The 54,653-nt window shown below is 63.6% G+C and carries 57 protein-coding genes (2 of these 57 running past the window's edge); 26 read left to right on the top strand and 31 right to left on the bottom strand.

Annotated features, from left to right (window positions below):
- Positions 1 to 41, bottom strand: partial view of a glutathione S-transferase family protein gene (locus ACUY1T_RS06465; RefSeq protein ID WP_446021138.1) — the beginning only. It extends 571 nt beyond the left edge of the window; the window shows 41 of its 612 coding nt (coding positions 1-41); it begins with the start codon at positions 39 to 41; its stop codon lies off the left edge, out of view.
- 99 nt (positions 42 to 140) lie between these two features.
- Complete coding sequence (gene soxR, locus ACUY1T_RS06460; protein ID WP_446021136.1) at positions 141 to 590, bottom strand: redox-sensitive transcriptional activator SoxR; 450 nt, start codon at positions 588 to 590, stop codon at positions 141 to 143.
- Between the two features lie 312 nt (positions 591 to 902).
- Between soxR and ACUY1T_RS06455 the strand changes: the two genes are divergently transcribed.
- A complete protein-coding gene (locus tag ACUY1T_RS06455) occupies positions 903 to 2,795 on the top strand; it encodes an ABC transporter ATP-binding protein (RefSeq protein WP_446021134.1) in 1,893 nt (630 codons plus the stop codon).
- Between the two features lie 34 nt (positions 2,796 to 2,829).
- Positions 2,830 to 3,240, top strand: a complete 411-nt coding sequence (locus tag ACUY1T_RS06450; protein WP_446021133.1) for a RidA family protein — start codon at positions 2,830 to 2,832, stop codon at positions 3,238 to 3,240.
- On the opposite strand, the gene ACUY1T_RS06445 is transcribed toward ACUY1T_RS06450, so the two are convergent.
- Positions 3,237 to 4,205, bottom strand: coding sequence for a LysR substrate-binding domain-containing protein (locus ACUY1T_RS06445; RefSeq protein WP_446021132.1), 969 nt, complete (start codon positions 4,203 to 4,205; stop codon positions 3,237 to 3,239). The two genes, ACUY1T_RS06450 and ACUY1T_RS06445, sit on opposite strands and share 4 nt — an antisense overlap.
- A 461-nt stretch (positions 4,206 to 4,666) precedes the next feature.
- Between ACUY1T_RS06445 and ACUY1T_RS06440 the strand changes: the two genes are divergently transcribed.
- From ACUY1T_RS06440 to putA, 8 genes are all read left to right on the top strand, one after another.
- Entirely contained in the window at positions 4,667 to 5,869 is a 1,203-nt protein-coding gene (locus tag ACUY1T_RS06440) for an efflux RND transporter periplasmic adaptor subunit (protein ID WP_446021599.1), read from the top strand.
- Positions 5,870 to 5,974: 105 nt separating this feature from the next.
- Positions 5,975 to 9,151 (top strand): efflux RND transporter permease subunit, encoded by a 3,177-nt coding sequence (locus tag ACUY1T_RS06435; RefSeq protein WP_446021131.1) that lies wholly within the window; start codon positions 5,975 to 5,977, stop codon positions 9,149 to 9,151.
- Positions 9,144 to 10,637 (top strand): efflux transporter outer membrane subunit, encoded by a 1,494-nt coding sequence (locus ACUY1T_RS06430; RefSeq protein WP_446021129.1) that lies wholly within the window; start codon positions 9,144 to 9,146, stop codon positions 10,635 to 10,637. Before ACUY1T_RS06435 ends, ACUY1T_RS06430 begins: the two co-directional genes overlap by 8 nt.
- A gap of 246 nt (positions 10,638 to 10,883) precedes the next feature.
- Complete coding sequence (gene dbpA, locus ACUY1T_RS06425) at positions 10,884 to 12,284, top strand: ATP-dependent RNA helicase DbpA (protein WP_446021128.1); 1,401 nt, start codon at positions 10,884 to 10,886, stop codon at positions 12,282 to 12,284.
- Positions 12,285 to 12,307: 23 nt separating this feature from the next.
- Complete coding sequence (locus ACUY1T_RS06420; RefSeq protein WP_446021126.1) at positions 12,308 to 13,210, top strand: PA4780 family RIO1-like protein kinase; 903 nt, start codon at positions 12,308 to 12,310, stop codon at positions 13,208 to 13,210.
- A gap of 123 nt (positions 13,211 to 13,333) precedes the next feature.
- Entirely contained in the window at positions 13,334 to 13,930 is a 597-nt protein-coding gene (aroQ, locus tag ACUY1T_RS06415) for a gamma subclass chorismate mutase AroQ (protein WP_446021124.1), read from the top strand.
- Positions 13,931 to 13,966: 36 nt separating this feature from the next.
- On the top strand, positions 13,967 to 15,265 hold the full coding sequence (locus ACUY1T_RS06410) for an NAD(P)/FAD-dependent oxidoreductase (protein ID WP_446021123.1): 1,299 nt from the start codon (positions 13,967 to 13,969) through the stop codon (positions 15,263 to 15,265).
- Between the two features lie 145 nt (positions 15,266 to 15,410).
- Entirely contained in the window at positions 15,411 to 19,076 is a 3,666-nt protein-coding gene (putA, locus tag ACUY1T_RS06405; RefSeq protein ID WP_446021122.1) for a bifunctional proline dehydrogenase/L-glutamate gamma-semialdehyde dehydrogenase PutA, read from the top strand.
- Between the two features lie 101 nt (positions 19,077 to 19,177).
- Here the strand turns inward: putA and ACUY1T_RS06400 are convergent, their stop codons facing one another.
- A complete protein-coding gene (locus ACUY1T_RS06400) occupies positions 19,178 to 19,927 on the bottom strand; it encodes an NAD(P)H-dependent oxidoreductase (RefSeq protein ID WP_446021120.1) in 750 nt (249 codons plus the stop codon).
- A 127-nt stretch (positions 19,928 to 20,054) separates the two neighbouring features.
- Between ACUY1T_RS06400 and ACUY1T_RS06395 the strand changes: the two genes are divergently transcribed.
- Positions 20,055 to 21,095 carry a zinc-dependent alcohol dehydrogenase family protein gene (locus tag ACUY1T_RS06395; RefSeq protein ID WP_446021118.1) on the top strand — a complete coding sequence of 347 codons (1,041 nt, stop codon included), beginning with the start codon at positions 20,055 to 20,057 and terminating at the stop codon, positions 21,093 to 21,095.
- 39 nt (positions 21,096 to 21,134) lie between these two features.
- Positions 21,135 to 22,028, top strand: coding sequence for a LysR family transcriptional regulator (locus ACUY1T_RS06390; RefSeq protein ID WP_446021116.1), 894 nt, complete (start codon positions 21,135 to 21,137; stop codon positions 22,026 to 22,028).
- Here the strand turns inward: ACUY1T_RS06390 and ACUY1T_RS06385 are convergent.
- Both ACUY1T_RS06385 and ACUY1T_RS06380 read right to left on the bottom strand, forming a co-directional pair.
- Positions 22,000 to 24,438, bottom strand: a complete 2,439-nt coding sequence (locus tag ACUY1T_RS06385; RefSeq protein ID WP_446021114.1) for a membrane-bound PQQ-dependent dehydrogenase, glucose/quinate/shikimate family — start codon at positions 24,436 to 24,438, stop codon at positions 22,000 to 22,002. The genes ACUY1T_RS06390 and ACUY1T_RS06385 overlap by 29 nt on opposite strands.
- Before the next feature lie 68 nt (positions 24,439 to 24,506).
- On the bottom strand, positions 24,507 to 25,325 hold the full coding sequence (locus ACUY1T_RS06380; RefSeq protein WP_446021113.1) for an AraC family transcriptional regulator: 819 nt from the start codon (positions 25,323 to 25,325) through the stop codon (positions 24,507 to 24,509).
- A gap of 94 nt (positions 25,326 to 25,419) precedes the next feature.
- Here ACUY1T_RS06380 and ACUY1T_RS06375 point away from each other — a divergent pair, with 94 nt between their 5' ends.
- Positions 25,420 to 26,619, top strand: a complete 1,200-nt coding sequence (locus ACUY1T_RS06375; protein WP_446021111.1) for an MFS transporter — start codon at positions 25,420 to 25,422, stop codon at positions 26,617 to 26,619.
- A gap of 49 nt (positions 26,620 to 26,668) precedes the next feature.
- On the top strand, positions 26,669 to 27,469 hold the full coding sequence (locus ACUY1T_RS06370) for an aminoglycoside adenylyltransferase family protein (RefSeq protein ID WP_446021109.1): 801 nt from the start codon (positions 26,669 to 26,671) through the stop codon (positions 27,467 to 27,469).
- A 5-nt stretch (positions 27,470 to 27,474) separates the two neighbouring features.
- On the opposite strand, the gene ACUY1T_RS06365 is transcribed toward ACUY1T_RS06370, so the two are convergent.
- Positions 27,475 to 28,272 (bottom strand): helix-turn-helix domain-containing protein, encoded by a 798-nt coding sequence (locus tag ACUY1T_RS06365; RefSeq protein ID WP_446021107.1) that lies wholly within the window; start codon positions 28,270 to 28,272, stop codon positions 27,475 to 27,477.
- A gap of 114 nt (positions 28,273 to 28,386) precedes the next feature.
- On the opposite strand from ACUY1T_RS06365, the gene ACUY1T_RS06360 reads away from it, so the two are divergent.
- Positions 28,387 to 28,707: a DUF1330 domain-containing protein gene (locus ACUY1T_RS06360; RefSeq protein ID WP_446021106.1), complete on the top strand. Its 321-nt coding sequence runs from the start codon at positions 28,387 to 28,389 to the stop codon at positions 28,705 to 28,707.
- Between the two features lie 16 nt (positions 28,708 to 28,723).
- On the opposite strand, the gene ACUY1T_RS06355 is transcribed toward ACUY1T_RS06360, so the two are convergent.
- The gene (locus ACUY1T_RS06355; protein ID WP_446021104.1) at positions 28,724 to 29,260 is read right to left on the bottom strand and encodes a GrpB family protein; all 537 of its coding nucleotides are present in this window, start codon (positions 29,258 to 29,260) and stop codon (positions 28,724 to 28,726) included.
- Complete coding sequence (locus tag ACUY1T_RS06350) at positions 29,226 to 30,251, bottom strand: cupin domain-containing protein (RefSeq protein WP_446021102.1); 1,026 nt, start codon at positions 30,249 to 30,251, stop codon at positions 29,226 to 29,228. The genes ACUY1T_RS06355 and ACUY1T_RS06350 overlap by 35 nt, the downstream gene beginning before the upstream one ends.
- A 130-nt stretch (positions 30,252 to 30,381) precedes the next feature.
- Here ACUY1T_RS06350 and ACUY1T_RS06345 point away from each other — a divergent pair, with 130 nt between their 5' ends.
- Positions 30,382 to 31,560 carry an MFS transporter gene (locus ACUY1T_RS06345; protein WP_446021100.1) on the top strand — a complete coding sequence of 393 codons (1,179 nt, stop codon included), beginning with the start codon at positions 30,382 to 30,384 and terminating at the stop codon, positions 31,558 to 31,560.
- A gap of 112 nt (positions 31,561 to 31,672) precedes the next feature.
- A complete protein-coding gene (locus ACUY1T_RS06340; RefSeq protein WP_446021098.1) occupies positions 31,673 to 31,876 on the top strand; it encodes a putative motility protein in 204 nt (67 codons plus the stop codon).
- A gap of 31 nt (positions 31,877 to 31,907) precedes the next feature.
- Here ACUY1T_RS06340 and ACUY1T_RS06335 read toward each other — a convergent pair whose 3' ends face one another.
- The 6 genes from ACUY1T_RS06335 to ACUY1T_RS06310 all read right to left on the bottom strand — a co-directional run bounded on the left by ACUY1T_RS06335 (position 31,908) and on the right by ACUY1T_RS06310 (position 35,293).
- Complete coding sequence (locus tag ACUY1T_RS06335; RefSeq protein WP_446021096.1) at positions 31,908 to 32,600, bottom strand: aspartate/glutamate racemase family protein; 693 nt, start codon at positions 32,598 to 32,600, stop codon at positions 31,908 to 31,910.
- A gap of 196 nt (positions 32,601 to 32,796) precedes the next feature.
- Positions 32,797 to 33,507 carry a DUF899 domain-containing protein gene (locus tag ACUY1T_RS06330; protein WP_446021094.1) on the bottom strand — a complete coding sequence of 237 codons (711 nt, stop codon included), beginning with the start codon at positions 33,505 to 33,507 and terminating at the stop codon, positions 32,797 to 32,799.
- 33 nt (positions 33,508 to 33,540) lie between these two features.
- Positions 33,541 to 34,002, bottom strand: a complete 462-nt coding sequence (locus tag ACUY1T_RS06325) for an SRPBCC family protein (RefSeq protein ID WP_446021092.1) — start codon at positions 34,000 to 34,002, stop codon at positions 33,541 to 33,543.
- A 13-nt stretch (positions 34,003 to 34,015) separates the two neighbouring features.
- Positions 34,016 to 34,411, bottom strand: coding sequence for a VOC family protein (locus ACUY1T_RS06320; RefSeq protein ID WP_446021090.1), 396 nt, complete (start codon positions 34,409 to 34,411; stop codon positions 34,016 to 34,018).
- Positions 34,384 to 34,935: an SRPBCC family protein gene (locus tag ACUY1T_RS06315; RefSeq protein WP_446021088.1), complete on the bottom strand. Its 552-nt coding sequence runs from the start codon at positions 34,933 to 34,935 to the stop codon at positions 34,384 to 34,386. The genes ACUY1T_RS06320 and ACUY1T_RS06315 overlap by 28 nt, the downstream gene beginning before the upstream one ends.
- Positions 34,922 to 35,293: an ArsR/SmtB family transcription factor gene (locus tag ACUY1T_RS06310; RefSeq protein WP_446021086.1), complete on the bottom strand. Its 372-nt coding sequence runs from the start codon at positions 35,291 to 35,293 to the stop codon at positions 34,922 to 34,924. The genes ACUY1T_RS06315 and ACUY1T_RS06310 overlap by 14 nt, the downstream gene beginning before the upstream one ends.
- Before the next feature lie 179 nt (positions 35,294 to 35,472).
- On the opposite strand from ACUY1T_RS06310, the gene ACUY1T_RS06305 reads away from it, so the two are divergent.
- Positions 35,473 to 36,372 (top strand): arylamine N-acetyltransferase family protein, encoded by a 900-nt coding sequence (locus ACUY1T_RS06305; RefSeq protein WP_446021085.1) that lies wholly within the window; start codon positions 35,473 to 35,475, stop codon positions 36,370 to 36,372.
- 72 nt (positions 36,373 to 36,444) lie between these two features.
- Here the strand turns inward: ACUY1T_RS06305 and ACUY1T_RS06300 are convergent, their stop codons facing one another.
- Entirely contained in the window at positions 36,445 to 36,780 is a 336-nt protein-coding gene (locus ACUY1T_RS06300; RefSeq protein WP_446021083.1) for a hypothetical protein, read from the bottom strand.
- A 159-nt stretch (positions 36,781 to 36,939) separates the two neighbouring features.
- Between ACUY1T_RS06300 and ACUY1T_RS06295 the strand changes: the two genes are divergently transcribed.
- Entirely contained in the window at positions 36,940 to 37,824 is an 885-nt protein-coding gene (locus ACUY1T_RS06295; RefSeq protein ID WP_446021081.1) for a LysR substrate-binding domain-containing protein, read from the top strand.
- Positions 37,825 to 37,905: 81 nt separating this feature from the next.
- Here ACUY1T_RS06295 and ACUY1T_RS06290 read toward each other — a convergent pair whose 3' ends face one another.
- From ACUY1T_RS06290 to ACUY1T_RS06280, 3 genes are all read right to left on the bottom strand, one after another.
- Complete coding sequence (locus tag ACUY1T_RS06290) at positions 37,906 to 38,103, bottom strand: hypothetical protein (RefSeq protein WP_446021079.1); 198 nt, start codon at positions 38,101 to 38,103, stop codon at positions 37,906 to 37,908.
- Between the two features lie 163 nt (positions 38,104 to 38,266).
- Entirely contained in the window at positions 38,267 to 38,881 is a 615-nt protein-coding gene (locus ACUY1T_RS06285) for a cell wall hydrolase (RefSeq protein WP_446021077.1), read from the bottom strand.
- Between the two features lie 132 nt (positions 38,882 to 39,013).
- Complete coding sequence (locus ACUY1T_RS06280) at positions 39,014 to 39,235, bottom strand: hypothetical protein (RefSeq protein WP_446021075.1); 222 nt, start codon at positions 39,233 to 39,235, stop codon at positions 39,014 to 39,016.
- A 117-nt stretch (positions 39,236 to 39,352) separates the two neighbouring features.
- On the opposite strand from ACUY1T_RS06280, the gene ACUY1T_RS06275 reads away from it, so the two are divergent.
- Together ACUY1T_RS06275 and ACUY1T_RS06270 are read left to right on the top strand one after the other, a co-directional pair.
- Entirely contained in the window at positions 39,353 to 39,997 is a 645-nt protein-coding gene (locus ACUY1T_RS06275) for an MBL fold metallo-hydrolase (protein ID WP_446021074.1), read from the top strand.
- Between the two features lie 90 nt (positions 39,998 to 40,087).
- Positions 40,088 to 40,756, top strand: a complete 669-nt coding sequence (locus ACUY1T_RS06270; RefSeq protein WP_446021072.1) for a glutathione S-transferase family protein — start codon at positions 40,088 to 40,090, stop codon at positions 40,754 to 40,756.
- An 11-nt stretch (positions 40,757 to 40,767) separates the two neighbouring features.
- On the opposite strand, the gene ACUY1T_RS06265 is transcribed toward ACUY1T_RS06270, so the two are convergent.
- Positions 40,768 to 41,832, bottom strand: coding sequence for a calcium/sodium antiporter (locus tag ACUY1T_RS06265; RefSeq protein WP_446021070.1), 1,065 nt, complete (start codon positions 41,830 to 41,832; stop codon positions 40,768 to 40,770).
- Between the two features lie 74 nt (positions 41,833 to 41,906).
- On the bottom strand, positions 41,907 to 42,650 hold the full coding sequence (locus tag ACUY1T_RS06260; RefSeq protein WP_446021068.1) for a carbon-nitrogen hydrolase family protein: 744 nt from the start codon (positions 42,648 to 42,650) through the stop codon (positions 41,907 to 41,909).
- Between the two features lie 139 nt (positions 42,651 to 42,789).
- Here ACUY1T_RS06260 and ACUY1T_RS06255 point away from each other — a divergent pair, with 139 nt between their 5' ends.
- Positions 42,790 to 43,176, top strand: coding sequence for a gamma-glutamylcyclotransferase family protein (locus ACUY1T_RS06255; RefSeq protein WP_446021066.1), 387 nt, complete (start codon positions 42,790 to 42,792; stop codon positions 43,174 to 43,176).
- A 20-nt stretch (positions 43,177 to 43,196) separates the two neighbouring features.
- On the opposite strand, the gene ACUY1T_RS06250 is transcribed toward ACUY1T_RS06255, so the two are convergent.
- Complete coding sequence (locus ACUY1T_RS06250; RefSeq protein WP_446021064.1) at positions 43,197 to 43,865, bottom strand: dihydrofolate reductase family protein; 669 nt, start codon at positions 43,863 to 43,865, stop codon at positions 43,197 to 43,199.
- 109 nt (positions 43,866 to 43,974) lie between these two features.
- Positions 43,975 to 44,487, bottom strand: coding sequence for an OsmC family protein (locus tag ACUY1T_RS06245; protein WP_446021063.1), 513 nt, complete (start codon positions 44,485 to 44,487; stop codon positions 43,975 to 43,977).
- A gap of 164 nt (positions 44,488 to 44,651) precedes the next feature.
- Here ACUY1T_RS06245 and ACUY1T_RS06240 point away from each other — a divergent pair, with 164 nt between their 5' ends.
- Entirely contained in the window at positions 44,652 to 44,777 is a 126-nt protein-coding gene (locus ACUY1T_RS06240; RefSeq protein WP_446021061.1) for a hypothetical protein, read from the top strand.
- Between the two features lie 91 nt (positions 44,778 to 44,868).
- Here the strand turns inward: ACUY1T_RS06240 and ACUY1T_RS06235 are convergent, their stop codons facing one another.
- The 3 genes from ACUY1T_RS06235 to ACUY1T_RS06225 all read right to left on the bottom strand — a co-directional run bounded on the left by ACUY1T_RS06235 (position 44,869) and on the right by ACUY1T_RS06225 (position 46,421).
- Entirely contained in the window at positions 44,869 to 45,216 is a 348-nt protein-coding gene (locus ACUY1T_RS06235; protein ID WP_446021059.1) for a DOPA 4,5-dioxygenase family protein, read from the bottom strand.
- A 75-nt stretch (positions 45,217 to 45,291) separates the two neighbouring features.
- Positions 45,292 to 45,423: a hypothetical protein gene (locus ACUY1T_RS06230; protein WP_446021057.1), complete on the bottom strand. Its 132-nt coding sequence runs from the start codon at positions 45,421 to 45,423 to the stop codon at positions 45,292 to 45,294.
- 143 nt (positions 45,424 to 45,566) lie between these two features.
- Positions 45,567 to 46,421: an SDR family oxidoreductase gene (locus tag ACUY1T_RS06225; RefSeq protein ID WP_446021055.1), complete on the bottom strand. Its 855-nt coding sequence runs from the start codon at positions 46,419 to 46,421 to the stop codon at positions 45,567 to 45,569.
- A 100-nt stretch (positions 46,422 to 46,521) separates the two neighbouring features.
- On the opposite strand from ACUY1T_RS06225, the gene ACUY1T_RS06220 reads away from it, so the two are divergent.
- From ACUY1T_RS06220 to ACUY1T_RS06210, 3 genes are all read left to right on the top strand, one after another.
- Positions 46,522 to 47,421, top strand: coding sequence for a LysR substrate-binding domain-containing protein (locus tag ACUY1T_RS06220; protein WP_446021054.1), 900 nt, complete (start codon positions 46,522 to 46,524; stop codon positions 47,419 to 47,421).
- Positions 47,422 to 47,691: 270 nt separating this feature from the next.
- Positions 47,692 to 48,432, top strand: a complete 741-nt coding sequence (locus ACUY1T_RS06215) for a dienelactone hydrolase family protein (RefSeq protein ID WP_446021052.1) — start codon at positions 47,692 to 47,694, stop codon at positions 48,430 to 48,432.
- A 458-nt stretch (positions 48,433 to 48,890) separates the two neighbouring features.
- Complete coding sequence (locus tag ACUY1T_RS06210) at positions 48,891 to 50,096, top strand: GGDEF domain-containing protein (RefSeq protein WP_446021050.1); 1,206 nt, start codon at positions 48,891 to 48,893, stop codon at positions 50,094 to 50,096.
- 645 nt (positions 50,097 to 50,741) lie between these two features.
- On the opposite strand, the gene ACUY1T_RS06205 is transcribed toward ACUY1T_RS06210, so the two are convergent.
- From ACUY1T_RS06205 to ACUY1T_RS06185, 5 genes are all read right to left on the bottom strand, one after another.
- Positions 50,742 to 51,164, bottom strand: a complete 423-nt coding sequence (locus ACUY1T_RS06205) for a VOC family protein (protein ID WP_446021048.1) — start codon at positions 51,162 to 51,164, stop codon at positions 50,742 to 50,744.
- 40 nt (positions 51,165 to 51,204) lie between these two features.
- Entirely contained in the window at positions 51,205 to 51,978 is a 774-nt protein-coding gene (locus ACUY1T_RS06200; RefSeq protein ID WP_446021046.1) for a DUF6597 domain-containing transcriptional factor, read from the bottom strand.
- Positions 51,979 to 52,405: 427 nt separating this feature from the next.
- On the bottom strand, positions 52,406 to 52,996 hold the full coding sequence (locus ACUY1T_RS06195; protein ID WP_446021045.1) for a hypothetical protein: 591 nt from the start codon (positions 52,994 to 52,996) through the stop codon (positions 52,406 to 52,408).
- Between the two features lie 251 nt (positions 52,997 to 53,247).
- Entirely contained in the window at positions 53,248 to 53,673 is a 426-nt protein-coding gene (locus tag ACUY1T_RS06190; protein WP_446021044.1) for a hypothetical protein, read from the bottom strand.
- A 320-nt stretch (positions 53,674 to 53,993) separates the two neighbouring features.
- On the bottom strand, positions 53,994 to 54,653 hold the 3' portion of the coding sequence (locus tag ACUY1T_RS06185) for an RES family NAD+ phosphorylase (RefSeq protein WP_446021042.1). Its footprint extends 261 nt past the window's final position; the window shows 660 of its 921 coding nt (coding positions 262-921); its start codon lies beyond the right edge, outside the window; its stop codon occupies positions 53,994 to 53,996.

The raw sequence follows: 54,653 nt of genomic DNA, 5'->3' as shown, positions 1-54,653 counted from the left end.
CGAGACATGGGATTGGTGTAGAGGACGAGGGTATCGTGCATGGCAGCTCTCTCCGTGGCTCCCACCAAGATAGCAGCTCCCGAAGGAGACGTAGCTGAACGGTTAACGAACGGTTAAACGATGCCGAGGCAGGCGGTAAGTCAATCGGGATCGAGCAGGCGTGGCCCCGTGCCCTCGGCGGCCAGTTCGTCCTCTGGGTTGCGCAGCGGGCAATCCCCCATCGACAGGCAACCGCAGCCGATGCAGTGATCGAGCTGGTCGCGCAGATGGGCGAGGCGGGTGATCCGCTCGTCCAGAGCGTGCCGCCAATTCGCCGAGAGACGCCGCCAGTCGGCAGCGGTGGGAGCCCGGAAGTCCGGCAGCGCTTCGAAGGCGTTACGAATCTCGGCCAGGGTGATGCCGGTACGCTGAGCGACCTTGATGATCGCCACGCGGCGTAGCACGTCGCGGGAGAAACGCCGCTGATTGCCGGCGTTGCGGCGGCTCTTGATCAGCCCCTTGGCTTCGTAGAAGTGAATGGCGGAAACCGCCAGGCCGCTGCGCTTCGCGACTTCGCCAACACTGAGGTCACGCTGGAGGTGGGCCGGCATCTTCCGTCTCCTTGAGTTTGGCTGAGGAGGCGTTTTTAGCGCTTCGCCAGGTGTCTGGCAAGTCATGGTACCTACCCTCGTAGTTTGAGCTTCATATATAAGCGCCATTGATGAAAAGAATCACCAGGTTTGATTTTGCATCCACTCGCAAGGCTCGTATGGTATTCAGCTCTTTTTGCAAAATTTTTCCAACGACTCTCTTGACCTCAATTTAAGTTTAGGTTTTAGCCTGCACTCTGTCAGCCAGTCTGGAGCATATTCGGGAAGCTCCAGACTTGCTGTTTCCTAAGTTTTCTTGACGATGGAGTTGTCATGTTCCGTTACTTCGAGACGCTGGTGGACCCCTATCCCTCGGGGCAGACCGGGACGCCGCCGCGGGGGCTCATCGCCTTCGTCCTGCACTTCTCGCGGCCGCTGCTGCCGCTGCTGGCGGCGCTGGCGCTGTTGACGGCGCTGGTCTCGGCCGCCGAGGTGATGTTCTTCAGCTACATGGGCGACCTGGTGGACTGGCTCTCGGATGCCGAGCGCGAGGGGTTCTTCACCGAGTACGGCTGGCGCCTGGCCGGCATGGCGGCACTGGTGGCGATCGGCTTGCCGCTGCTGACCCTGCTGCAGTCGCTGGTGATGCACCAGGGCATCTTCGGCAACTATCCCATGCTCGGCCGCTGGATGGCGCACCGCCACATGCTCAGCCAGAGCCTGGCGTTCTACCAGGACGAGTTTGCCGGGCGCGTTTCGCAGAAGGTGATGCAGACGGCATTGGCGATCCGCGAGACGGTCACCAAGATGCTCGACCTGATGGTCTACGTGCTGGTCTATTTCGCCGGCGCCATGCTGCTGATGGGCCAGGCCGAACCCTGGCTGATGCTGCCGCTGCTGGTGTGGCTGGCCGGCTACGTGGCGATACTGTGGTACTTCGTACCGCGCTTGCGGCGGGTTTCCATGGCCCAGGCCGATGCACGTGCGGTGATGACCGGGCGCATCGTCGATAGCTACAGCAACATCCAGACCATCAAGCTGTTTGCCGATACCCGGCGCGAGCAGGCCTATGCCCGCGATGCCATGGAGCAGTTCATGGTCACCGTGCATCGCCAGATGCGTCTGGCCACCGGGCTCACCGTGAGCCTGACCCTGCTCAACTCGCTGCTGCTGGCTGGGGTGGCGGCGGTGGCCATCGGTGCCTGGTACCTCGGGGCCGTATCGCTTGGCATCATCGCCGTGGCCATCGCCCTGGTAATGCGTATTCGCTTCATGTCCAACTGGATCCTGTGGGAGGTGGCGGGACTGTTCGAGAACATCGGCACGGTGCAGGACGGCATCAACACCATTGCCCAGGAGCCGACGATCAAGGACGCGCCCGATGCCACCGAGCTCACGGTTCCTCGCGGCGAGATTCGCTTCGAAGCGATGCGCTTCGGCTACGCCCGCCCGGATGGTGAGACGAATCGGGTGTTCGATGGCTTCACGCTGAACATCGCGCCGGGCGAGAAGGTCGGCCTGATCGGACGTTCGGGGGCCGGCAAGTCGACCCTGGCCAATCTGCTGCTGCGCTTCTATGACCTCGAGGGCGGGCGCATCCTGATCGATGGCCAGGACATCTCCCGGGTTACCCAGGAGTCGCTGCGCCGGAAGATCGGTATGGTCACCCAGGACACCTCGCTGCTGCATCGCTCGGTGCGCGACAACATCCGCTACGGCAGCCCCGATGCCAGTGAGGAGGAGATCCGGGAGGCGGTACGCCGTGCCCACGCCGATACCTTCATCGATGAGCTGGTGGATCTCGAAGGTCGCCGCGGTCTGGATGCTCACGTCGGCGAGCGCGGCGTCAAGCTTTCCGGGGGGCAGCGCCAGCGCATCGCCATCGCCCGGGTGCTGCTCAAGAACGCGCCGGTCCTGGTGCTCGACGAGGCCACCTCGGCGCTCGACTCCGAAGTCGAGGCCGCCATTCAGGAGCAGCTCGACACGCTGATGGTGGGCAAGACGGTGATCGCCATCGCGCACCGGCTGTCGACCATCGCCATGCTCGACCGACTGGTAGTCATCGACGAGGGAGAAATCGTCGAGAGCGGTACCCACCGTGAGCTGCTGGCGCGTGACGGGCTTTACGCCTCGCTGTGGCGCCGCCAGTCGGGTGGTTTCCTGGGGCTGGATACCGGGGAGGACACCGAGCGCCGACATGGAAAGCCGCTGGACGTGGCGCCTTGAGTCAATCACAACCCTTGGCGAAAGGAGGGGAGGTATGAAAGGTGTGCAACGGGAAGCCATCAACCCGCGTGGACTGCCGAATACGCTGCAGTACGGTTTCAGCCAGGCCGTGATGGTGAAGGGGGGCTATCGCGTACATCTCTCGGGGCAGGTCGGTGTCGATGCCCACGAGTGCCTGGTTGGCCCCGACCTCGAGGGCCAGACCTTCGCCGCGCTGGACAACATCGAAGCGATACTCGGCACGCTGGGAGGCGACCTGTCTCACGTGGTGATGCTGCGCATCTATATCGCCGAGCCCGCCCGTTACGATCAGGAGGGCGTGGTGCAGGCGCTGCGCTCGCGTTTCCCCCAGTCGCCGCCGGCAACCTCCTGGGTGATCGTCAGCGGGCTCTCGGAGCCGGAGTGGCTGATCGAGATCGAGGCAGAAGCGGTGCTGCCGGATTAGGCCAGCGCTTTATCTTCCTCGGGCTCTGCGGCATGCACTGGTGGCTGCCAGGCGGGAGTCTGCAGTTTCATGTGCATGCGCTCCACCACGAAGTCGACGAAAGTGCGTACCTTGGGCGAGATGAGGCTGCCGCCGGGGAACACGGCGTGCAGCTCCGTCTCGGGACCTTCCCACTCCTCCAGGATTCGCCGCGGGCGCTCGGTTGCCGGGCCAAGGCAGACGACGAACTCGCTGGCCAGCATGATGCCCTGGCCGTCGGCCAGCAGGTTGCGCAGCACGAAGGGGTCGTTGGCGATGGCCACGGGATCGACCTCGGCCTCGATCGCTTCGCCGCTCTGCGCATGGCGCAGGTGCCAGAGGAAGCGCTGCCCGCGCCGATCCTTGCTGCTGGCCAGGGCGGGAAGGCCAACGAGTTCTGAGGGGTGGCGCGGTTCACCGTAGCGGGCCACGTAACCTTCACTGGCATAGACGTAGGAGCGGTAGCGCGCCAGCGTACGGGCCATCAGTGAGGAGTCGGGCAGGGGGCCGACGCGCAGGGCGACGTCGATCTGCTCGGCCACCAGGTCGAGACGCTCGTTGGAGAGCACCAGCTCGATGCGCACCTGGGGATAGAGCTTGCGGAAGTCCTCGATCAGTACCGAGGTGAATTCGGTACACAGGGTGAAGGGGGCGGTTACTCGTAGCCAGCCGCGTGGGCTCTCTTCGAGATGCTGCACGGCCTTTTCCGCCTCGCCCAGGTCGCGGGCGATGCGATTGCAGTAGTCGAAGTAGATGGCACCGGCCTCGGTCAGGCTCAGGTTGCGAGTGGTGCGGTTCAGCAACCGGGCACCGAGGTGCCGCTCCAGGTCCTGTACCTTGCGACTGACCGTCGTCTTTCCAAGACGAAGTTGCTTGGCGGCGGCGCTGAAGCTGCCCTGCTCCACGACCTTGGCAAAGATCAGGGCGTCGTTGAGATCTTGCAGCATGGTTATTGTCCTGTGCCGTGCATGCAATGTCAGGGGAAACACTGCGGGAAGAAAGACGAGAACGGCTGCACGGTGACTGTCCCGTCAACGGGACAGTATTTCCCTGTCGGCCCGACTAATCAAGTGACCGGTAACACTATATCGTGGCGTTCGGAAAATTTTTCGTTGTCGATTAATTACGCCGTCGAACGATATTAATAACGTCAGATAAAAGAGTTAAGAAAAACGGAATCTTGGCGAAAGCCTGCCGGTCGCGGCTAAGGAAGCGCTGAACAAGTCGACGAGCGAGATGAAGCGCAAGGCGCACGGAGCACAGGAACCGGAGCATATGGGTTATATGTGAGGATTCCGAGCACCGCGCAACGCAGCGATTCGCTCGCGCAGGCATTTGTGCAGTGTTTCCGTGACATGCAAGCGGCTACTTTGCACTTGGGAGAAAAGAAACAATGAACGTCCACAAGATGTTCGGGAGTCGAGGGAGTCGGCAACTCTTCATGGTCACCGCCATGGTTGCCGGACTCATCGTTCTGACGGGTTGCGATAGCCTGGCGGATGGAGGCCAGGAGGAAGGGGCTCAGCAGGGCCCGCCGCCGCCCCAGGTCAGTGTGGCCCAGGTGCTGGTCGAGGACGTCGAGCTGTGGGATGCCTTCACCGGCCGTATCGAGGCGGTGGAAACGGTCGACTTGCGCCCGCGCGTGTCGGGCTACATCGACAGCATCCACTACACCGAAGGCCAGGAAGTCGAGAAGGGCGACGTGCTGTTCATCATCGACCCGCGCCCCTATCGCGCCGAGCTGGAACGCGCCGAGGCCGAGCTTCAGCGGGCCCGGGCGCGGGCCGAGCTGGCACGCAGCGAAGCCGCTCGGGCAGAGGCGCTGGCGCAGAGCCGCTCGATCTCGCGCGAGGAACTGGACCAGCGACGCTCTGCGGCGGCCACCGCCGAGGCCGACATCCTGGCTGCCCAGGCCATCGCCGAGACGGCCCGGCTCAACATGGAGTTCACCGAAGTGCGTGCGCCCATCGCCGGACGTGCCGGCAGGGCGATGGTCACTCCGGGCAACCTCGTTTCCGAGGACACGCCGCTGACTCGTATCGTCGCCCTGGATCGGGTCCATGTGCACTTCCACAGCGACGAGCGGGCCTATCTGCACTACGACGCCATGGCGCGCAACGGCAGCCAGGCCAGTTTTCGCGAGGGTGGCATACCGGTGCGTGTGGGCCTGGCCAATGACGAGGGCTACCCCTACCGCGGTGAGGTCGACTTCGTCGACAACCACCTCGATGCCGAGGCCGGCACCATCCTGACCCGTGCCGTGCTCGACAACAGCGAGGGCCGTTTCGCCCCGGGCATGTACGCACGCGTGCAGCTGCTGGCGGGGGAGGCGGAGGGCTCCCTGCTGATCGACGACAAGGCGGTACTCACCGACCAGGACCGCAAGTACGTCTACGTGGTCGACGAGGAGGGCCGCGCCATGCGTCGCGACGTGCAGCTGGGGCGCATGGCCGATGGACTGCGTGTCGTCGCCGCCGGTCTCGAGCCCGGTGATCAGGTGGTCGTGAATGGTGCCCAGCGGATCTTCTTCCCCGGCATGCCGGTGGCGGCGGAGAGCGTCGACATGCGCGGCCAGACCGAGGGCGGCAACGAACTGGCCGCCACACGCTGACCGGACCAGGCTCCACATCACCGATGTGACATAACAAACGTCATAAACCCCTGAACGACATCTTCGGCGCGGACGTGGCTTTCCGCGCCGGGAGGGAGTCTTGTCATGGATTTCGCCAAGTTCTTCGTCGACCGGCCGATCTTCGCCGCGGTGCTGTCGATCCTGATATTCATCGCCGGGGCGATCACCATCCCGCTGCTGCCGGTCAGCGAATACCCCGACGTGGTGCCGCCGACCGTGCAGGTGCGGGCGGTCTATCCCGGCGCCAACCCCAGGGAGATCGCCGAGACGGTGGCCACGCCGCTGGAAGAGGCGATCACCGGGGTCGAGAACCTGATGTACATGAAGTCGGTGGCCGGTTCCGACGGGGTGCTGGCGATGACGCTGACCTTCCGTCCCGGCACCGACCCGGACGAGGCCCAGGTGCAGGTACAGAACCGGGTCAGCCAGGCGCTGGCACGGCTGCCCGAAGCGGTGCGCCGCCAGGGCGTGACCACCGACAAGCAGTCGCCCGACCTGACCATGGTGCCGCAGCTGATCTCGCCCGATGGCCGCTACGACAGCACTTACCTGCGCAACTACGCGGCGCTGCACGTGCGCGACGAGCTGGCGCGCTTGCCTGGGGTGGGCCAGGCGATGCTGTTCGGCGCCGGTGACTACGCCATGCGGGTGTGGATCGACCCCGACCGTGCCGCCGCCCGCGGGCTCACCGCCGGCGACATCATCGCCGCGATCCGTGAGCAGAACGTGCAGGTCTCGGCCGGCCAGCTCGGTGCGCCGCCGACACCGTCGTCGTCGGATTTCCTCGTCTCGATCAATGCCCAGGGGCGCCTGACCACCGAAGAGGAATTCGGCGACATCGTGGTCAGGGCCGGCAGCGACGGCCAGATCACCTACCTTTCGGACGTGGCACGCATCGAACTCGGCGCCGCCGAGTATTCGCTGCGCGCACTGCTCGACAATCAACAGGCGGTGGCCATCGGCATCTTCCAGGCGCCCGGCTCCAACGCCATCGCCCTGTCCGATGCGGTACGCGAGAAAATGGACGAGCTGGCCGAGCGTTTTCCCGAGGGGGTGGAGCACACCATCGTCTACGACCCCACGGTGTTCGTGCGCGACTCGATCAAGTCGGTGATCAAGACCCTGCTCGAGGCGGTGCTGCTGGTGGTGCTGGTGGTGACGCTGTTCCTGCAGACCTGGCGCGCCTCGGTGATCCCGCTGCTGGCGGTGCCGGTGTCGATCGTCGGCACCTTCGCCGTGCTCTACCTGCTCGGTTTCTCGATCAACACCCTGACCCTGTTCGGCCTGGTGCTGGCAATCGGCATCGTGGTCGACGACGCCATCGTGGTGGTGGAGAACGTCGAGCGCAACATCGAGGAGGGGCTGGCCCCGCTGGCGGCGGCCCACCAGGCCATGCGCGAGGTGAGCGGGCCGATCATCGCCATCTCGGTGGTGCTGTGCGCGGTATTCGTGCCGATGGCCTTCCTCGAAGGTGTGACCGGACAGTTCTACCGCCAGTTCGCGGTGACCATTGCCATCTCCACGGTGATCTCGGCGATCAACTCGCTGACGCTGTCGCCGGCGCTCGCCGCGCTGCTGCTCAAGCCACACGATGCGCCCAAGGATCGCCTGTCGCGGCTGATCGACTTCCTGTTCGGCTGGCTGTTCCGCCCGTTCAACCGCTTCTTCAATGCCAGCTCCAAGGGCTACCAGGGCGGTGTGGCGCGCAGCCTGCGCCGGCGTGGCGCGGTGTTCGCGGTCTATGCGCTGCTGCTGGCGGGCACCGGGGTGATGTTCCAGATGGTACCGGGCGGGTTCATCCCCACCCAGGACAAGATGTACCTGATCGGTGGGGCCAAGCTGCCGGAAGGTGCCTCGCTCGACCGCACCGAAGCGGTGATTCGGCGCATGACCGAGCTGGCGCTGGAGACCGAAGGCGTGAGCTCGGCGGTGGCCTTCCCCGGGCTCAACCCGCTGCAGTTCACGAATACGCCTAACACCGGCACGGTGTTCTTCGGTCTCGACCCGTTCGAGTCGCGCTCACGCAGCGCCGACGAGATCGTCGCCGAACTCAACGGCAAGCTCGGTGCCATGCAGGAGGCGTTCAGCTTCGCCTTCACCCCGCCGGCCATCCTCGGCATCGGCTCGGGGTCGGGCTTCTCGCTGTTCATCCAGGATCGCGCCGGGCTGGGCTACGGTGAACTGCAGCAGGCCGTCGACGGCTTCAGCGGCGCGCTGATGCAGGCGCCCGGCATGGGCTACCCGATCACCTCCTACCAGTCCAACGTGCCACAGCTCGACCTGCACGTCGATCGGGTCAAGGCCAAGACCCAGGGCGTGGCGCTGACCGACCTGTTCGAGACCCTGCAGGTCTACCTCGGCTCGGTCTACGTCAACGACTTCAACCGTTTCGGCCGCACTTGGCAGGTGATGGCCCAGGCCGACGGCGACTACCGCATGGAGGTGGAGAACATCGAGCGACTGCGCACCCGCAACGCCTACGGCGAGATGGTGCCGATCGGCAGCATGATCCGCATCGACCAGACCTTCGGTCCCGACCCGGTGATCCGCTACAACGGCTACCCGGCCGCCGACCTGATGGGCGAGGCCGACCCGCGGGTGCTGTCGTCGAGCCAGGCGATCGAGGTGGTCGAGCAGCTCGCTCCGGCGGTACTGCCGGCCGGGATGTCCTTCGAGTGGACCGACCTGAGCTACCAGCAGGTCAACCAGGGCGGGGCGGCGCTGGTGGTGTTCCCGCTCGCCATCCTGCTGGTGTTCCTGGCGCTGGCCGCGCTCTACGAGAGCTGGACGCTGCCGCTGGCGGTGATCCTGATCGTGCCGATGTGCATGCTCTCGGCATTGATCGGCGTGAAGCTCACCGGTGGCGACAACAACATCTTCGTCCAGGTGGGGCTGGTGGTGCTGATCGGCCTGGCGTGCAAGAACGCCATCCTGATCGTCGAGTTCGCCCGCGAGCTCGAGATACAGGGGCGCGGCATCGTCGAGGCGGCCCTGGAAGCCTGCCGCCTGCGCCTGCGCCCGATCATCATGACCTCGATCACCTTCACCGCGGCGGTGGTGCCGCTGATGCTGGCCGGCGGTGCCGGCGCCGAGGTACGCCAGGCGCTGGGCACGGCGGTGTTCACCGGCATGCTCGGCGTGACCCTGTTCGGCCTGTTCCTGACCCCGGTGTTCTACGTCGCCCTGCGTAAGCTGGTCACCCGCGGGCAGCCCGAGCAGGCCGAACCCGCGCAGCCCATGGAGGGCTCCTATCATGCATAAACTGGCCATGTATAAACTGGGCTTGCATAAACGTGGCATGCGTAATCTGACGCTGTTGCCGTTGACGCTGGCGCTGGCCGCCTGTGCGGTGGGACCCGACTACCGTGCGCCGGCCTTGCCGGAGCCCGCCGCCCTGGTGCGCGCCGAGCCGGAACTCGTCACCGCGGAGGCCGTCGAGCGTGACTTCTGGCGCAGTTTCGACGATGCGTTGCTGACCGAGCTGGTCGAGGAAGCCTTCGACGCTAACCACGACCTGCGCATCGCCCTGGCCCGCCACGACCGCAGCCTGGCACTGCTGCGCCAGTCGCGCCGCGACCTGGCGCCCAGCGTCACTGCCGAGGCCGGCGCCGCCCACCAGCGCGCCAGCGCCGACCAGATGCCGCAGGCGACGCGCTCGCAGCGGGATTACGAAAGTTATGACGCCGGCATCGCCGCGCTGTGGGAGCTCGATTTCTTCGGCCGCGTACGGCGAGCCGTGGAAGCCCAGCAGGCCGAAGCGGAGGCTTCGGCGGCGGATGTGCGTGCCATGCAGGTGGTCGTGGTCGGCGAGCTGGTCGACCAGTACGTGCGCCTGCGCGGCCTGCAGGAGCAGCTGCGCGTGGCCCGGGCCAACGCCGACAACCAGCGTGAGTCGCTGGCGCTGGTCGACGCCCGGCTCGAGGCGGGGCGCGGCACCGAGTTCGACAGCGTGCGCGCCCGGGCGCAGCTGGAAAGCACACTCTCGCGCATCCCGGCGCTCGAAGGCGAGATCGCCGCCGTCACCTATCGCCTGGCAGTGCTGACCGGTCGCGAGCCCGGCGCGTTGATCGCTCGGCTGGAAGCACCGGCGCCGCTACCGGCGCTGCATGAGCGGGTGGCGGTGGGGCTGCCTGGCGAACTGCTGCGCCGCCGTCCGGACATCGCCGCGGCGGAGCGGCGCCTGCACGCCGCCACCGCCAGCATCGGCGTGGCCACCGCCGATCTCTACCCGCGCTTCACCCTCAGTGGGTTGCTCGGCACCCAGGCCGCCAGTACCGGCGACCTGTTCGGCCGCGACAGCGAAACGCGGCTGGTGGCGCTGGGCGTCGACTGGTCGTTCCTCGACAGCGGCCGGGTGCGCGCGCGCATGGCCGCCGCCGATGCCGACGCCGAAGCCAACCTGGCGCGCTACGAGCAGACCGTGCTGCAGGCGCTGGAGGAGGCCGAGACGGCACTCGCCCGCTATGCCCAGTCGCTGCGCGAGCGCGAGCATCTGGAGGCGGCTGCCGAAGCCAGTGCCGAGGCGGCTCGCCAGGCACGAGTACGCTTCGAGGTCGGCGTGGTCGACTTCCTCGAGGTGATCGATGCCGAGCGTTCGCGGCTGGAGGCCGAGGATGGCCTGGCCCAGAGCAACGTGCGTGCCGCCACCGCCCTGGTGGGGCTCTACCGCGCGCTGGCCGGTGGTTGGGAGGAGCGTATGGAAGCGCCGCGGCAGGCGATGGTCGAGCCCGCCTTGTCATCCTCCTGACCAGGCCTGGCGAGACCACTCGACTCACACCATGACGGACCGGCACGGTGCCATGCGCTGTGCCGGCTCAACCTGCCGCTGCGCCCCAGTGAGCACTTGCTGACCCGCAACTGCCGATAGTGAGACATCGCCTCACTTTTTCTGCTATTCTGCCCGCCTTCCTTTACCCTCGGCTCGTGCCTTCCGGCACTCCCGCTTCGCTTGCTTGCCGCCTCGGCACCGCTCAATTTCTCGCAGGTCTTTTCCGTGTCCGATTCTCCCAACGACGGGGCCTTTGCCTCGCTGCCGCTGGCGCCAGAGTTGCTGGCCAATCTCGATTCGCTCGGCTACCAGGCCATGACGCCTATCCAGGCCCGGAGCCTGCCGCCGATGCTCTCGGGACAGGACGTGATCGCTCAGGCGAAGACCGGCTCGGGCAAGACCGCAGCCTTCGGCCTGGGGCTGCTGTCACGTCTCGTCGTGACGCGCTTCCAGGTCCAGTCGCTGGTGCTCTGCCCGACCCGAGAGCTGGCCGACCAGGTGGCCGGCGAGATCCGGCGGCTGGCGCGCAGCCTGCCCAACGTCAAGGTCCTGACCCTGTGCGGTGGTGCCCCCATGGGCCCGCAGCTCTCCTCGCTGGCGCATGGCGCGCATGTGGTGGTGGGTACTCCCGGCAGGGTGGAGGATCACCTGCGCAAGGGCTCGCTCGATCTCGCTTCGCTGGAGACCCTGGTGCTGGACGAGGCCGACCGCATGCTCGACATGGGCTTCCAGGCCACCATGGAGGCGATCGTCGCCGAGACGCCGGTCGAACGTCAGACCCTGCTGTTCAGCGCGACCTACAGTGACGAGATCCGGCGCATCGCCGAGAAACTGATGCGTGATCCGGCCGAGGTGGCGGTAGCCGAAACCCATGACGAGAGCACCATACGCCAGCGCGTCTACCGGGTGGCGGACGAATCGGAGCGCTTCTCGGCCCTGCGTGGGCTACTGCTGCTGCATCGGCCGCGCGCAAGCGTGGTGTTCTGCAACACCCGGCGCGAAACCCAGGAGATTGCCGATGCCCTCTGTGAAGCGGGCTTCAGTGCCCTGGCGCTGCATGGCGACCTGGAGCAGCGTGACCGCGACCGCATCCTGATCCTGTTCGCCAACCACAGCGCTTCCATCCTGGTGGCGACCGACGTGGCGGCACGCGGACTGGATATCCAAGCACTGGATGCGGTATTCAACTATCAGATCGCTCGTGAACTCGAGGTGCATGTGCATCGTGTCGGGCGCACCGGCCGTGCCGGCAGCTCCGGCATCGCCTGCACCCTCGTCACCGAGCGCGAAGCCTATCGGCTGGAGCGGCTGGCCGAATTTCTCGGCGAGCCGCTCGAGGAGGCGCCGCTGCCGCCACGCAACGTGCTGGCGCGGGAGCCCTTCCTGCCCGACATGGCGACGCTGCAGCTCGACGGCGGCAAGAAGCAGAAGGTGCGCCCCGGCGATATCCTCGGCGCACTGACCGGCGATGGTGGCATCGACGGTGCCCAGGTGGGCAAGATCAAGGTGCTGGAGCGCAGCGCCTACGTGGCCGTGCAGCGCGAGGTCGCCAAGGCGGCGCTTGCCCAGCTCGGCACGGGGAAACTCAAGGGGCGCTCGTTCCGCGCCCGGCGTGTCAGCCGCTAAGCTGCTGAGAGAGAAGGGGGAGCATGAAAGTACCCAAGCGATTGCAGCCACTGGTCGATGACGGCCTGATCGAGGCGGTCGAGAGTCAGCTGATGAGCGGCAAGGAGGCCCAGGTCTACGTGGTTCGCTCCCACGGGGAGCGTCGCTGCGCCAAGGTCTTCAAGGAGGCGAAACAGCGCAGCTTCAAGCAGGCGGTGCAGTACCAGGAGGGCCGCCGCGAACGCAACAGCCGCCGCTCGCGGGCCATGGCCAAGAAGACTCGCTACGGCCAGAAGGAGCAGGAGCAGGCCTGGCTCAACGCCGAGGTCGATGCCCTCTACCGGCTGGCGGCGGCGGATGTCCGGGTGCCACAGCCCTACGGATTCATCGACGGTGTGCTGCTGATGGAGATGATCAGCGATGCCGAGGGCCTGACCGCTCCGCGCCTGGACGACGTGACCCTGAGCCCCGAGCAGGCCCGTGAGTACTACGCCAAGGTCATTCGCGACGTGGTAAAAATGCTGTGCGCCGGCCTGATCCACGGCGATCTTTCCGAGTTCAACGTATTGCTGGCCGCCGACGGCCCGGTGATCATCGACCTGCCCCAGGCAGTGGACGCCGCCGGTAACAACAGTGCCGAGATGATGTTCGAGCGCGACGTGGACAACATGCGCCGCTATTTCGGTCGCTTCGCCCCCGAGCTGCTCGGCACCGACTATGCCAAGGAAATCTGGGCGCTCTATGAGGCCGGTGAGCTGCACCCGGAAAGCCAACTGACGGGCTGCTTCGAGCATGACACCAGCGCCGTGGACGTAGGCGAGCTGATGACCGTGATCGATGACGTACGTGAGGAGGAAGCCTACCGCCAGGGGGCCCGTAACCGCGGCGATGAACCCGGCGTGGAAGAAGCTGCCGAGGAGTGGCGGGAATCCCAGCAGGAGCGTTGAGCCCAATCGGGGCGGCCCAGGAAAGGCGGCTGGGCCAAGTTGGGTTTTTCCTGCCACACTCTAGCTCGGATTTCCCGACAATCGTCTTCAGCAGCCATCTTCAACAACCAGGTGAGGATCGTCATGTCGTTGCGTAAGGTGCCCCTCCTTCATCCCGCACGCTTTCTCGTCATTGCCTTGGCTCTGCTACTGCTGGCAGGTTGCCAGATGCAGCCGCCGGAGCCGCCCGACGAGGACAAGGCGGCCATCGACCGCATGCTGGTGATGATCGACGAACGCCTCGACGTGGCGCCGCTGGTGGCCCAGGCCAAGTGGAACAGCGGCGCGCCCATCGAGGCGCCGGAGCGTGAGGCGCAGATTCTCGATCAGGTGACGGAGGATGCCGAAGCGGCCGGCGTCGACGAGGACTTCGCCCGGCGTTTCTTCGACAAGCAGTTCGAAGCCAGCAAGCAGGTCCAGCGGCGCCTGCACCATCAATGGCTGCAAGAGGGACGCTCGACCTTTGCCGATCCGCCCGATCTCGCCGAGGAGGTGCGCCCGGTGCTCGACCGCCTGACCCCGCAACTGATCGAATCGTTGGCCGCCATCGAGCGCATCGCCGAGGTCGAAGGTTCGGGTCGCTACCTCGAGCGGCGCGCGGCAGAACTGATTCAAGACGACTTCGACGGCGAACCGCGCGACGTGGCCATTCAGCCGTTGGTGGAGCGCCTGGCGCGTTAGCGCACGGGGCGTCGTGCCGGCCATGGAGGAGCGTGAATGAACCAGGCTGACACTGGCACCCGTGCCGCTGTGGTAGGCGCCGGCGTAGTGGGCGTGACCGCCGCGTTGGCCCTCCAGCAGCGCGGCCTGTCGGTGACGGTGCTGGATCCCCAGGGGCCGGGGGAGGGAGCCTCCTCCGGCAATGCCGGCTTCCTGGCCACTGAGCTGATCGACCCGTTGTCGACCCCCACGATGCTGCGTAAGGCGCCGCGTCTTTGGCTGGATCCCCACGGCGCCGTGGCGTTGCCATTGCGCTACCTGCCGAAGTTGCTGCCCTGGCTGGCGCGCTTCATTGCCGCGGCACGTCCCGCCCAGGTGACCCAGGGCCGCCAGGCGTTGGCGGCCCTCAACGGGGCGGCCGTGGCCGCCTGGCGGCGCTGTCTGGCCGATATCGGCGCCGAGGAGGAACTGGTGGCCTCGGGCTACCTGCTGGTCTGGGAGTCCGACCGGGGACGCGTCGAGGCGAGGCGCCAGATGGAGCACCTGCAGCGCTGGGGGTACGAGGTGGAGTGGCTCGAGGCGGAGCAGCTCCGCACGCGCGAGCCAGGGCTGTCGCGACGACTGAGCCATGGCCTCTTTTTCCCCAACGCCCATCAGGTGCGCGACCCGCTCGTTCTGGTGCGTCGACTGGCGCAGGCATTCGAGGCCCGGGGAGGCGAGATACGCCGCGCCCGGGTCGAGCGCCTGGTGCCCGCGTCCAACGGTGTGACGCTGAAAACGCCCGAAGGGAACCTGACCTTTGACCAAGTGGTGGTGGCGGCCGGCGCCTGGAGTCATCACCTTGCCAAAAGTCTGGATCTCGAGGTGCCGCTGGAAACCGAGCGTGGCTACCACCTGACCCTGCCCGGGCGAGGGCAGGCGCTGCGCCAGCCGGTCGGTTCCGCCGAGCGCCGCTGCGTGATGACGCCGATGAGTTGCGGCCTGCGGGTAGTCGGCTTCACCGAGCTCGGGGGGCTCTCGCTGGCACCGGTCAAGCGCCGTTATGCGTCGTTATGCCGCCATACCGGCCGGCTATTGGCGGATGCAACGGGGCTCGATGCCCCAACGGAGTGGATGGGCTTCCGCCCGACGCTGCCCGATTCGCTGCCGGTCATCGACACCCATCCCGACTATCCGACGATTCACTTTGCCTTCGGTCACCAGCATCTGGGGCTGACCCAGGCGGCGATCACGGCGGAACTCGTGACGGCGCTGGTGATGGGTGAGAGACCAGCGCTGGACCTCGAGCCTTATCGGGTGACGCGCTTCCGGCGGTCCGATGGCCAGGAGCAAGGTGAACGTCGCCACGTCTCCTAGACTGATATTTCAGCGTCGTTGAAACGAGGTTGAATCGAATGTCGGTGCCGACTAGGCCATTCGGCGTTAGATAGCCTTTCGACAAGTACGACTGCATCCGAACCGGCGAGCCGATGCCGGGCGCCGGGTGACAAGAGGATCGACCATGAGTGAAGTTACCCTGCGCCACCATGGCGCCGTGAGCGAGGCGCGGGCACGCGTCCGCGCCAACTATGCGGCCGACGAAGCAGAAGTGCTGCATGGGCTTGCCGAGCGCATCAGGCTGTCGGAGGACGACCGCCGCAAGGTGGCCGCCGTCGGCGCCAACTATGTGGAACGTGTGCGCAAGGAGACGTCGCCCACGATGATGGAGGCGTTCCTGGCCGAATACGGGCTCTCGACTGCCGAGGGCGTGGGGCTCATGTGCCTGGCCGAGGCGCTGCTGCGCGTGCCCGACGCGGAGACCATCGACGACCTCATCCACGACAAGATCGAGCCGTCCGACTGGGGCGCGCACCTGGGCAAGTCCTCGTCGTCGCTGGTCAACGCCTCGACCTGGGCCTTGATGCTGACCGGCAAGGTGCTGGAGGACGACCCCAAGGGCCCGGTGCGGGCGCTGCGTGGCCTGGTGCGTCGCATGGGCGAGCCGGTGGTGCGCACCGCGGTCGGCCAGTCGATGAAGATCCTCGGACGCCAGTTCGTACTTGGCCAGACCATCGAGGAGGGCATGAAGAATGCCCGCGAACTCGAGAAGCAGGGCTACACCTACTCCTACGACATGCTGGGCGAGGCGGCGCGTACCGACGCCGATGCCGTGCGCTATCACCAGGCCTACGCCAGGGCAATTGCCGCCATTGCCGAGCAGGCCAAGGGCGACGTGCGTTCGAGCCCTGGCATCTCGGTCAAACTCTCGGCGCTGCACCCGCGCTATGAATACACCCACCGCGACACGGTGATGAATGAACTCGTGCCGCGCGCGCTGGAACTGGCCCGTCAGGCGGCCAAGGCCAATATCGGTTTCAACATCGATGCCGAGGAACAGGACCGGCTGGAGCTGTCGCTCGACGTGATCGAGGCGCTGTTGTCCGACCCCAGCCTCGCCGGCTGGGACGGCTTCGGGGTCGTGGTGCAGGCCTACGGGCGCCGCGCCGCGCCGGTGATCGAGACGCTCTACGACCTCGCCGAGCGGCTCGACCGCAAGATCATGGTGCGGCTGGTGAAGGGCGCCTACTGGGACACCGAGATCAAGCTGGCCCAGGAGATGGGCGTCGCGACCTTCCCGGTCTTCACCCGCAAGGTCAATACCGATGTCAGCTACATGGCCTGCGCCCAGCTGCTGCTCGACCGTCGCGACCGCATCTACCCGCAGTTCGCTACCCACAACGCCCATACCTGCGCCGCCGTCGTCGCCATGGCGGGCGACGACAAGGAGAGCTTCGAGTTCCAGCGCCTGCACGGCATGGGCGAGTCGCTGCACCACATCGTCAAGCAGACCGAGGGCACACGCTGCCGTATCTACGCACCGGTCGGCGCACACCGCGACCTGCTGGCCTACCTGGTGCGCCGCCTGCTGGAGAACGGGGCGAACTCCTCGTTCGTCAACCAGGTGGTGGACAGCTCGATTCCCTCGAGCGAGGTCGCGCGCGACCCGGTCACCGAGATGCAGCGACTGGGCGACGCCATCGCCAGCCCGTCGATCGTCCCGCCCGGCGAGCTCTTCGCACCCGAGCGCAAGAACTCCCGCGGTTTCCGCATCAACGAGCCAGCCTCGATCCTGCCGTTGTTGGCGGCGCGCGAGGCGTTCGCCGACAAGACCTGGACCGCCGGCCCCATGCTCGCCGGAAGCCCGCCGCCGCAGGGGCCGGCCCGCGATGCCGTGTCCCCGGCCGATGGCACGCGCGTGGTCGGCAAGGTGCATGAGGCGACCCCGGCCGAAGTGGCTGCCGCGCTCGATGCTGCCGAGGATGGCTTCCGTGACTGGTCGGTACGGCCGGTGGCCGAACGTGCCGAGGTGCTGCGCCGAACTGCCGATCTCTATGAGGAACACATCGCCGAACTGACCGTGATCACCACGCGGGAAGCCGGCAAGATGATCCTCGATGGTATTGCCGAGGTGCGCGAGGCGGTGGATTTCCTGCGCTACTATGCCTGCGAGATAGAGCGGCTGGAGATGGAGGAGCCCGGCGACGCCCGCGGCATCTTCGTCTGCATCAGCCCGTGGAACTTCCCGCTCGCCATCTTCACCGGCCAGATCGCCGCGGCGCTGGCGGCCGGCAACGCGGTCATTGCCAAGCCCGCCGAGCAGACGCCACTGATTGCCGCGCGTGCCGTGGAACTGATGCGCGAAGCCGGCCTGCCGGAGGCGGCGCTGCAATTGCTGCCCGGCGATGGGCCGACGGTGGGCGGGCCGCTGACCAGCGATCCGCGGATCGCCGGTGTCTGCTTCACCGGCTCGACCGAGGTGGCGCAGATCATCCACAAGGCCCTGGCGCAGAACGCGGGCCCGGATGCGGTGCTGATCGCCGAGACCGGCGGGCTGAACGCCATGATCGTGGACTCGACGGCACTGACCGAGCAGGCGGTGCGCGACATCCTGATCTCGTCCTTCCAGTCGGCCGGCCAGCGCTGTTCCGCGCTCAGGATGCTGTATGTCCAGGAGGAGGCGCGCGACCGGCTGCTGACGATGCTCGATGGCGCCATGGACGCGCTCGTCATCGGCGACCCGTGGAACACCGACACCGACGTCTCACCGGTGATCGACGCCGAGGCGCAGGACAGCATCGGCGCCTACGTGACGGCACAGGAAGAGGCCGGCAAGGTACTGAAGAAGCTGCCCGCGCCGAATAGCGGTACCTTCGTCAGCCCGGCGGTGGTCGAGGTCGGCGGCATCGAGGACCTCGAGCGTGAAATCTTCGGCCCGGTCCTGCACATGGCCACCTTCAAGGCGCGCGACATCGACAGGGTGGTCGACGCGATCAACGACAGGGGCTACGGGCTGACCTTCGGCCTGCACACCCGCATCGACGACCGCGTGCAGCAGATCGTCGAACGCATCCATGTCGGCAATATCTACGTCAACCGCAACCAGATCGGTGCCATCGTCGGCTCCCAGCCCTTCGGCGGCGAGGGCCTTTCGGGCACCGGGCCCAAGGCCGGCGGTCCCCTCTACGTCAATCGTTTCCGCCGCACCGCTGCCGCGGAGCGCCACGAAACGCCCCAGGGCGACGCCGTGGCGCTCGGCGAGCTCCAGTCGGCCATCGATGGCCTGGATGCACGCAACTGGGCGGCGCGACCCGATCGGGTCGAGGTGTTGCGCAAGGCGCTTTCCGGCAAGCGTGGCGTGATCCGCAAGGCGCTCGCCGAGACCGCGGCCCTGGACATGACGCCGCATACGCTGCCGGGACCGACGGGAGAGAGCAACCGGTTGTCGTTCTATCCGAAGGGCCCGGTGCTCTGCCTGGGGCCGACGCTCGAGATCGCCATCGCCCAGGCGGCGCAGGCGCTTGGTGCGGGCTGCCCGGCGGTGATCGTCGCACCTGGCGCGGCGCAGGCCGTGCGGCCGCTGATCGATGCCGGGGCACCCGTCGCCGCATTCGACGGCAGCGTGGCAGCCGAGACGCTGACCGCGGTCAGGGGCATCGCGGCGGTGGCCGCTGCCGGTGCCAGCGACTGGACCCGCGACCTGCGCCTCGCCCTCGCCCAGCGCGACGGCCCCATCGTCTCGCTCGAGACCCAGACCATCTCGCCGGAGCGCTACGTGCTGGAACGTCACCTCTGCATCGATACTACCGCCGCTGGGGGCAATGCCAGCCTGCTGGCGACGGCCGAGTAGGCTCGCCGGTGTTGCCGGGCGGCAAGGAGAATTGCCGCCCGGCAGCGTTACCGCCATTACGGTAGCACTCGTGACGGCCTGGTAACGTCTCGCTTAGGCACTCAAAGCCGCCAGGTCTCGGGATGCCCCGCCTTGAGCACGCCCTGCTCATCCCAGTCGTCCCAGCCGGCAAAAGGGATCGGCGCCTCATTGTCGAGACCTTCGAGTCGCTGCGCCCAGGCCGCCTTCTCGGCTTCCAGGCGCTGGCGAAACGTCGCCTCGTCCTGGTAGCTCAGCCCACCGCCCTGCACGCCGTAGGAGACCTGGGGCGGCAGCACGCTGACACCGAGGTAGTAGAGCGAGTAGTGGATCGGCCACAGCAGCGCCACGATATGGCCGCTGCGGCCATGCCGGGTGAAGGTCGGCGCCGGGGCGCCGGTGGTCACCGAGAGCATCACCCGCTTGTCGGGGAAACGGCCGCGGTCGTAGCGCATGCGGCCCGAATAGAGCCCACCGTAGACGAATACCCTATCGAACCAGCCCTTGAGCATGGCCGGCTGGGCGTGCCACCACAGCGGGAACTGCAGGATCACCAGGTCGGCGCGCTCCAGGCGTTCGATCTCACGCTTCACGTCGGCGGGCAGGGTGCCGCCTTCAAAAGCGCTGCGCTGCTCGGTGAGGGGGAAGAATGTCTCGGGCTCGGCCCGTTCGACGTAGTGGCCAGGCCGCTCCAGCGGATCGAAGCCTTCGGCGTAGAGATCCGAGACCTCGACACGGTAGCCTTGCCGCTGCAGAGTCTCGACGGCGACGTCCTTCAGGGCGCCATTGAACGAGCGCGGTTCGGGGTGGCAGAACACGATCAGGGCATGCATGAGGGGTCTCCGGCTGGAAAACATATGCTGCATGCCCTCAGGCTATGCTGTACGCTGACGAACCGAAATTCCACAAACATAACAAACGACTTTGCATGAATGAACAGCTTGCCAGAGAGGATCCTGCATGAAAGCCGTGGTGTATGAGGCCTTTTCCGTTCCGCCGAAAATCCAGCAGGTTCCCGACCCGACGCCGGAAGCGCATGGCGTCGTCGTCAAGGTGATGGCGACCGGTGTTTGCCGCAGCGATTGGCATGGCTGGGTCGGTCATGATCCCGACATTGAGCTTCCCCATGTGCCTGGACACGAGCTGGCGGGCATCGTCGAGGCGGTCGGCAAGGACGTGCGGAAATGGCGCGTGGGCGATCGCGTCACGGTCCCGTTCGTCGGTGGCTGCGGTACCTGCCCCGAGTGCTACTCGGGAAACCAGCAGGTCTGCGACAGCCAATTCCAACCCGGCTTCACCCATTGGGGCTCCTTCGCCCAGTACGTGGCGATCCACCAGGCGGACACCAACCTGGTGGCATTGCCGGAGACGCTGGATTTCGCCACGGCGGCCAGCCTGGGATGCCGTTTCGTGACGTCGTTTCGCGCCGTGGTTGACCAGGGCAAGGCATCCGCGGGGCAGTGGGTGGCGGTCCACGGCTGCGGTGGCGTTGGCCTCTCCGCGATCATGATTGCCAATGCCGTGGGCGCCAATGTCGTGGCCATCGATATTTCCCAGGAAAAGCTCCAGTTGGCCCGCGAGCTGGGCGCTATTGCCACCGTAAACGCGGCCGAGGTGGCGAATGTCCCCGAGGCTGTCATCGAAGTGACGCGCGGCGGTGCCCACGTGTCGCTGGATGCGCTGGGGCACCCTAGCACCTGTTTCAACTCGATCAGCAATTTGCGCAAGCGCGGCAAGCACGTACAGGTCGGGCTCATGCTGGCCGAGAACAGTACGCCTGCAATCCCGATGAGCAAGGTCATTGCCCATGAACTCGAGATACTGGGCAGCCACGGCATGCAGGCCTACCGCTATGGCGCCATGCTCGACATGATCCAGACGGGGAAGCTGACGCCCGAGAAACTGATCGGCAAGACGATCGATCTGGAGCAATCGATCGAGGCGCTGATGGGCATGGATAGGTTCCAGGGCGTGGGCGTGACCGTGGTGACCGAATTCTGAGAGGCGAAGAGTGCCACGTCATGCTGATGGGGGCGGATCGTGAATGAGCAATCGCTGCACTGGGACGACCTGCGCGTAGTGCAGGCCATTGCCGAGACGGGCTCGCTGTCCGGCGCCGGGCGACGGTTGGGAACCAGTCATGCCACGGTATTTCGGCGCCTGAATGCCATCGAAACCCGCCTTGGCGTGGCGCTGTTCGAGCGCTCGCGCACGGGTTATGCACCGACGCCGGCGGGGGATGACCTGGCGGCAACCGCCTCCCGTGTAGCGGCCGAGGTGCATGGCGCCGAGCGGCGCGTGGTGGGGCGGGACCTGAAGCTCTCCGGCAGCATCCGCGTGACCACCACCGATACGCTGCTGATGGGGCTGCTGTCGCCGATCTTCGCCGATTTCCAGCGCACCCATCCCGAGATCACTCTCGAGGTGGCGGTCTCCAACCAGCTGTTCAACCTCTCCCAGCGCGACGCCGACGTGGCGGTGCGGCCTTCTCAAGCGCCACCCGAGCATTTGGTGGGGCGTCGGGTCGGCTGCATCGCTCAGGCGGCCTATGCCCGCGCCGATAGCGCCGCCGATGCCTGGGTCGGGCCGGACCGTCACCTGGGCTATGCGGCCCTCGATGCGTGGATGACCGAGAACGGTGCAAACGAGCGCTGCCGCTATCGTGTCGATACCATGCTCGGCATGCTGGCCGCCGCTCGCGACGGGCTGGGACGCGCCGTGCTGCCTTGTTATCTCGCCGACGCCGAACCGGCGCTCACGCGAATCGGCGAACCGATCCCCGCACTCGCCACCGAGCTGTGGCTGCTGACCCACCCCGACCTGCGCAGGGTGACGCGCATTCGCGCCTTCATGGCCTATGTCGCAGAGGCCGTGAAGGCATCCGAATACCGGCTGGCGGGCCAGCTCACTCCTCAGGCAGGGCGTAGGCCATGACGCTGTCGCCCAGGCTGGTCTCGGCCTGAAAAGCCCCCCCGGCGGCAATCACCACATACTGGCGACCCTGGTGCATGTAAGTCATCGGTGTCGCCTGGCCCCCTGCGGGCAGGCGCGCCTCCCACAACATGTCACCGCTGGCATTGTTGAAGGCGCGGATATAGTCATCCATGGTGGCGCCGATGAAGGTCACACCGCTGGCTGTCGTGACCGGACCGCCGCTGGTGGGAGCGCCCACGGTCATCTTCAATCGCGCGGGAATGCCCCATGGGCCCTGATCGAAGCTGGTGCCGATCGGGCGCGACCAGACGAGTTCACCGCTGTCGAGGTCGGTGGCGCTGAGAAACCCCCAGGGCGGCGCGGCACAAGGCATGTCCAGTGGCGAGAGCCATGCACCGCGCTCGGCCGCCACCGGCGCGCCGAGCATGGGTTGCGCTTCCTGATCGATGTAGCTGGCATCGTCTTCACCGATCGGCGCGATGTTCTCCATTTCGTCGGCTTCCTCGCGGGGATAGAGCACCACGCGTGATGGCATACGATTGTTGTTGACGATCATCAGGCCGTTCTCGAGATCGAAGGCGGCGCTGCCCCAGTTGATACCTCCGAGAATACCCGGGAACTGCAGCATGCCGTCGGGGTGCTCGAGGGTCGGCGGGGTGAACATTCCCTCGTAGCGCATGCGTTCGAACTGGATGCGGCAGTAGAGATGGTCGAGCGGCGTGGTACCCCAGGTATGGGCCCCGCTGAAGTATTCGACCTCTTGGCCGGGTATCGATCCGAAGCTGGGCATGCCCGGTGAGAAGCGCTGCACTTCAGCCGTCCAGTCACCCTCAATGGTGCCCTGCGGTACCGGCCGCTCCTCAATGGGCAGCAGCGGTTCGCCGGTTTCCCGATCGAAGACGAACACCTGCCCGTACTTGGTTGCCTGAACCACGGCGGGACGAGGGCCTTCGGCGGTGGGAAAGTCGATCAGCGCGGGCTGGGCACCCAAGTCGTAGTCCCACAGGTCGTGCAACACCGTGGTGAACTTCCAGCGCACTTCACCGCTATCGACTTCCACTGCCACCAGCGTAGCGGTGAATTCGTCTTCCTCGGGGCTGCGATCACCGCCGTACTGGTCATTGGTGGGGTTGCCGGTGGGCAGATAGACCAGTCCCAGTTCCTCGTCGGCCGAGATCGCCGTCCACACGTTGGGCGTGCCGCGGGGGTAGACCTCGCCTTCTGGCGGCTGCCGGTCCGGGGTGGTCCATACCGAGTCCCAGGTCCATTGCCATTCGCCGGTGATGGCATCGTAGGCGCGCACGGCGCCGGAAGGCGCGTCACGACGCTGGTTGTCGGTAACCTGATGACCGACCACTACGATGCCGTTCACTACGGTCGGCCCCGAGGTGTTGGAGACCAGCCCCAGCGCCTGCGGATCCATACGGTCGTTGAGGTCTACGGTGCCGTTATCGCCGAAATCGCTGCACGGTGAGCCGTCATCGGCGTCCAGCGCCATCAGCCGGCCGTCCAGCGTGCCCAGCAGCAGCCGGCGTGGGCACTCATCAACCGGCTCTGGCGCTTCGAAATAGGCCACCGAACGGCAGGCAGTCGAGAACACGTGCTCTTGCGCTTCCACTGCCACATCCGGGTCGAAGTGCCACTGCTGCTCACCCGTGCCGGGGTCGAGGGCAAACACCTGGTTGCTTTGGGTGCAGACGTAGAGGCTGTTGCCGATCTTCAACGGCGTATTCTGGAAGGCGTAGGGGGCGGCATCGTTGGGCGGCTCGTCGCCGGTGTTGAACTCCCAGGCCACCTCCAACTGATCGGCGTTGTGCGGTGTGATCTGGTCGGCCGGCGAGAAGCGCTGGGCCAAGTTGGTGCCGCCGTAGGCAACCCAGTCGGTGTCGTCTGGGGCACTCTGCTGACGGATCTCCTCGGCGGCTACTGTCGTGGGAGCATCGGGGCCGGAGTCGAAAACGAGCCACAGCACGGACCCAATGTAGCCGGCGATGATCAGCACGCCGAGCAACGGGCCGGCATAGGGCAGGGTGGGCTGGTAATAGCCGCGGCGGTACAACACGGGCAGCAGCAACAGGGCGACAGCCAGCAGGCCGGCCATCAGCCCGGTACGTGCCAGCAGGTCGACATGCCAGGCCGGCATCCACCCCTTGATGGCAATTTCCCACAGCGACCAGACAAAGGTGGCCGCCACGGTTAGCGCATAGAGCCACACCCCGCCAGGCAAGCCAAGCATGAGCATGATGGCAGCAATCAGTGTGGCTATGCCGGCCAGGAGAAAATAGATCGTACCGCCGAGGTAGAGCAGGTAAGCCCCACCCAGCGACATTGCCAGGCCGAGCAGTAGCAGAACGACGGCGAGAACGGTGACGGCCCAGCCGGCCGCTCCTCGTGAGGAATGCGCATCCATGGCAATACCTGTGGTCAGGGGCGAGAAGGTCGGGTCCGCTTGATAGCAGAACTCTTACCAACCCTAGGTCACCAGGCAGAGGAGGCCAAGGGCTTGTTGAAATAGCGCCCGGGGCTGACCCCCAGGCTGCGGCGAAAGGCGGCGATGAAGGCGCTCGGCGACTCGTAACCGACCTCCTGGGATACGACCGTGACAGAGCGACCTGCGGCCAGCATGGGCAAGGCGGCTAGCAGGCGGGCCTGCTGTCGCCAGGCGGCGAAGCCCATCCCCGTCTGTGCCTGGAAGCGCCGTGCCAGGGTGCGTGGTGAGGCGCCGACGGCCTGGCCCCAGGCAGCCAGGTCGTCCCGGTTTGCCGGGTCGTCGCGCAGGGCGGTACAGATCCGCCGCAGCGCGGGATCGTCTGGCTCGGGGAGGTGCAGCGGCATCGTGCGCTCTTCGTGCAGCTCATCCAGCAGCACCGCGACCAAACGCGCTCCGGCACCGTAGGCGGTGGCCTCGGCCGGCAGTTCCATCAAGCGCAGTATCAGCTCGCGCAGCAACGGCGAGACGTTCACCACGCGCGGCTCGGTCGGTAGCCTCGGCAGCCGTTCGTCGAGATAGAGCGTACGTAGCTTCACGGCCCGGTGCATCAGCAGGGCGTGCTCCAGGCGAGCCGGTATCCATACCGCTAGCTGGGGCGGCACTACCCACCATCCCGCCGGGGTGGATACCGTCATCACGCCGCGAGTGGCGAAGACGAGTTGAGTGCGAATGTGACGATGGCGGCCGGTGTCCCAGCCGGCAGGGTAGTCGCAGGCGTAAGGTTGCACGGGGCCCGGAGCGCTCTCGATGCGCCGTTGCAGCACTTCGCGTGGCAGGGGCCGGGTGTGAGCCAGAGTGTGGGGCATGTTGTCCGTTTGGCGATATACCTTGTCAGAATGGCGAGAGAAGACGTGCCGGTTGCAGTTTAGCCTGAAAGACCGTCCATCCTGGAGTCTGGTCATGAACGGCAATCGCGCTCGGCTACTGTTCCTCAATGTTGGGCACGCTTACGCCCACTATTTCATGCTGATTCATCCCACGGTGGCGGTGGTGCTCGAGCGTCGCGGCCAGGGTGATTACGGTGCGCTGCTGCTGCCGGCCACGGCGGGTTTCGTTGCCTTTGCCACCTTTACGTTGCCGGCGGGCTGGCTGGGCGACCGCTGTAGCCGACACGGCATGATGGCCGTGATGTTCCTGGGGCTCGGTATGGCGTCCCTGCTGACCGGTTTGGCAAGCGGCCCCTACCAGATGGCGGCCGGCCTGTTTCTGATGGGAAGCTTTGCAGCGATTTACCATCCTGTCGGCATCGCCCTGGTGGCGGAGAGTGGCGCGAGCGTCGGCCAAGCGCTGGGCGTCAACGGCGTATGGGGCAACATGGGCGTCGCGGCGGCGCCACTGCTGACCGGTTTGTTCATCGGCATGCTCGGCTGGCAGGCGGCCTTCCTGGTTCCCGGTGCACTGTGCCTGGCGAGCGGGGTGGCCTATCTGGCGCTAGTACCGGCCGAACGCCATCAGCGTGAGGCGGCTCCTGTGACCGCCGATCCTATGCCGACGCCAGCCTCGACGGCATTGCCCGGCAGGATCCTCGCCTACCTGGCGATCACGGCATTGATGGGCGGACTGGTTTTCGCGGTCATGACCGTGGTGCTGCCCAAGGTCATGGAGGACGCCTTCAGCAGTGGAGTGAGTGGTTTGGTCAGCGCCGCCAGCCTGGCCTCGGTGATCTTTGCACTCGCCTCCATGGCGCAGTTGGTAACCGGCAGGGCGGTGGATCGGGTCTCGCCACGTCAGTTGATGCTGTTACTGGCGCTGGTGCAGGTACCCCTGTTCCTGCTGATGGGGCAGGCCGAGCAATGGTGGCTCGTCGTGCTGTCGCTAGGACTGATGCTGACGGTGTTCGGTATCATTCCCGTGCAGGACGCCATCGTGGCGCGTCATGCCGCAAGCGGCTGGCGGGCGCGTGTCTATGCCGTGAAGTACGTGCTGTCGCTGGGTGTCGGTGCCTTGGCCGTGCCGATCGTGGCCTGGGGCTACGACCCGGTCAGCGGCTTCGTCCGGCTCTATCTGCTGTTGGCCGCCTGCGCTGTCGCTGTGGCGGTGGCCGCACTGCTGTTGCCAAGCCAGCGCTATCGGCAGGCGGCGCTCAACGAGAGCCGCTAGGTAGGTTCCGCCGGCCGGCTTCCGTGCGCCGACAACGTGGAGAAACGTGATGAAGCACTCATTCCAAGCGACCGGACAGTCGCTACCCGAGGAAGCCAAGGCCGCTTGCGACATCATCGCCCGCGAGCTGGGCGAGAGCGTGGTCGGCGTCTATCTGTTCGGCTCGGCACTCCGGGGCGGTTTGCGTCCCAATAGCGACGTGGACGTGCTGGCGGTCATCAGCCAGCCGCCCGACGACCCGGTGCGCCGGCGCCTGGTCGAGGCGCTGATGGCGGTCTCCGGTAGCCCTGCGAACGACGGCTCGCCCAGGCCATTGGAAGTGACGCTGCTCTGCCGAGAGTCGCTGGTGCCGTGGCGCTACCCGCCGAGAAGCGAGCTGGTCTACGGCGAATGGTTGCGGGATGAGTTCGCGCAGGGCCGCGTTCCGCCTGGGGCCACCGATCCCGACCTGGCGCTGGTGCTGGCCACCGCCAGGCAGGCGAGCCTCGCCCTGCACGGACCCGAACTCGCGGAACTGGTCGCGCCGATTCCCGAGGCGGACCTGCGGCGGGCGATCGTCGACTCGCTGCCCGGCCTGATCGATGGCCTGCTTGGCGATGAGCGCAACGTGCTGCTGACCCTGGCACGAATGTGGATGACCCTCGAAACAGGGGAGATCGCTTCCAAGGACGTTGCTGCCGCCTGGGCCCTGGAGCGCCTGCCTGCGGAGTACCGGGCCGAGATGGCGCTGGCGCGTCATGCGTATCTTGATGGTGGCGGCGACGACTGGGCACCGCGTATGCCGCAGGTGGAAGCGCTGGCAGGCTTCCTGCGGCGGGCCATCGAGCAGTGCGGTGACGCCGATAGCTGATACGGCTAGGTGCCGTCCAACTGCTGCAGCGTCTCCTGGGTGGCGGCGTCCGCCGGGAAGAACGACTCGATGGCGAGTTCCTCCAGGGTGATGTCGAGCGGAGTGCCGAATACCGTGGTGGTGCTCAGCAGCGACAGCACGCGGCCATCCGGCATGGCCAGTTCCAGCGGCACGACGATGCCTGCATGACTCGATCTCACGGCCAGATGAGGACGAGCCCCGGCCGGTACCGGGTAGCCCTTCAGTTCTTCGCTGAGCGAGGCAAGCGCCGGGTCGGCCGTCGTGTCGACCTGACGGGCCAGGCGTTCGAGAATGTGGGCGCGCCACTCGCGAAAGTTGCGGATGCGCGACGCAAGCCCCTGAGGATGCAGGGTGAGCCGCAGCACGTTGACCGGCGGCTCCAGCATGGCAGGCTCGATGCCGCCGAGTAGCAGCTCGAGGGGGCGGTTGGCCATCAGCAGGTGCCAGTGGCGATCGACGGCCAGTGCGGGGTAGGGGGCGTGGCTCGCCAGCAGCCGCTCGATCACGCCGCGGATCGTCTCGAGTTCGGGCGCGTCGATAGGGCGTTCGCCAAAGGCCGGGGCGAAGCCGGCGGCGAGTAATAGCCGGTTGCGTTCGCGCAGGGGAACGTCCAGCTGTTCCGTCAGGCGCAGCAGCATCTCCCGGCTCGGCACGGCGCGTCCGGATTCGACGAAGCTCAAATGACGCTGGGAGATGTCGGCCTCGGTGGCGAGCGCGAGTTGGCTCAGCCGACGCCGCTGGCGCCACTCCTTCAACAGCTGCCCGGGGGTAGGGGAGTTCATGGTCATGGAACCAGATTAGCGCCAAGCGATATGCGTGGCTATTACCTCGCAGGTAATCGCCAGGCTGCGCGAGGCGGGCGAAGCTACAGGTGAATCCACCACAGGAGCCACGCCATGACCGCTTACGCCATCGCCCGCCTGCAGGACGTCACCATGGGCCCGGAGATCGTCGAATACCTGGAGAAGATCGATGCCACCCTCGCGCCCTACGGCGGTCGCTACCTGATCCACGGGGGCTCCACCGAAGTGCTGGAAGGCAGCTGGCAGGGCGATACGATCATGCTTGGCTTCCCCAGCCTGGAGCAGGCCCGGGCCTGGTATCGCTCCGAGGCCTACCGGTGCATCCTGCCGCTGCGCACCGCCAACGCCGTGGGCGATGTCATCCTGGTGGAGGGCGTGCCGGAAGGGCACCGCGGCATCGACATTCTCGGCTGAGGGGTTTCGAGCGATGTCAGCCCGTCTCGACGATCGAGCGTATGAAATCCCCCTTGGCCTGGGTATAGGCTTCGCGGTCCGCTTGGTGGCGGGAAGCCAGCTCGTGCTTGAGAGCGGCGTAGCGAGTGGCCTGGGTCGGATCGGCGCGCAAGGCATCACGAAAGGCCAGCCGCTGGTGCCATAGCTCGCCGTCGTGCACCACCACGTGTAGGTGGTGGGTACGCTGGCCGTTGGCGTGGCGCATGAACCAGCGGCGGTCGGACAGACTGGCGTTGAACTCAATCGAGGTCACGTAGCCGTGATCGAGAATGGGATCGAACAGGGCATCGGCCATGGCCATGGAAGCGACCCCGGCCATGATGTCGATGATGGGCTTGGCCGGCATGCCGGGAATGGCGGTGCTGCCGATGTGCTGCACGTCGAGCAAATCGTCCGGGAAGCGCTCGAGCAGACGAGTGCGCTCGGCGTCGAAGCGTGCCGGCCAGACGGGATCGTAGTCTACCAGGCGTACCGGTTCATCAATGGCCCGCTGCAGCGACTGGGCTTCGTTCATGCGAATTCCCTGTAGCAATATTCGTGGCGGTGTCCGTGCCGTGCTCGCGCTGCTGGCGCAGCGCACCGGGCGGGTGGCCGTGGATGCGCTTGAAGGCGCGGCTGAAGGCGGCCGCGCTGCCGTAGCCCAGGCGGTAGGCCACGGTTTCGATCGGCTGTCGTTCCCGGCCGATCCACTGGGCCGCCAGGCGCATGCGCAGCTCGGTCACGTAGCGGTGTGGCGTCATGCCCGTTACTGCCAGGAAGCGTTCGGCGAACACCGAGCGTGAGCTGCCCATCTCGGCGGCGAGTTCGGCCACCGTCCAGTTGCGCCCCGGCTCGCGATGCAGCGCGGCAATGACGCGTCCCAGGCGCGGGTCGCGCAGCGCCTCGATCCAGCCGGTGGCATCGCCACAGCCGCACTCCACCCAGCCGCGCACGATGAAGGCGGCCATCACGTCGGCGAGCCGCGCCAGGATGGCGGCGAAGCCCGCGCGCTCACTGTTTGCCTCGCGCTCCATCGCCTCTAGCATGGGCAGGATCTCGGGCTGCCGCTCGAGCAGGGTGCCGACGTACATCACCTCGGGCATCAGCGAGACCAAGGCGTGCATGCTGCCCAGGTCGAATTCCATGCAGCCGCTGAAGGTCAGGGCGCCCTCGAGGATGCAGCCTTGCGGGCAGGCGCGGATCGCGCTGACCGTCTCGCACAGCGTGGCGCTTTCGAAGGCGGCGATGTCCTGGGCCGGCTGATCGGGCGTGGAAAGCAGGGCGTGGGGGCCGCCCCGCGGCAGCAGCAGGGCATCGCCCGTCGAGAGGGTGTGGGTGCTGCCGCTTGGGCTGCGCAGGTAGACGGGGCCGCGTGCCACGAAGTGGAACTGAGCCCAGCCCTCCACCTTGCCGAACTCGACCCCCAGCGGGGGCGAGAGCTGAATGCGGCGGTAGGCAATGCCGCGCAGGCGCATGCCGAGCAGCAGCTCGCTTACCAGGTCGCTGGGCAGTTCCGGCTTGGGCATCTCGCGCTCCTTTCCTCAAGATTCGGATGAATGATCAAGCATTCGAGAGTATCTAGCATAGATCGTCCGACTCGGTCCCTCTAGTCTTCTCGTTCCTGATGAACGCTTCTCTAGGAAAGGAGAACGAACGATGAACGAGTTGGCACCACGGGCACGGCCCGCTTGGGGGGCAGTCGTTTCGATGGCCCTCGGTGTGTTCGGGCTGGTCACGGCGGAGTTCCTGCCGGCCAGCCTGCTCACGCCCATGGCGGCGGATTTGGGCATTACCGAAGGCATGGCGGGCCAGGCGGTCACGGTTACCGCTGCGGTGGCACTGCTGACCAGCTTGCTGATCTCCACCGCCACCCGGCGCATCGACCGGCGCCATGTGCTGCTGGGCTTCTCGATGCTGCTGGTTGCCTCGAATCTGTTGGTCGCCTTCGCGCCCAACCTGACGGTCCTGTTGCTGGGGCGGGTGCTGCTGGGGCTGGCCCTGGGCGGATTCTGGACCATGTCGATTGCCACCATGATGCGCCTGGTGCCCGAGGATCTGGTGCCGCGGGGGCTGTCGATCATGTTCAGCGGGGTGTCCGCGGCGACCATTGCCGCGGCGCCGCTGGGTAGCTATTTCGGCGACCTGCTCGGCTGGCGCGACGTGTTCCGCATGGCGGCACTGCTGGGCCTGCTGGCGCTGGTGGTGCAGTTCATAACGCTGCCGCGCATGGCACCCAGCGGCCTGACCCGCCTTCGCACCCTGTTCGACGTGCTGATGCGGCCGCGGGTGGGGCTGGGCATGCTGGCCGCGGCCCTGGTCTTCACCGGTCACTTCGCCTTCTTCACCTACATCCGGCCGTTCCTCGAGAACGTGACCGGGGTTGGTGTAAACGGCGTGGCCACCATACTGCTGGGCTTCGGCGTGGCCAACTTCCTGGGTAACTACCTGGGCGGCTGGATGGTCGAACGCAGCCTGCGCCTGACCATGATCGCAATGCCGCTGCTGATGGGCACGCTCGGCGTATCGCTGGTGGTGCTGGAAAGTACGCCGGCTACGGACGCCGCGCTGGTGGCGCTGTGGGGGCTGGCCTTCGGCGCCATTCCGGTAGCGTGGTCGACCTGGCTCACCCGCACGGTGCCCGACGAGGCCGAAAGTGCCAGCGGCCTGCTGGTAGCAGCCATCAACTTTGCGATCGCCACCGGTGCCGCCGTGGGTGGCCTCATCTTCGACCTGGGCGGCGCGCTGAACGTCTTTGCCGCCAGCGGTGCCGTACTGCTGCTGGCCGCGTTGATGATCGTGATGGGCGTGAGAACGCGGCCGCTGGCCACTGTCTGAAGCTGAACGGTTTAAAGAGGGCAGCCCGCTTCGACGGGCTGCGTTCTTTGCCATCGCTTCCTTCAGCTGTTAGCGTGGAGGCACAGAAGAACCAAGAACAGGAGGAAGAGACATGGATTCAGCCGTCAACGCCATCGTGGGCCAATCGATGATCATGCAGCAGGCCCAGGCCGCACAGCAGGTCCAGCTCGAGGTCTACAAGGACGCCCTGGACATGCAGAAGGATCAGGTCGCTGCCCTGATGGCCTCGGCTTCGGTGGCACCGCAGCTGGCCAACGAAGGAATGGTGGGTACCCACATCAATACCTACGCCTAGGCTTCTTCCAGGCGTTTCAGCGCAAGCCTATTTACCGCAGCGCCAATTTAACTGCCTCCTCGGCGTGAATGGCCGCGGTATCGTAGAGCGGCACTGCGGTATGGCTCTGCTGCACCAGCAGGGCGATTTCGGTACAGCCGAGGATGACCGCCTCGGCGCCCCGTTCGTGTAGCGACTCGATGATCTCCAGGTAGCGCTGCCGCGACGTCTCCTTTACCTGGCCCAGACACAACTCGTGAAAGATCACCTCGTGAACGAGGTCGCGCTGAGCCTCGTCGGGCACCAGCACCTCGATGCCGAAGCTTTCGGCGATACGCCCCTTGTAGAAATCCTGTTCCATGGTGAAGCGGGTGCCGAGCAGGCCGACACGGCGGATGCCGTCATCGTTCAGGCGCTGCGCCGTGGCATCGGCGATGTGCAGCAGCGGAATCGAGATCGCTTCGGCCACCTGCGCAGCGACCTTGTGCATGGTGTTGGTGCCGATCAGCAGGAAATCCGCACCGCCGGCTTCCACGCTGCGGGCGGCTCGGCACAGGATCTCGGCGGTGGCGTCCCAGTCGCCGGCGTGCTGTAGCCGCTCGATCTCGGCGAAATCGACGCTGTAAAGGCATAGTTTGGCCGAGTGCAGCCCACCCAAGGCGGCCTTCACGCCTTCGTTGAGTGCACGGTAGTAGCTGAGGGTGGATTCCCAACTCATGCCGCCGAGCAGTCCGATGGTCTTCATGTCATGCGTTCCCTCTGGTTGTCGTTATTCCAGTATCGCTTGGGAAACACTGCACAAATGCCTATGCGAGCGAATCGCTGCGTTGCGCGGTGCTCGGAATCCTCACATATACCCCATATGCTCCGGTTCCTGTGCTCCGTGCGCCTTGCGCTTCATCTCGCTCGTCGATTTGTTCAGCATTCCACTTGCCGTGCCGCTATGTCTCATACTCGTCGTGGCGACGGTTCCACACGTAGGGCGGTGTTTGCGGCCAGCCCGGCGGTGAGTCCTCCCAGCTCTCCTGGCGGCCGTAGGGCGTCAGGTCCAGGTAGCTCCACAGGCTGCCGAGGTACTCCACGCCGCGCTTACCGCTGAAGTAGGTGCGAAAGATCCGTTCACCGTCACGCAAAAAGACGCTGATGCCATGGCGTTCGCCGCGGTCGGTGTCGGGAGCATGGCAGTTGCAGCTCGTCACGCCCATGTCCTGGTTGAAACTGCTGCCGAGCGATGAATACCACGTCGGGTGTTGCCAGCCCATGCGCGCCTGATAGCGTAGCAGTTTCTCCCGCGGCGCCCGCGAGACCAGCACCAGAGTGGTATCGCGGGCGTGCAGGTGGGCGGGGTGAGTCATGGCGTCCACCACCCAGGAGCAGCCGTCGCAGCCGGCGTCCCAGTCGGGCCCGAACATGAAGTGATAGACGATCAGTTGGCGACGCCCCTCGAACAGGTCGAGCAGGCTGACCGCTCCCCTGGGCCCCTCGAAGGCGTACTCCTTCTCCACCTTCACCATGGGAAGCCGGCGGCGCTCGGCATTCAATCTGTCACGCGCGCGAGTGAACTCCTTTTCCTTGGCGGTCTGGCGTTCGAGTGCTGCCTGCCACTCGCCCATCGAGACGATGGGGGGCAGAGGCGTGTGGGAATCGTTCACTGCTGGTTCCTCCCGTGACGTGGCAGGTCTCGATCAATCCTGTGATTCACACCACTGTCTCAGCATGTCCAGGGTGACCCCCCAGGCGTAGTTGCAGAAGCTCAGAAACTCGCTGTCTTCATTCCAGCCGGCGTGCCGGAAGTTCAGCACCGTCATTGGCTGACCCGCGTTGTCCATGCCCAGCCAGTGGCCGGGACTGGGCTGGGTGGCGAGTTCGAAGACGATGCGGGTGCCCGTCCAGGCGGAGGCGGGGCTGGACGTCGGGTGAGTGCTGATGATCTCCCACTCGATCCGCCGGTGGGGCGTGCGCTCCAGAACCTTCATCTGCACGTCGCCATGGGCCGGTCCCGGGCTGTGGGCCAGGACCAGGCCGTCATCCGTCTCGCTGGTGGTATGAGGCGCCCACCACTGGGCGAGGCCTTCTGCACTGGCCAATGCCTCGTAAACCTTTTCTTTCGGGGCATCTATCCATACCTGGTGATGAAGCGTCGCCATGGTGTGCCTCCGTTCAAGCCAGGTTGAGTTGCCACGACACGCCGAAGCGGTCGTTGAGCCAGGTGAAGCGCGTGCTGAAGCCGTAGTCGTCGGGTGGCATCAGCGTCTGGCCCTGTTCCGACAGCTGCTCGAGAAGCCGCTCGAACTCTCCGGCGCTTTCGCACTCGACGAACAGCGATATCGAAGGCGTAAACGTGAAGTCGTGCTTTACCGGGCTGTCGATACAGGTGTAGCGCCGGCCCCCCAGGGTGAATTCAGCCTGCTTGATGCTGCCTTCCCTGCTCGGTTCCTCGGGGCCGTAGCGCTCGAGCCGGACGATGTCGGAATCGTCGAACAGCGAGACGTAGAAACGCATGGCCTGCTCGGCATTGCCTTCGAACATCAGCTGTGGGGCGACATGATGTGGCATCGGTACTCCTCCTCCAGGCGCTCGAACGTGGGCCAGAAAGGGGCGGGGCGGCGGCCCTCCAGCACGCCTTCCAGAACGGTGAGGTGGGTATGCCAGCCGCTGGCCACGTTGACCATGGTGTCGTCATCGGCGAGGCGACGATGGGTCACCACCAGGCGTACCTGATCGCCGGCCTTGCTGAGTTCGAAGGTCACCTCCGACGGGGCTTCGTTGCCCCCGCCCCAGGTCCAGGCAAGCACGTGGGGTGGCTCGCAGCGCAGCACCTGGTGATGCGTCGTGAAGCTGCCGTCGTAGCGGCGAAACCGCTCGCTTGGTGGCGTCCTGTCGGGCGTCAGTTCGGTATTGTGGAAGTGCAGAGTGAAGGCGCTGCCTGCACGCGGTTCCATGGCGCCGGGGGCGAGCCACTGGCCACGCTTGTCGGATTCGGTAAGGAAGGCCCAGACCCGCTCGATGGGCCCCGGCAGCAGGCGCTCGAAGCGGATACTGTCCTCGGCGATTGGCCGGCCGTAATCAGCGTCGTCCATCCGCTTTTCCCTCCTCGGGTGGCATGTCTCGGGGGGCTGCCTTCAGGGCCGCTTCCAGCGCATTCAGGCGCTGGCTCCAGAAGCCTTCGTAGAAGCTTAGCCACTGTTCCGCGGCAGCCAGCGGCTCCGGCTGCAGCCGGCAGTAGTGGGCGCGCCCTTCGATGCGCCGCTCCACCAGCCCTGCCTGCTCCAGTACGCGTACGTGCTTGGAAACGGCGGCCAGCGAGATGGGGAACGGCTCGGCCAGCTCGCCGACCTTGCGCTCACCGGCCGCCAGCCGCTCGAGCAGCAGGCGGCGGGTGGGGTCGGCCAGGGCGTGGAAGACCCGGTCCAGGTGCGTTGTGTCATGTTCAACCATATGGTTTATATAGGTCCGATGCAAGGTATTGTCAACCACTGGGTTGAATATTAGATGCGAGAGGAGACGCCATTGCCAATGACTATGAGCGCGATTGAAACTTCTCCGCTTTACCTGAAGCTAGCTTGAGGTATTAGCCTGCGCTTAACGATTGTCCCCAGAAAGAAGAGGAGAACGACATGCGGGCTGCATCGATCACTCAACCCCTTCATGAATCGGCTCGGTGGGAGACGCCGGCGCTCGATCTCGAGGCCTATCTGGCCCGTATCGACTACCGGGGGCCCATTACGCCCAGCCTGGAGACGCTCAAGGCCCTGCAACAAGCGCACCTCTCCGCGGTGCCGTTCGAGAACCTGGAAATCGTTACCGGCGGCGAGATTCGCATCGACCTGGAAAGCCTCCAGGACAAACTGGTAGGGCGCCGGCGTGGCGGCTACTGCCACGAGCAAAACATACTGTTTGCCACGGTACTTGACCGGCTCGGCTTCGAGGTCGCCGGGCGCAACGCCAGAATGCTGATGGGCGACGATGAGCGTATCGTCACCCCGCTTGGCCATACGATGCTGGTGGTGAAAGTGGCGGGCGGAGACTGGCTGGTCGATGTCGGCGTCGGCAATGTCGGGCCGCGTGAGCCGATCCGGCTCGAGGAAGGCAGCGAGGTGAGTCATGGCCCTTGGGAGTATCGCCTGGAGCGAACGCCGCTGGGGTTCTGGCTGCTGCGCCACAAGCGCAACGGTGAGTGGTTCAACATCTACCAGTTCAGTGACGAACCCTGCTACCGCGCCGACTCTGGCGAATACAACTATTTGGCGTCTCATCACCCGGCATCCCCGTTCGTGCGGCGGATCGTGGCTCAGCACAACGGCGCTGAGGTACGGCTTGCGCTCACCGATTTGGAGCTGAAAATCTTCCGCCCGGGCAAGGCGCCGGAGCTGCACTGGATCGCAGCCGGTGAGCTGCCCGGCGTGCTGCGCGAGCGGTTCGGCCTGGCGCTGACCTCGGAGCAGGAGCGCGTACTGCTGCGGCGAGCCGAGACGCTCGCCGGGACTTCATCCAAAGGTGAGCAGCTTGGCACCTGAGGGAAATCGTCAGCTTGAACCGCTCATCGCCGTGCATGAGGGTGAGCTAGTCCGCCCCATGCTCCCAAGCCGCTAACCCTGGTGCTGTTTCTGCACTGCCTTGCGCATTATTCGACGCTGCTCCAGCGCCTGCCCGGCATCTTCCTTCAGCGGCAGCCGCGAGGCCCACAGGATGTCGTCGCGGCAGTGGTTCATGTCTTCGAGCATGTGATCGTCGTGGGCCAGCAGCGGCAAGAAGCGCTGGCGAAACTGCCGCCGGCGCTGGTATTCCCACCACTTGGTCTCGAGCCTATGGATCAACCCCAGCGGGGGCATGGCCGGCATGAAGAAGTCCGGCTGGGGTGGCGGGGTGGGGCGCTGGGTGGCGGTGCCCGTGCGTGGCTGACGTAGCGGTTCGTACTGGCTCATGTCGCACCTCCTGGCGGGCATTCGCCAAGGGCGGATGCCGTCATTTCTTTCGGTTGAAGGAGGGTCGCGACCTCTTGAAGGGGAGTCTGGCTCGGTCTGATGGATCAATCCAACGAAAAGGTCTACATTGTCCTTTAAGGAAAATTGAAGGATAGCCCGATGAACCAAGCCGTTCTTTCCAACGCCACCATGCCGCTACTCGATACCGACGTGCTGCGCACCTTCGTTGCCATCGCCGAATGCGGCAGCTTTACCCGGGCCGCTCGCCAGGTGTTCCGTACGCCATCGGCGCTCAGCATGCAGATCAAGCGCCTGGAGGAAACGCTTGGCCAGGCACTGTTCGTGCGCGAGGCGCGCCAGGTGCGGCTGACCCCGGAAGGCGAGGTGCTGCTCGGTTACGGTCGGCGCCTGCTCAAGCTCAATGAAGAGGCGGTGACACAGTTCCTGGCGCCTACGGTGGTGGGCCGGCTGGGCTTCGGTACCACCGACGACGTGGGCACGCGTATCCTGCCGGGCGTGCTGGCGCAGTTCGCCCGCTCGCACCCGGCGGTGCAGGTCGATGTGGTGGTGGGCAGCAGCCGGGAGATGCTCGCCCGGCTGGATGCCGGCGAACTCGATCTGGTGTTGGTCACGGCCGGCAATCCGGGGCAGGAGGTACGCGGCGAGATCGTGCACAGCGAGCCGCTGGTGTGGGCGGGGCGGGAAGGTGGCGTGGCTGCCCAGCGCTCGCCGCTACCGGTGGCCCTGGCGCATCAGGGCTGCGCCTGGCGAGGCATGGCACTGGAAGCGCTGGATCGGGCCGGCCTGAGCTACCGCATCGCCTATTCCTGCGAACACTGCGCCGGCCAAGAGGCCGCCATGATCGCCGACCTGGCGGTATCCCCGTTCCCGCAGAGCCTGGTGCGCCCGCCGTTGCGGCGTATCGAGCCCAGCCTGCTGCCGCCGCTGGGCGAATATCAGCTGACGCTGGTCAAGCGGCCCGGCGCCGGCCAGGCCTGCGAAACGCTGGTGGGCTACGTGATGGGGGCCTTTCGTAGCTACTGAGATGGCGCTACTGGGCAGGAGATACCTGGCTGTCGTCTGGCGCAGTCAGCAGTGTCAGGCAGACCCTGCGAGTTGGCCCGATCAACTCTGCTCGGTGCGGAGACGATTGATCTGACGCTTGATTTCCGCTCGCTCTAGAATCAACAGATCGAGCAGTTCATCCCGCTCATTTCGGTTCAGACCTTCATCGCTCATCAGACCGTCGAGCAGGGCCTCGATATCCGTTTCGTGCTGAGTGTCGCAAACCGCAGCAGTGCGGGGGATCAGTGAGACGAACATGGGCGCGTACCTCCAATTCGAACTGGCCCTGGTGGGCTCCTTTTTGTCGTTGTCACGGTGGTTTTTTCATTGTTGTAACACCATGGTGGTTCCTTGCAGCGAGCCGCGTCAAACCGAATGCGGGCGCAAACCGTGCCGCTTCGTGCATAGCGGCCAAGAAGGGTCACTCTGCCTTGGCGATGCCGGGGCGGTAGAAAATGAAGGCTTCGGTCTCGGCGGTTAGCAGGAACTCGTTCGCCCAGGGTGGGTGAACGGTGCGGTCATGGAAATAGAGCGCCCCGTCGGTGTGGTCGGGCAGCTCCTGGTTGAGGGCCTGGCGCGCGACTTCCTTGGCTATTTCGTAGGCGTCGTCTTCCACTACTTCATCGGGCTTGCCGTCGCACCACCAGGAGAATTGGCAGGGGCTCTGCTCCGAGCCCTGTTTCACCACTTCGCAAATGGTGTTGGGAAACTCCTCGGTGGCAAGCCGGTTCATTACCACATTGGCTACCGACTCCATGTCCAGGCCCGGTACGCCTTTCGCTTCCCAGTAGATGGTGCGTGCCAGGCAGGTGAGTGGCTCTTCCAAGGGGTCGCTGCCTTCCGGATCGACGACCTGCGCCTCCTGCTCGCTGAGCGGCTTCGTGGGCTCGGTGACTTCCACGTCGGGAGCCACGTCCTGCTCCAGCACCTCGGCCTTGCGCACCGCCTCGTCTGCCTGCGGTGCAGGATTGACGAGGGCGACCGCCGCCACGGGCAGGGCAAGGAGCAACCAGCCGAACAGCCGGAAAGGGAACATGGGGAGAACCTTTTGGTATCGTTATGGTTCGGTTCTATTGCGTATCGAATGGGTACGTAACGTAGCGAGTATAGTTGCCCGTGAGTCCTCGCATGGTACCAATGCGGCAGTGTATTCGGCTGTCAGCAGGCATCAGGCATTTTTGGGAAAGAGCCACCGCGGTACCCACCACAGGAAGACCGCCATGCCGATCAACTCGACCAGCGACTGGAACACGACGGCGACCACCGCCAGCTCATAGGAAGCAGGGAGAGACAGGGCCAAAGGCAGAACGACGAAGGAGTTGCGCGTGCCCAGGCTGAAGGCCAGCACACGCCCCTGCGTAGTGGGCAGTTCGAACTCTCGGCCCAGCATCGCGCAGCCGCTTCGTGTCTGTAAAGCGACCGGGAGAAAGGGTCACGAGTCGCCTTGACCTAAACTTTGCTTGAGGTTTTACGCTCCGACTGTGTAGCCACACAAAGGAGAACAGCCATGCGCCACGTTCAACCGGACCTCTGGGAAACCGACGTGGAAAGCCCTTTCGCCGGGCTGACCGTTCACGCCTACCTGCTGACGCGAGACGAGGGCAACGTGCTCTTCTACAACACCGGCCACCGTCACGAGATCGACAGGATGGCGGAGCTGGGCGGTGTGGCCTACCAGTACCCGAGCCATCGGGACGAACTGGGTGCAACGCTCGAGACGATCCACCAGCGATTCGGGGCCAAGCTGGGCGGCCACCGCGCCGAGCTTGACGACTTCGCCCGTTATCGCACGCCCGAGATCCTGTTCGAGCGGCGCGAGATGCACCTGGGCAATGTCGAGGTGATCCCCACCCCGGGGCACAGCCCCGGCAGTACCTGCTTCCTGGTGCACTCGCCCCACGGCAAGCGCTACCTGTTCACCGGGGACACGCTCTACCGCGGCGAACAGGGCGACTGGCGCGCTGGCTTCATTCCCGGCCACAACGATGAAAAGGACCGCGAGCAACTGGCCGAGAGCCTCAGGCTCCTGCGCGAACTCGAGCCGGACGTGGTGTTCGGTAGCGCCTTCCTCGGCGACACGGGCTTTCAGGAGATGCCGCCGGGCGACTGGCCAGGCCATGTGGATAGCGCCCTGGAGCGCCTGTTGGGCTGATGAGAGGTAAGGTGAGATGCCATGGCGCCGTGCGCCATGGCATGCTTGGCTTCACCAAGCTGTCGCGAATGGAACGCAAGGAGCCTAGCCATGATCACCCTGCATCACTGTGTCAGCGCCCGCTCGTTTCGCCCCCTGTGGCTGCTGGAGGAGATCGGCGCGCCCTATGAGCTGGTCGTGCATGCCTTTCCGCCCCGGGTACGCGACGAGGCCTTCCTGGAGATCAATCCGCTAGGTACGGTACCGGCCTTGTTCGACGGCCAGGTGGCCATGACCGAGTCGGCGGCCATCTGCCAGTACCTTGCGGGTCGCTATCCCGAAGCAGGCCTGGCGGTGGGGCAGGACGACCCCGCCTACGGCGACTACCTCAACTTCCTGCATTTCGGCGAGGCGACGCTGACCTTTCCCCAGACCCTGGTGCTGCGCTATGGCCGCTTCGAGCCCGAGGAGCGCCGGCTGCCTCAGGTGGCGGAGGACTACTCGCGCTGGTTCCTCTCCCGCCTGCGTACTCTGGAACCGCGCCTGGAGCGCGATACCTTCCTCTGCGCCGGTCGCTTCACCGCGGCCGATGTTTCCGTGGGCTATGCGCTGCTGCTGGCCAGCTTCATTGGCCTGGACGAGCGCTTCAAGCCTGCCGTAGCCGCTTACTGGCAGCGCCTGCAGGCGCGCGATGCCTTTCGGCGCGCCAAGACCGCCGAGCGTGAGGCGGCCTTGGCCCAAGGCGTTGCCCCCAAGCCGGCCATGGATATGCTGGGCTGAACGCCAGGGCGCTACTCGTTCGCTCTTCGGCGCAGCTCGGGAACGACCAGCACGGCGAGAGTCAGGGCGGTGATCGGCAGCACGAAATAGAGCATCAGTGCGCTGAACCCGGCCAGGGCATCGTGGTGGGTGGCAGCCAGCACCAGGTAGGCCGTGTAGGCCATGTAGTAACCCAGCAGTATGGCGCCTTCCCAACGGCTGATGGCGCTGGCGGTAAGGCAGATCGGCAGGCAGGCAATGGCCACGGCGATCATCACCGGCAGGTCGAGGCTTAGCATGGCCTCGGTCACGGCGATGCCGGCGGGGGCGAGCAGGCCGGTAAGGCCAAGCACACCGAGCAGGTTGAAAACGTTGCTGCCGACCACGTTGCCTACGGCAATGTCCCGCTGCCCGCGCAGGGCAGCCAGGATCGAGGTCACCACCTCGGGTAGCGAGGTACCCGCCGCCACCAGCGTCAAGCCGATCACCTGATCGCTGACGCCGAGCCAGGTGGCCAGTACCACGGCTGCGTCGACGAACAGCCGCGAGCCGGCCACCAGCATAGCGAGCCCGCCGACGACGAACAGCGCATCTCGCGCCCAGTGATGAGGTTTCTCCTCACCGCCAGTTGCCGGCTCGGTAGCCGGTGCCTGGCGCCGCCCCTGCCACAGCAGAAAACCCGTGTAGGCGACCAGCCCCAGCACCAGCAGCCCACCCTCGAGCCGGCCGATATGTCCATCGGCCGCCATCAGGAAGACGATCAGCGAGAGCCCGATCATCAGCGGGATATCCAGGCGAATCAGCTGGTGGGCCACCGCGAGCGGCACGATCAGTGCCGAGACCCCCAGGATGAACAGCACGTTGAAGATATTGCTGCCCACCACGTTGCCCATGGCGATGCCCGCCTGGCCGGCAAAGGCCGCCTTGAGGCTGACGACGAGTTCCGGGGCACTGGTGCCGAAAGCCACCACGGTAAGGCCGACGATCAACGGCGAGATGCCCAGGCGAGCAGCCAGGCGAGAAGCACCCTGCACGAGGCCCTCTGCACCGGCAATCAGCAGCGCCAGGCCGATCAACAACATCAGCAGTGTCAGCATTGAAGGAGTTCCAAGCATTCAAGATAGGGATGAAACACGTCTTCGACCGGGAGGCGTAGGCCTGGAAGCCCCTGCTAGGCTGCCGGTGGTGCCGGGGCCAGCATGCGCGTAGCCAGGGTGGCCGTATCGAGCATGAGAATGCCTTCTTGTGTGCCATCGAGGGAGGCGACACGCTTGCCGCGGTCGATCCACGATGCCGAGCGGCCTCCGCCGGCCTCGCCGTCGCAGGGCCCCACGCAGTTGGCCATCAGGATCGTCATGGCATGTTCGCGGGCGAAGGTGGCGTAGTAGGCGTAGGCCTCGTCGATTCCCTGTGCCAGCTTGGCTACGCTGGCCAGGTACACGTCCGCACCCAGGCTTGCCGCCGTGGCGACATGGTCGGGCTGCAGCGATTCGTGGCAGATCGCCAGTGCCAGGCGATGCTCGCGGGTTTCGATGAGCATCGGCCGCTCACCGGGGGAGAAGTAGGGCAGTTCGTCGTCGTGCAGCCTCTGCTTGGCGTAGGCGTGGCGCCCCGCGTGGGGCTGGAACACCACCATACCGATCTGCGGCTTTTGCGAGGTAACCAGCGGCAGGCCCACGCCGATCACGATGCCGTGGGCATCGCTCAGGCGCTGGAACACGTCCAGCCGCGGGTCCTCCTCGTGGGTGGCCAGGCCCTTGGCTAGCGCCGGTTCGTAGCCGGTCAACGAGAGTTCGGGGAAGAAAATCAGCTCGGCATCCTGCGAAGCTGCCAGCTCGACGAACTCGACATGGCGCTCCACGTTGCCTTCGATATTGCCCGTTATCGAGGCGTACTGCACGGCACACAGCTTCATCGGTTCGCTCCCTTTCGCCGACCCTCGGGTAAGCGTACGACATTTTGCCGTTGGGTGAATGACGGTTTGCCTTCCTGACGGAACAAGGCGCTGGGTTAGACTTCACTCAGGCACCGACGCGTCAAGGAGGCAGCCTGCCATGCACACGCCCATGCTCTCCATATCCCGCACGCCGCTGGTGGCCGTGTACGGCACCCTAAAGCGCGGGCTGCGCAATCATCACTGGCTGGAAGGTGCCGACTTCCTGGGCAGCGACCGGCTGACCAGCGCCACCCTCTACGATCTCGGCCCCTTCCCCGGGGCCAAGCCCGAACCCTCCCGCGGGGTCGAGGTGGAGATATACCGCATCGATGCCAACCTGCTTACCGAACTGGACAGGCTCGAGGACTTTCGCCCGCGCCAGCCGCACGCCGGGCTCTACCACCGCGCCATTCACGCCACCACCTTCGGCCCCGCCTGGCTCTATCTCTACAATCCCGAGGTTGCCGGCCGTACGGCGATCCGGCAGGGCGGGTGGTGGCCATAACTTAACGTGGTTAACCTAGCCTAGCCCTCCCGCTGCATCTTCTCGCGCCGTGCCACTTCCGCCGCCGTGGGTGGGTCCATGGCAAAGTCGCCGGTCTTCACCGCACCGTCGCGCTCATAATTCGCGATCACGATGCCGTTGGGCGACACGCGATTGGCGGTGAGCTTGAATGCGACTGGCGCTGTATCATAATTGAACAGCTTCTTGCCTCTCCCCAGCACCACGGGGCAGATGAACATGGTGATTTCATCGACGAGATCGTGCGCAAGCAGCGTGTGGACCAGCTCGGTGCTGCCCTGGGTGATCAGCGCCGGCCCATCCTCCTGCTTCAGCCTGGCAACATCGGCCGCCGCGTCGCGCAGCGCTACCGAGTCTTTCCAGGTCAACTCCAGTCCCTTTCGGGTCGCCACGTACTTCTTGATCGAGTTGAAGGTCTTGGCGATAGAGTCGTCCGGCCCTTCCTCGGCGTAGGGCCAGTGCGCAGCGAAGATCTCATACGTCTTGCGCCCGAGCAGCAGGTCGAACGGCTGACCGAACAGCTTGTCGATCTCCTCACCGAATACCTCGTCCACCAACGGCGCGACCCAGCCGCCATGGCGGAAGCCTCCGGTCGGGTCTTCCTGCGGCCCGCCGGGTGCCTGCATGACGCCGTCCAGGGAAACCATGCCGCCAACGATCACTTTACGCATCTGCTCATCCTCGTGGTTTGCACGTTCAGCCAGTATTCGAACGAGATGCGTAGGAATCGACAGGCTTGCGATGAACGGCGGCGACGGCTTGTTGAGTGTGAGGTAACGCTCAGTCCGTTGCGCGTTTGCGAGCCACCGACAGCGCCGGGGGATGTGCCAGCGTCTGGTAGACAACGCAGTACCGCTCCGTCAAACGCAGGAGAGTGTCGAGCTGCTCTTCCGAGGCATCGGTGTCGAGGGTGACTTGCAGCCGAATGCTCTGGAAGCCCACGGGCACTTCCTTTGCCACGCCAAGCGTTCCACGAAAATCGAGATCGCCTTCCGCCTGGAGCGAAGCATCTCGCAACTCGATGCCGAGCGAGGTGGCGACGGCGTTCAGCGTCACCCCGGCGCAGGCCACCAACGCTTCGAGCAGCATGTCGCCCGAACACGCGCTTTGACCGCTCCCGCCCGTGGCGGGATGCAGCCCGGCCTCAACGAGCGCCTTGCCCGTCTCGATCTTGCAGCTCACACCTTCACCGAGACGCCCTTGCGCGCGCAGAGTGATCAGTGCGGCATCCGGTGCCTCGCGATAACGCTCCTTCAGAGGCGTCTGGACGGAGCGCAACTCTTCAGCCTTCATGACACTCTCCTCATGCTCGTTTTGGCGGCACGGCAGCCGTAGATGCCAGCTGTCTCAAACACCTCATCAAAATAGGCTAAGGTACTCGAGCTGGCCAAAGGCGGATATTTGGCACATTCGTCCCTGACAAGATCCCGTTGCCATCGACAAACCCGGAGCCCGCTATGTCTCGCACCATCGAAATCCCCGCTGCCGACGGCTTCACCGCCAAGGACGCCCCCAGCTACGATGCGACTGCCGGTGCTCTGCATCACAAGCGGTTGGCGATGTTGTTGGAAGAGACGCTGTAGCGGGGCGGTCTGCTTTATCGGCGGCCCCGGTGGTTTGGCAGAGTTGCTATTGGGAGAATGGGGGAGCGTCCCTTGCCTGCACTTGTTAGATTTATAATCCATCTAAATTTATTTCAACACTATCGCCTAGCCAATAGGCATATTTCGTATGATCTGCCAGATCATCACCCGTTAAAGCGTGAACCAATACACTTAAACTCCCTCTATTCTCATCCAGCCAGGGAATGAACGCATCAAAGGACTTGTGGCTAAAGGTAATCTGGCAACTCCACTGAGTATGAGGTCCAACTAACTTCTGATGAACGCGTCCGACCTTCAATCCAAACCTCTCTCCTGCTTCTTTACAAAGTTTAGAGGCAAAATCCAATGTTTCTTGATTAAAATAGACATGAGCATGGTACCCTTTGTGTATATTGATTGGTCTTTTGGGGTTGTTCACTTTGATTTCGCCTGGGAATAAAGTTATATGGAAGCCTAACGCCGCAATCACGCGCTCGTCGTGTGCATTGTCTTGTTATATTATTCTACTGTCAATCTCGCTCTGGAGCGTTTCAAGCTCGTCAGGAATACGGATAAATTTGGTGCCGAATCCAGTTGCTTTGTACTCAACACAGGATGGCACCTCGTTGTAGGTAACACGTTCCAAAATACCGTCTTTTCTTCGCTTTTAAGGGCGACACGTAAAACACATCGAGAGGTAAGGGGCAGGCGGGGAAAAGAAAACAGGAAGCTGTATGGCGACGAGCCCCGGTCCGGATACACCCGGATCCGGGGCATGTCGCTGCGGTATTATGCTAGGGCAGCCTTGATCGAATCCGACAAAGATGTTGTCGGCCGACCCAGCAATCGGCTCAAGTCACCACTGTTGTCCGCCAACCAGCCTTCGGCCGCCCGGGCTTCGGCATCCGCCAGCGCCGCGGCGAACCCCTCCGGCAGGCCGATCTTGACCAGCATGCCGGTGAAGTCCTGTTCGGTCAGGTGGTGGTACTGAATCGACTTCCCGGTCTGCCGTGCAATTTCCCGGGCGTAGTCGGCAAGCGTAAAGCCATCATCACCCGCCAGCTCGTAGACCCTGCCCGCTTCGTCGTCGGTGGATGTCAGAACCCGGGCGGTCGCTTCAGCCAGATCACTTCGGGTCGCGGTATTCAGCACACCCTCGCCCGCCGCACCTGCGACCGCGCCCGCTTGCAACACACCGCCCAGGCTCTCGGTGTAGGTTTCGGTGTACTTGCCATTACGCAGTAGCACAGCGGGCAGACCGGAAGCCTGGATGGCGGCTTCGGTCTCCCGGTGCTCCTGTGCCAAAATCAACGGCGACGTATCCGCCTTCAGAAGGCTGGTATAGGCGAACAACCGCACGCCTTCGCGTTTGGCGGCATCGATCACGGCCTGGTGCTGAGGCACCCGCTGACCGACTGCGTTGCTGGAAATCAACAGCAGTTTTTGGACCCCGGCCAAAGCCGTGGACAGTGATTCGGGTTGGTCGTAGTCGGCCTGACGTACAGTGACGCCTTCAGCACGAAGGTCCTCGGCGTTATCCGGGCTGCGGACCAGGGCGATGATGTTGGAGGCATCCGTCAGGGTCAGCAGGTGTTGGATGACAAGTCGGCCCAGTTGGCCGGTAGCGCCGGTAATTCCGATCATGGTGGTCTCTCCTCATTAGGACTGTCTGGATTTCGTGATCAGTGTGCGGCACACTCACCGCACCGATAAGTGGATCTATTCCGAATGAGGTGTTCGGGTTTTGAGTACAATCGATTTTTCCCACCTGCGCCTGCTGGCGGTTTACGCCACCGTGGTGGAGACGGGCAGTTTCGCAGCGGCCGCGCGCAAGCTGCACACCAGTCGCTCCCGCGTCAGTGAACAGGTGGCTCAACTGGAGACGGACCTCGGTGTGCGCTTGCTGCAACGCACGACCCGGCAACTCACCGTCACGCATGAAGGTCAACGGGTGTACGACGAAGCCCGATCATTGCCCGGTATCCTCCAGAATGTGGAGGCCATCGCGATGCCCAGGGAACCGAGTGGACGGGTCGCCATCACGATGAACCACGACATTGCCCACAAGTTCATTTTGCCCAGACTGGTCGATTTTCAGCGGCGCTACCCCAGAATAAAGCTCGATTTCATCCTGGACGACGAGCGAGTGGATCTGGTAGGCGAACAAATCGACCTCGCGATCCGTGTCGGCTTCCCACGGGACGATTCGGTGGTCGCCCGCGTACTCTACGAGGATCGCACTGCTCTGTTCGTCAGCCCGAAGTATCTTCAAGCGTCGGGGCCGCCTGATTCCGTACCGGAACTGGCCGCAGCCCACTGGATACTGCAGACGCAACCCCATGCCGGCGATGTGGTGCGGATGCGAAACGGTGAACGAACGGTTGAGATCCGCCCGCGTTCGTTTAACCGGTGTAACTCGCCTTTGCTATTGCAGCAAATGGTCGTCCAGGGACATGGCGTCGGTGCGGTACTGCCAAGTGTCGTGCGCCAGGAAATCGAATCCGGGCAGTTGGTGCCTGTTATGCCGGAACTGCGCGGCGATCCATTGGCGGTATCACTGGTGTATCCATCGAGAAAACAATTGCCGCAGAGGACACGGGTCGTGGTGGACTATCTGATGGTGGAAGATCTTATGTCAGGGTGAAGTGTGACTGGCGCTACGAGGCATCCGGAGCCTCGCGATAACGCTCTTTCAGAGGTGTCTGGACGGACCGCAATTCTTCAGCCTTCATGACACCCTCCTTATGCTTGTTATGGTCTCATGCTTGTTTTGGCGGCACGGCAGCTTTGGATGTCAGCTGTCTCGAACACTTCAATCAAAATAGGCTAAGGTACTCGAGCCGGCCAAAAGCGGATCCCTGGCACATTCGTCCCTGACAAGATCCCTTTGCCATCGACAAACCCGGAGCCCGCTATGTCTCGCGCCATCGAAATCCCCGCCGCCGACGGCACCATCGACGCTCATGTCTTCACGCCCGGGAACGCCGACCGTCCTCTTCCGGCCGTGGTGCTGTTCACCGATATCGGTGGCCTGCGGCCCTGCTATCACGAGAAGGCCCAGCAGATCGCGGACAACGGCTATGCTGTGTTGATGCCCAATATCTACTATCGCGATGTGCGCGGCCCCGTCGTGCCGAAGGGCAAATCCTTCCGCGATCCGGACGTGCGTCCGACGCTGTTCGGGTATGCCGGCCGCCTCACGCCCGAGGCACTATCCCTCGACTTCGCCGCGCTGCTGAAATGCATCGATAACGAGCCCGAGTTCGCGGATGGCAAGATAGGCGTGGTCGGCTACTGCATGACCGGTGCCTTCGCGCTGCGTATGGCGGCCGAACACCCCGACCGCGTTGCCGCTGCGGCTGGCTTCCATTCGGCCAATTTGGCGAAGGCCGACGACCTGAACAGTGTCGTACACATGGTCGGTACCATTGCAGGGCACGTCTATCTCGGCCACGCCGACAAGGACGAGTTGCTACCCCCCGAGCAGATCGCCCGCCTGGACGAAGCGCTGGCCAAAGCCGGTGTGCACTTCACCACCGAACTCTACAAGGGCGCCGCCCACGGCTTCACGGCCAAGGATGCTCCTAGCTACGATGCGGCCGCCGATACGCTGCATCACAAGCGGCTCGCCATGCTCCTGGAAGAGGCCTTGTAGCGGGAGTGCGTCTTTTGTTCGCTTCCCGGCGCGGCCTCGCTGTATGGGGCCGCGGCGCTATCTCCCCCTCGACAGTCTCAGGGCACCCTTGCGAAGCCTACGCCACGCACCACCAATCAGCCTGGCAAACAGATCGGCCTTCACTCGGGCATTGCGCTGTTCAATTGCCCGAATTTTAGGATCCGGATTGTGGAAAGCCATCGTCTCCTCCGCTGTCGCGAGCACACTGGAAGCGTAGCATGACAGGGCGCCGCGCATGCCTTTCTTGGTTGCCCGAAAGTCGTTTCTGCTAAAGATCTGAGGCAAGGCGCCGATAATTTTGCTTAGGACAAGCCTGTGCTCAGGGCCAACAAGCATGGTCATTACCGCCTTGTCTTTCTTTGGTCAGCCAGCAGCTTTCTCGTAGCTTCGCTGATCCAACCCCAAAAAAACGTCATTTGCCACAGGGAGCATGGGCTTTGTCATCACTAAATACAAAATATTCCGTGCATTGGTTGACTGGTCAATTTTGCGAATATCGCATGGAGTCGATGTATCGCAGGATTATCAAGACGAGGGCGCGGTTTGAAACACGTCTTTCGTTGATCCTGGGGTCCTTTATCTTTGGCATGTTTGCTATTACGGACTACCATCTTCTTGGCTTAACCAGAGAATATTATTTGCTGATCACCATGCGCATCGTGGTAGTGAGCCTCTGCCTTCTCTTGGCATTCATTATCGGGCGCTGGGGAAACTATTTCCGTAAAATCTGGTTGCACGCTTTGCCGCTCTGGATATTTGCGACGGGAATCATTTTGATCGTTCCCTTGCGCCCCGAGAGCCTCGCCACTCAGGTAACGGCGGTGGTGGTAGCCACCATGGCCTTCTATCTACTGATTCCTAACTTGCTGACGGTGGTAACGTTTGCAAGCCTCTATTTGAGTATTGGCTTTCTGACCGCTGCAGTGCTATTTGCGGAAATTTCACCAGTGGTGTCGCTTCGCTTGGCGCTGTTGTTGATTATGGCCAATGTAGTGGGCTTCTGTGCCTTGCTGCGTTTGGAAAACCTTCAGCGCAGGCAATTTGCGCTGCTTCAAGAAGAGCGTGATCAAAATCGCCATCTGCTCAAGGAAATAGCTCTTCGAAAAGATCTGGAAGCTCAGTTGCGCATGGTCGCCGAGCGGGATGCCCTAACGGGATTGGATAGTCGAAGCCATTTCATGAAGCGGGCCAAGGCACTGCTGCAGCGTTCGCAAGTGGAAAAGAAACCATTCAGCCTTTTCATGATTGATGTCGATCATTTCAAGCGTATCAACGATACATGGGGCCACACGCATGGGGATTGGGTTCTGACCAAGGTCGCGGAGGCTTGTGCGCGGTCTCTACGCCCCACGGATGTGATAGGACGTTTCGGTGGTGAAGAGTTCATAGTGGCCCTGCCGGACACCGGCCCCGACGACGCCCAAATCGTCGCGGAGCGCTTGAAAAAGAAGGTCGCCGAGCTTCCGTTAAAGGAAGAAATGAGCGAGATGCGCCTAAGCGTCACCATAGGTATCGCTTTAGCGTACACGGAAGAGGCCGACCTTGATTCCTTGATCACGCGAGCGGATCAGTCACTATACGTTGGCAAGCGCGACGGCAGGAACCGGGTAGTGATGAGTCGCGAGGGGACGGAAGAGGGATGAAAGGGAAGGGGAAGTTGGATTCTCGGTACACCGCGTCGTCATTCGCCTCTCGAGCGTCCCTTCTAGACTCTCGTTGGCACCGTTCCAAACGTATTTTTCATGGCAGCCAACGGCCAAGAGCAGACTATCAGTGCAATCTGATATAGCTCCGTCAGCACGCACGGCTTTGCCTCCACGACAAAGCCGCAACGGAAAAACCATCGCCATGCCTGGTCTTGTTAAGCACGCCGCTAGACCATTTTCGATAGCCCGTTTTACTATTGGCGCCACTACCTTGGGCGTAATGCTTCATTCTTAACAATATTTTGTTTGCAGCCAGTCCGAAAGCTGCTTTTTGCCCTTACTTGCATTACCGTCGCAGCAGCAGAGAGCAATATTCTTCCTTGTAATGAGGCTGGCGTCATTGATGATATGCTACCAGCTTGCCGCAGACTTTCTTGTTACTTTCACGGAAGTAAATTAATTTACGCAATAAACGCACACTCATCTCTTTCAAGGACTTCTTTTTCGAGCCAGCCAGGAACAATCTAGTTATTTGCCATAATGTGACTCTACCTATTTGACTCTTAACGCTTGAGCTGAGGGAAGTCCACGTCCCACTCCAGCGACTGGTTAGGTGCCGCTCCTTCCTCCAAATACACCCGCCTAATCTTCGACCTCCCAAGCGGGATTCCAAGCGATTTCCCAAAGGTGACCGTCCGGGTCTTGGAAGTATCCGGAGTACCCGCCCCAAAAACGGTCACGGGCAGCATCTGTGACCTTGGCCCCAGCCTTTTTCGCCAGTTGCATGATGGCGTCGACCTTCTCCTTGGATCCGACGACATGTCCGATAGAAATTTCGGATGAGCTAGGAGAATCCAAGGAAATATTCGCATCCTTGGCAAGCGCAGGTCTTGGATAAAGCGCTAGAATCAAACCATTGTTCATGTTAAAGAAAACAACAGCGCCATCCTCGAATTCGGTACCGATAATACCTTCGGTAGGTAGGCCCAGACCGTCACGGTAAAAGACCAGTGCGCGCTCCAGATCGGCCACTCCCAAGGTGATCACTTTGATACGGGGCTTCATAAACTAATCTCCACTCAGCTAGGCCAGACTTCAGCCTAGCTCATGAGGACAGCGGGGAATTGAATAAATCGGACAACGCCACGCCGGACAATTGCCGAGGCAGAAGGCGGGTCGGAGACTGACCGGTCAAAGTGCGCACCTCGCGGCACAGGTGCGCCTGATCGGCATAGCCGGATTCCATGGCCAGCCAGGTCAAGCTGGTCGATAAGGAGGTACTGGCCAGCCAGCGCACGCGCTGCAGCCTCATGATGCGCTGGAACACCTTGGGACCGTAGCCCAAGGCAACCTGGCAACGGCGATGCAATAGCCGCTCACTCAGTTGCAGTTCCTTGGCCAATTGCCAAATCTTCCCATGTGGATTGGAGGCGAGCCAGTGGGCGGCGTAGCACATGGTCGGGTCCAGTGGGGCGATATCAACGAAGTGCTTTTGGAGCAGGGCCGGCAGCTTGATCGAGGTGACCTGGGTAGCCGTACATAGAGGGCTGGTTCGCAAGATATCCGCCAGTGGCACATGCAAATTGCGCAACTGCGCTGCGGGAAGACCCAAAGCGACACCGGCCCAGCCTGGACGCAGGCGGGCTCCCAGCACGGCGGTACCCGGAGGCAGGGGAAAGTGCTGTGCCCTGTCCATGGGGCCGGCCATCAATGGCGTAGCGCCATTCAGCCAGATCAGATCCACACAACCATCCGGCAGAATGGGTCGCTGACCGTCGGTGTTGTCAGTGATGTGTCGCTGCCACAGACAAACCAGTTGCCGAGTCAAGGCCGGCGGTGGCGGCCGTTCCCGATAGTGGAGCTTTGACAGGACTTCCACAGTTACCTCTCAAAAAGAATCACAGTGATTAGACTGCCCATCCTATGATTGGATGCACGTGCCGGCACATTTGCCAGGAGGTCCGCGGTAGGTCGTCAACTGCCCACGCAACTCCATCAGCATAGACTGAAGTTCCTCGATCGGCCAGAAGCAGACTATCAGCGACATCTGATATAACGCTGTAGGCAAGCGGCGCCGTAGCGATGCGAAAGGAACCAAAGTAAGTAGCGTCGAACTAGAGCCTTGTTAGGGAAACAGCGCCTATTCAAAGTGTAGGAAGCTGCTTTAATTTGGTTTTTCGCTGTATTTCAAGACTGGCTGAGATAGAGCTGTCTGGTGGATGTGCACCTGGTAGCTGGAACGGGACGATCATGGCTTGGTGTGTCAGTCTTCATGTGATTTCTTGGTTTGGCGTTTTCGTTTTCTTCTATCGTGATATGGTGCTCTTCGACATCTCTAAGAACTGCTCTTGGACACAAAGATAGAAGCCCTTGTAGTCCATGTAGTCACCGAGTCCTTTCATAACGCTGTCTAGCTTTTCTTTGATTTCTATTAGTCCGGGGTGGTTGATTGTGACACCAAAGAAAGGGGTGCACATGTTTAAGGCGGCTCGGCCTATGCCAGGTTCGCTGGCGTAATCATTGGCGAAGTCTGAAAGCCTGTCTTCATATTGGGCGCGTTCATTAATGCAGATGGTAGTGTCGTCCCCTTCACAGGTCAGTAAGTCCATGGAGTAAAAGAGCACTGCGCGGTGGAAGCAGGAGTTTGGAAGAGAGCTTTCGAGACAGCGGCTATATAATTCCTCGCAGCCTTCCGCTCCGAAGTCTTTGCATAGCTCTTCGGTGCTTTCGCTAAGCTCCCTATCTCTTAATGATAGCTCTTCAATATCGACGTCAAAATTTAGGTCGGGTATGGTTCTAGTTTCAGAGGCAGTCGAAGTTAGGGGGAGCGCTATTGCAAGGGCGGCAGGAATCAGCGTGGTTGAAAATATGTGAAAGAGCTGGCGTGAAAATGTCATGGTGACTCCCCGTATTCCCTGTAGTTATAGCTTCTTCTATGGAGGGCAGGACTAGCCATAAATTTTATTAAACTGTAGCCTGACCGGGCTGGACTGGCAAATGCTCACAATGATTCACTGATAGGGAAACACTGCATAAAACCCGCCGCAGCTGCTTGGCAGCCGTCGGCGGGATTTATGCAGTGTTTCCTTAACGATGAAGTTCAGCCGCGCGGCGTTAGCTGTGTCGGATGATGCGAGTTGTTAGGGCATTAAACCGGAACGTAAGCAAGCTTGGACCGGCGGACAGGCGCCTTCAGCCCGTATCGTGAGCACAGATCCTTGACGGCCTCGTAGAACTCCCCACTTGCCTCCGGTGCGACAACGACGCTCCTTACCAGTGTGTCTAGCTCAGGAACATTTAATCGCAGATCAATAGGATTCGACTCCCAGCCCTCACCCTGCTGCGGGACGATTACGCGCACCTCACTTTCGTGCCTGTAAGCTTCATGCTTGAACTGTAGAACATCTGGGTATCCCCCGATAACGTAGTTCTTCATTTTCGGGTGATCGACATACCTGACCCGATGAAGGATAATATCTCTTTCCCAGGCGAGAGCTACCCGGAGGAGGCGTTCAACGGTCGTTGTCACTACGATTCCTGAGTGGACTCCGGCGTAGAGTTGCCAGTGAGCCATGCTGTCTCTTGCGCTACGTGTCCAACAACTCACATAATTTCCGGCTCGTGACCTACGGTAGAAATAGTCTGCGTTCGTCTTTGCATCACCTACTACATGAGCTTCGTCCATCGCTGCACGAAGGGATGGGAAAAGAGCCCCCTCCAATCTATCTGTGAAACCATCTGCCCGCCTAAAATACAGTGAGCTAGAATGCAGAAGATCTAAAAGCTTTGGCAGGTCAATATAGCGACGCAGAATCCACTGCTGTTGAATGCCACTATCGGAGAAAACTTGCGCGCGCTGCATTTGCGACTCCTGACGCCTGAATTAGGCACGGACTAGCGGCGCTTGGTGTGCGCGTGAAGCATATGAAGGAGGCTGTTTCTATCATAAGGATTGCGTGATGTCATATCGAATTCCTCTTTGCTCATGTTGTAAACGCCGACAACGTTTGGATCTTCGCCATCCATCCAGATGAAATTCCAGTCATCATCCAGGCGCTCGGCCGATTTGACGATCTCGAACTCAGTCAACCCGAACTTTCGAGGTTTGCCCATACGTACTACGAAGCAGCTGACGTTATGGAAGCTCCTGTCAGATGGTTCTGCTTGAACAGCTACATTGAAACCTCCGCGGTCCTTAACGCTTGGAAACACTATACCTTCAGCACCAACTCTCGAATAGATCGACTGGGCCAAGGCGCGGCTAAACATGTATCCATTTACTGATGCGTCTGGGTCCGCAAGAACGCTCGCGAAGAACTTGTCTATGTAAATCTTTTTCAGAGCCTCCTGTCGTGGCATGGCGTTAAGGATCTTTGCGATTTCCATATCAGGGTCCTGGCCAGCGAAATGCATATATCCATTCTTCTGGACATTCGAGTACTCACCGATGACTGCTAATCGGATCGGGGACTCGTTTATAACTCGAAACCCCGCTAGCTGTACCAGTTGTCCATCCGTCGCGCCAACCTCGGCGAGAGCTGTCTCCTTGCGTGC

This window comes from Billgrantia sp. Q4P2 (assembly GCF_052806135.1).
This window is presented reverse-complemented; position numbering and strand designations above follow the sequence as displayed.

What these genes read in the sequence shown, in the direction of transcription:
- soxR (WP_446021136.1), bottom strand. Translation starts at nt 590, where the DNA reads ATGCCGGCCCACCTCCAGCGTGACCTCAGTGTTGGCGAAGTCGCGAAG.
- ACUY1T_RS06455 (WP_446021134.1), top strand. Translation starts at nt 903, where the DNA reads ATGTTCCGTTACTTCGAGACGCTGGTGGACCCCTATCCCTCGGGGCAG.
- ACUY1T_RS06450 (WP_446021133.1), top strand. Translation starts at nt 2,830, where the DNA reads ATGAAAGGTGTGCAACGGGAAGCCATCAACCCGCGTGGACTGCCGAAT.
- ACUY1T_RS06445 (WP_446021132.1), bottom strand. Translation starts at nt 4,205, where the DNA reads ATGCTGCAAGATCTCAACGACGCCCTGATCTTTGCCAAGGTCGTGGAG.
- ACUY1T_RS06440 (WP_446021599.1), top strand. Translation starts at nt 4,667, where the DNA reads ATGTTCGGGAGTCGAGGGAGTCGGCAACTCTTCATGGTCACCGCCATG.
- ACUY1T_RS06435 (WP_446021131.1), top strand. Translation starts at nt 5,975, where the DNA reads ATGGATTTCGCCAAGTTCTTCGTCGACCGGCCGATCTTCGCCGCGGTG.
- ACUY1T_RS06430 (WP_446021129.1), top strand. Translation starts at nt 9,144, where the DNA reads ATGCATAAACTGGCCATGTATAAACTGGGCTTGCATAAACGTGGCATG.
- ACUY1T_RS06420 (WP_446021126.1), top strand. Translation starts at nt 12,308, where the DNA reads ATGAAAGTACCCAAGCGATTGCAGCCACTGGTCGATGACGGCCTGATC.
- aroQ (WP_446021124.1), top strand. Translation starts at nt 13,334, where the DNA reads ATGTCGTTGCGTAAGGTGCCCCTCCTTCATCCCGCACGCTTTCTCGTC.
- ACUY1T_RS06410 (WP_446021123.1), top strand. Translation starts at nt 13,967, where the DNA reads ATGAACCAGGCTGACACTGGCACCCGTGCCGCTGTGGTAGGCGCCGGC.
- putA (WP_446021122.1), top strand. Translation starts at nt 15,411, where the DNA reads ATGAGTGAAGTTACCCTGCGCCACCATGGCGCCGTGAGCGAGGCGCGG.
- ACUY1T_RS06400 (WP_446021120.1), bottom strand. Translation starts at nt 19,927, where the DNA reads ATGCATGCCCTGATCGTGTTCTGCCACCCCGAACCGCGCTCGTTCAAT.
- ACUY1T_RS06395 (WP_446021118.1), top strand. Translation starts at nt 20,055, where the DNA reads ATGAAAGCCGTGGTGTATGAGGCCTTTTCCGTTCCGCCGAAAATCCAG.
- ACUY1T_RS06385 (WP_446021114.1), bottom strand. Translation starts at nt 24,438, where the DNA reads ATGGATGCGCATTCCTCACGAGGAGCGGCCGGCTGGGCCGTCACCGTT.
- ACUY1T_RS06380 (WP_446021113.1), bottom strand. Translation starts at nt 25,325, where the DNA reads ATGCCCCACACTCTGGCTCACACCCGGCCCCTGCCACGCGAAGTGCTG.
- ACUY1T_RS06375 (WP_446021111.1), top strand. Translation starts at nt 25,420, where the DNA reads ATGAACGGCAATCGCGCTCGGCTACTGTTCCTCAATGTTGGGCACGCT.
- ACUY1T_RS06370 (WP_446021109.1), top strand. Translation starts at nt 26,669, where the DNA reads ATGAAGCACTCATTCCAAGCGACCGGACAGTCGCTACCCGAGGAAGCC.
- ACUY1T_RS06365 (WP_446021107.1), bottom strand. Translation starts at nt 28,272, where the DNA reads ATGAACTCCCCTACCCCCGGGCAGCTGTTGAAGGAGTGGCGCCAGCGG.
- ACUY1T_RS06360 (WP_446021106.1), top strand. Translation starts at nt 28,387, where the DNA reads ATGACCGCTTACGCCATCGCCCGCCTGCAGGACGTCACCATGGGCCCG.
- ACUY1T_RS06355 (WP_446021104.1), bottom strand. Translation starts at nt 29,260, where the DNA reads ATGAACGAAGCCCAGTCGCTGCAGCGGGCCATTGATGAACCGGTACGC.
- ACUY1T_RS06350 (WP_446021102.1), bottom strand. Translation starts at nt 30,251, where the DNA reads ATGCCCAAGCCGGAACTGCCCAGCGACCTGGTAAGCGAGCTGCTGCTC.
- ACUY1T_RS06345 (WP_446021100.1), top strand. Translation starts at nt 30,382, where the DNA reads ATGAACGAGTTGGCACCACGGGCACGGCCCGCTTGGGGGGCAGTCGTT.
- ACUY1T_RS06340 (WP_446021098.1), top strand. Translation starts at nt 31,673, where the DNA reads ATGGATTCAGCCGTCAACGCCATCGTGGGCCAATCGATGATCATGCAG.
- ACUY1T_RS06335 (WP_446021096.1), bottom strand. Translation starts at nt 32,600, where the DNA reads ATGAAGACCATCGGACTGCTCGGCGGCATGAGTTGGGAATCCACCCTC.
- ACUY1T_RS06325 (WP_446021092.1), bottom strand. Translation starts at nt 34,002, where the DNA reads ATGGCGACGCTTCATCACCAGGTATGGATAGATGCCCCGAAAGAAAAG.
- ACUY1T_RS06320 (WP_446021090.1), bottom strand. Translation starts at nt 34,411, where the DNA reads ATGCCACATCATGTCGCCCCACAGCTGATGTTCGAAGGCAATGCCGAG.
- ACUY1T_RS06315 (WP_446021088.1), bottom strand. Translation starts at nt 34,935, where the DNA reads ATGGACGACGCTGATTACGGCCGGCCAATCGCCGAGGACAGTATCCGC.
- ACUY1T_RS06310 (WP_446021086.1), bottom strand. Translation starts at nt 35,293, where the DNA reads ATGGTTGAACATGACACAACGCACCTGGACCGGGTCTTCCACGCCCTG.
- ACUY1T_RS06305 (WP_446021085.1), top strand. Translation starts at nt 35,473, where the DNA reads ATGCGGGCTGCATCGATCACTCAACCCCTTCATGAATCGGCTCGGTGG.
- ACUY1T_RS06300 (WP_446021083.1), bottom strand. Translation starts at nt 36,780, where the DNA reads ATGAGCCAGTACGAACCGCTACGTCAGCCACGCACGGGCACCGCCACC.
- ACUY1T_RS06295 (WP_446021081.1), top strand. Translation starts at nt 36,940, where the DNA reads ATGAACCAAGCCGTTCTTTCCAACGCCACCATGCCGCTACTCGATACC.
- ACUY1T_RS06290 (WP_446021079.1), bottom strand. Translation starts at nt 38,103, where the DNA reads ATGTTCGTCTCACTGATCCCCCGCACTGCTGCGGTTTGCGACACTCAG.
- ACUY1T_RS06285 (WP_446021077.1), bottom strand. Translation starts at nt 38,881, where the DNA reads ATGTTCCCTTTCCGGCTGTTCGGCTGGTTGCTCCTTGCCCTGCCCGTG.
- ACUY1T_RS06280 (WP_446021075.1), bottom strand. Translation starts at nt 39,235, where the DNA reads ATGCTGGGCCGAGAGTTCGAACTGCCCACTACGCAGGGGCGTGTGCTG.
- ACUY1T_RS06275 (WP_446021074.1), top strand. Translation starts at nt 39,353, where the DNA reads ATGCGCCACGTTCAACCGGACCTCTGGGAAACCGACGTGGAAAGCCCT.
- ACUY1T_RS06270 (WP_446021072.1), top strand. Translation starts at nt 40,088, where the DNA reads ATGATCACCCTGCATCACTGTGTCAGCGCCCGCTCGTTTCGCCCCCTG.
- ACUY1T_RS06265 (WP_446021070.1), bottom strand. Translation starts at nt 41,832, where the DNA reads ATGCTGACACTGCTGATGTTGTTGATCGGCCTGGCGCTGCTGATTGCC.
- ACUY1T_RS06260 (WP_446021068.1), bottom strand. Translation starts at nt 42,650, where the DNA reads ATGAAGCTGTGTGCCGTGCAGTACGCCTCGATAACGGGCAATATCGAA.
- ACUY1T_RS06255 (WP_446021066.1), top strand. Translation starts at nt 42,790, where the DNA reads ATGCACACGCCCATGCTCTCCATATCCCGCACGCCGCTGGTGGCCGTG.
- ACUY1T_RS06250 (WP_446021064.1), bottom strand. Translation starts at nt 43,865, where the DNA reads ATGCGTAAAGTGATCGTTGGCGGCATGGTTTCCCTGGACGGCGTCATG.
- ACUY1T_RS06245 (WP_446021063.1), bottom strand. Translation starts at nt 44,487, where the DNA reads ATGAAGGCTGAAGAGTTGCGCTCCGTCCAGACGCCTCTGAAGGAGCGT.
- ACUY1T_RS06240 (WP_446021061.1), top strand. Translation starts at nt 44,652, where the DNA reads ATGTCTCGCACCATCGAAATCCCCGCTGCCGACGGCTTCACCGCCAAG.
- ACUY1T_RS06225 (WP_446021055.1), bottom strand. Translation starts at nt 46,421, where the DNA reads ATGATCGGAATTACCGGCGCTACCGGCCAACTGGGCCGACTTGTCATC.
- ACUY1T_RS06215 (WP_446021052.1), top strand. Translation starts at nt 47,692, where the DNA reads ATGTCTCGCGCCATCGAAATCCCCGCCGCCGACGGCACCATCGACGCT.
- ACUY1T_RS06205 (WP_446021048.1), bottom strand. Translation starts at nt 51,164, where the DNA reads ATGAAGCCCCGTATCAAAGTGATCACCTTGGGAGTGGCCGATCTGGAG.
- ACUY1T_RS06195 (WP_446021045.1), bottom strand. Translation starts at nt 52,996, where the DNA reads ATGACATTTTCACGCCAGCTCTTTCACATATTTTCAACCACGCTGATT.
- ACUY1T_RS06190 (WP_446021044.1), bottom strand. Translation starts at nt 53,673, where the DNA reads ATGGCTCACTGGCAACTCTACGCCGGAGTCCACTCAGGAATCGTAGTG.